Here is a 57,671-nt window from a genome sequence, read left to right as displayed (position 1 = left end):
GCCTCGAAGAACTGGAGATCGAGTACAACACCTTGTGCACGGAGCTCGCCGCCTGGGTCGATACATCGGCGGAGCCCACCCTGCAAAGGATGGTCAGAATGTATATGGCCAGATCGATCAAGCAATGCTGGCGCCGGGAGTTCTTTCAGAGCGCCCCTGATCAAGGCTACCGACTCAACTTCGTACTGTACGACGCGGGAGTCCGGCTGCCGGTGCTGTCGGCCGACTTCAGCCATGTCACCGAACTGCTTCTGAGCCTGGGTCACCCGGACACTACCCAGGGGCTGAACAGTTTCCTCGAAGGTTTCCCGCAACTGCGGCGCCTGTATATCAGCGGCGGGGCCCTGAGCGAGATTCCGCCGGCGGTGAGCTCGATGTCCGAACTGGCCTACCTCAACCTCAACGGCAACCATATCGTCCTCAACGAGCAAACCGCCACCCTGCTCTCCGGGCTGACCCACCTGCGGGAACTGGACCTGGGCAACAATATGACCCTGGGTCGTACGCCGGATTTCAGCGCAATGCTCGAGCTGACCCGTATCGTCCTGCGCAACACCGGGCTCACTCAATGGCCGACCGGCTACCAGCAGTTGCCGGCATTGACCCACCTGGACCTGAGCTTCAACCAGTTGACCACGATCCCGGAATCAGTCCTGGATACCAGTGAGGAAGGGCAACGCATGGCCAGGGCTATCAATCTCCATGACAACCCCATCGGCACCGACTATTTCGATGACGCCGTGGAATACCACGCGGAAACCGGACTCGACCTGGGGCTGGATATCCCGAACGACTCGGATTCGGATGCCAGCGTGAGCGGTGATGAACCGCCGGCACATAGTCCGCAGGGCTCGCGGGAACTCGTCTCACGGGATGAAAGTGCCTGGATGGAAGGGCTCGACAACAAGGAACAGGAGGCCTTCCGTGACGCCTGGATGCGCCTGGCCGGCGAAGAACCGGTCGAGCAGTCCGAGGCGTTTTTCCGGGTGATCGGCGACCTCAGGGAGTCGGCCGACTTTGGCGATGAGGCCACGCGCGCCACGCTCAAGGACAAGGTCCGGCGCATGGTCAAGGCCGCGGTCGAGGACACCGCACTGCGCGAGAAACTCTTTGCCAAGGCCAACGCACCGCAAGGGGACGCCTGTGCCGACGGCATCACCGTGGCGTTCAGCGACATGGGCCTCGATGTGCTGCTGCACGAAGCCTATGCCGAACCGGACGCCAGCAGCACCGAGTTGAAACTGTTGCAACTGGCCAAGGGCAAATCGCGCCTGGATCGTGTCAATGCCCAGGCCCGGGCGGTGATCAACAAACGCCGGGGCGAGGGTCGGAGTCCCGATGAAGCGGAGGTCTACCTGGCCTTTCGCATCGGTCTGGGGGAGCGCCTGGAACTGCCCTGGCAGGCCTCGAAGATGTATTACAGCCAGATTGCCGGGGTCACCCCGACCCAGGTGGAGACGGCCTACCAGACCATCCTCGAGCAGGAGCGGCAGCCGCTGGATAACGTCAACCAGATCGTCAAGCAGGAGTTCTGGAAGGAATACCTGGAAATCCAGTACCTGCAAGAGCTCAGCGAGAAGGAGGCGCTGCGCGACGCCAAGAGCGACGCCCTGCTGGACCTGCAATCGGCCCAGGAGCGCTGGTTCAACACTGAAAACCTGCCGGAGGAGGAAAAGACCCGCTTGCAGGCCGTCATGAAAACCACGGCCGCGACACTGGGCAAGTCCGAGCAGGAGGTGTTCGAGCGGGCCATGACCGACGCCGAATACCAGAGCCTCTACGAAGCCATCGGCCGTGAACACAACAACGAAATGGAACGCCTGACGCTGCAGGCGTTGCAGGAACACGGCCTGGCGAGCTGATCTGCGTCAAGCTCGAACACAGCCACTGCAGGAGCCGGCTTGCCGGCGATGAGGCCCTTGAGACCGCTAAAAGCTTCGCGGGCAAGCCCGGCTCCTACACAAGCCAGCACCTACAAGTTTTTTTGATCGTTCCCACGCTCTGCGTGGGAATGCAGCCGTGACGCTCCGCGTCACAAAACCGGAGTGGAGCGGACGCGGGGCGTCCAGTGAGGCATTCCCACGCCGGAGCGTGGGAACGATCGAACGCCTGCGGGAACGATCGACTGCTCTTTCCCCTCAAAAATCCGTGGTGCCCGATACCACCAGGCGATCCAACGCCTCCTGGGTCAAGCGCCGCAGCATTGCGCCCTGCCCTTCGGCAATGGCCTCCAGCACCTCGCGATAGAGTCGCTCGCTCATCGGCTGCCCGCTGAACAACTGATCCGGCGCAATATCCAGATCCGCCGCCAGTTGCGTGATCGCTTCGCGCAACCCTGCTCGCTCGGCTTCAGTGCCGCGTCCGGGTTCGATCCACTCATCCAGCTTGTCCTTCAATGCTTCGAGGGCCTCCAGCCTGGCGTAGTAGAACTCGCTGTTGAGCTTGAGTTCGGCGGCATGTTGCTGCTCCAGGAACTCCCGCCAGAACGGCGGCTCCAGTGCCAGGAGCGCGCGGGCCAGGCCACCGTCCGCTTCCGCCGCCAGCACCACGCGCCCGGCGTCTTCGATCTGCTGCGGTGTCACGTTGGACATGGCCCGAAAGATCATCGCCTCGGGCTGGGCCAGCAACTCCAGTTTCTGTGTCAGGCCAATCCGGTAGGCCAGATGGATTTCCACTTCATCCGGGGGTTGTTCAAGGGCCAATTGTCGGCGGTACTCCCCATCCGCCACGCGCCCCAGGGCCTGCAGACGGGCCTTGCTTTTCGCCAGTTTCAACAGCTCGACACCGCGCGCGACAGGGTCGGCCAGGGCCTGCGCCTGCTCCAGCAGCACCTCGAAATCCAGGTTGCTGAAGATATCCGCCATACCGTCTGCACAGGTGTCGGTTTCCGCCGACAAGCGCAAAACCCTGCCGCGCAGTTCACTGTTACCGGCAATGGCGTCCATCATCCTCCAGACCCGCGACATCAGCGCCGGACGAGAGGCGGCCGCGGTGAAGTCCGCCGATATCGTCAGGCTCTGGATAACCTTGAAAAAATCACCGCTGCCGGGCTCTTCGTTCAACGCCTGCCAAAGAGCATTCCTGGAGGCCTGCTGCTCGACAGCAATCCCCTCCAACCAGAGGCTCGCGTCGGTAGCGTCAGGCAGCGGTACCGACTCCACCACGCCACTGAGCCCCAGTTGCAAGCCGGTGACCCGGGCCGCGCCAGTCAGCGGGTTGCCCAGCAGGTTGGTGGCCCAGCGCTGTGCGGGGCGCAAGGCACGCAACAGTGTCTCGACCGACGCCGGTATATGACTGATCGCGTTGTGACTCAGGTCCAGGGACTGCAGATCCGGACAATGTTCGAAACCCGTCGGCCACTGGCTGATCCCCGTACGCCTGAGGTGCAGGCTTTGCAGACGCGTCAGGCTCGAAACATCCGGTGCGATCCCCAGCGTATTGTCACTCAAGTCCAGTATTTCCAGGCTCGCCAGGCGTTCAAGCCCGACCGGCAAGGCCGTCAGTCCGGTCCTCTGCAAGCCCAAGCCACGCAGTCCGGTCAGCGCCGACAGGTCGAGCGGGTGACCGAGCGGATTGCCCTCCAGGGTCAGCAGTTGCAGGTGGGTCAGGCGCGCCAGTTGCCCGGCGGTTTGCGCCGTCAGGACAATGCCGTTGTCGGGCAGGATCAACTTGGTCAGCCCGCCCATGGCGGCGATGGCCGGTGGCAGCGCGCCAAGCTCGTTGGCGCTCATGGTCAGCCAGCGCACGCCACTGAACCGACGCAGGAAGCCATCGATATCGCCAGACACACCGACGCTGTTCAGGCTCAACTCGCTGACATGACTGAAGTCGGCGGTCAACGCGGGCAAGGTCCCGACCCGGTGGTTATCCAGCCTCAGCCGACTGCCCGGAAGCGCCCCCTGGGTGCCGCGGGCCGCGGGTGTCTCGCGACGCCAGCAGCGTTTGATTTCTTCGGCGACCAGGCGTCGCGTGGTGTCCGAGACCGCCATGAAGTGTCGACCCTGCCGGTAGTAGCTCGGGGTCCAGATCCAGCTGTCCAGGTGCTGGCTGAGATGCTGGTATTCGATCCACAGCTCCCCCAGGCGCCCGGAAAAAACCAGGTCGTCGGCCTGTTCCTGACCGAGAAAGCGCTCCACCGCCTCCCACGAATGGGCCGGGTAGACTTCGCGGGCCAGCTTGATCAGTTCCGGGTTGCGCCTTGGCGCGGCGACAGCGCCGGTGTTCTCCATGCCGAGCAAGCGCCCCATGGTTCGCCATTCGCGACTGGGGTAAACCGCACGGGCCAGCTGGATCACTTCGCGGTCGGGTCCTGCTGACACGCTGGCCATTCCCTCCTCGTCAGGCACATAACCGCTACGTCCGGCGGCCAGGCGCATCGGCGGGTTGCCGGACGCCACGGGCGGGACCACCAGTTGCTCGCGCGGCAATGTCGGCAACGCCCGCAGCGCCTGCTTCAGTTGCCCGCCCTGGCCGACATGGGGGAAACCCAGGGCAATGCGCTCGGCATCCGGCAAGGCATGCAGGATCGCGGCATACAGATCGTCCGAACCGTGCAGATCACGAGCAACCTCGTCACAAGCCTCATACAGGCCTTGGTCCCTGATCAACACACGGTTGATCGACGCACTCCGCGGGCCGACACTGGCCAGCAAGGCCCCATCAAATGCACCGTCGCGGATTTCGATGCGGACATCTTCCGACCAGCCCGGCAACTGCTCCAGCATCGGCAGGACCACCCGATAGGCCTCGTCCTGGTTCACCGAGTCGAGGTACAGGCTTTCATACAGGCGGACCTGGTGCACGGTGCGCAGGTAGTGGCGCGCCTCCTCGGCGAGCCGCAGGGGCACGCGCCCGGCGTCGAATTGCTGCAATTCACGACTGTCGGCCTGCCTGGCCAGCTCCTGCGCCACCCGCACCGGCAGGCGCGGGAATTCCCTGTGCAGCACGGCAACACCCGGCTCATCACGCACTGGCGCCGTGCGATGGTAATAGTGCGAATCGAACAGGTCCGCCCGACGCCTGACGGCCTCCCCGGCCAGGCGCTGGCGCAGGGTCGCGACCCGCGCCGACAGGCTGACCGTGCCCAAGCCGAACTCCTCCCGCAGCAGCGTACGGATCTGCGCCTCGTCGAGCTGGCGCAGCACTTGTTCGAGCAAGCCGTCCGCATCCAGCCCCGGCCAGCGCACTTCGATACGCGGGATCCCGGCGTCGATATTTTCCGGGTACTCCTGGAGCAGGCGCCCCGAGCCGTTGAGCAGCCTGAGCACCTTCGAACGGGGCCAGACGCGATCGCTGGTGAGCAGTTGCATCTCCATATGCAATTCATCGAGGGATCCGCTCGATGCGCCGCCCGCCTGCAAGCGCTGCACCAGTCTCCCGAGTTCGCGGTCGAGGACAAAACGCGTCACGGTGTCACCCAACAAGGCCGGCGGCAGTCGGACATTCTGCTGCACCTCGCGCAGCACATCGGCGTCGATGCCACAGAGGTCCATGATGCGCCTGGCGCTCAGGCCGTCGAGGCTGGCAGCCTCGGGCCCGAGGCGGGCAAACAGGCGCTCGTCGTCCCAGCTCAGCGGCGCGTCGAGTTCATGCCGCCAGCCGCCCGCGCCGTTGGAACGAAACACCGGGGCATAGGGATTGACCAGCTCGTCCGCGCGGGCATGGCGGGCGCGATAACCTCCCGGCCAGTGCTCGTCGGCCTGTAGTCGGTAGTAGCGGCCCTCCAGCGGCAGGTAGTAGTCATCCAGGTAATCATGCGCGCCCAGCTTGTCCGGCAAGGCGCCGCTGGGCAGCAACGGCTGGTGTTCGTAGGGGCGCAGATCAGGCTTCCACAGGCGCATGACGCCCTCGCGCAGGCTGACCGGCACCAGGCTGTCGACAAACGCCGAGGTGTCGACATGCGGCAGCACGGCGCCGACGCCGCCGATAAACACCACGTTCATCGCCACCCCGAGCAGGTGCGCCCAGGCTTCGCGGGTTTCTCCCGCCTCCCAGGCCTCGACCCCGGAATAGACCTCGTGGAGCATCCGGGTCGCCATGGCGAGCAGCATGACCTGGCCGAGACCGGGCACGAACACCAGCAGGTTCAGCACATCCATGCCGGCGTCGAACATCGCCATGAACCGGGCGATCCGCGCTTCGCGGTCCTCGTCATTGGTGGGCACGGCCAGGGAGCGGGCATCACCGAGCATGCGGCCGATCTTCAGCTCGCAGGCATCCGCCAGCACCCTCTCCAGCGCGGCGCGGCTGTCCACGCGCAAGGGCCGCTCGACCAGTTCCAGGCCCACGCGCAGACCCGGATCGAGCCGGTAGTCGTCCCACATATCGTGCCGGTCGGCGGGGTCCAGGCGCTTTTTCAGCGCCGAGAAAAAGGCCGCCTGCTCGCGTATCGGGATAAAGCGGCTGAAGAATCGCCGGTAGCCGGCGCCATGCAGGCGCGTACGCAGCTCGATCATGAACGCCGTGGTCGAGGCGTAGTGCCGGATCGGCTGCCGGTCATCGCCGGGCACATAGGCCACGCAACGTTGCAACGTGCCGCCATGGCCGGCGCCGAACAGCAGGATGTCACTCAAATCGACTCCAAGCATGCGCAGGCGCAAAGGCCGCACGCCGTGACCGTCCAGGCGCATATCGCCCAGGTCCGCCAACCACTGCAACAGCATCCGGTAGGCGTCCTGGGGAATGTCGTCTTTCATCCGCGCCAGATGCACGGCCTCGCGCAACTCGTTGCGCAGGTGCAGGACCCAGGTCTGGCGCAGACGTTGCTTTTGCCCGACGTCGACCGGATTGAGCACCGCGTTGAGATGCGCCTGGTATCGGCCTCCCAGATCCAGCATGCGGCACAGCGCGGCAAAGCGCTCGGGACGCAAGGGCAGCTCATGCTCCCTGATATAGGTCATCCGCACCCCGCCGCTGTTGTGATCATGGGTGATGAACTCACTCCCCTCGGCGGGGGCCTTGGCGGCTTCGGCGGCGACAAAGTTATGCAGCGCCGCCTCTAGCAGGGTGATGTCCCAATACCAGTGCCTGACCTGCGGATCGCCCGCCGAAAAATCAAGGAGGCCGCCCAGGCTGGACGCACGCCGGCGCTGCATCCGCCGCACGAAATAGGTCTGCCTGACGTCCAGTTCCAGGCCGAACGTCTTGTGTATCGCCTCTTTCAACAAGGGCTCGGCAAAGCGCTCCAGCGGCAGGATGCGCGCCAGGATCGCCTCGAGTTCGTGCTGGCTCACGCAACGATCGTGCTGGCTTTTCTCGAAATCGGTGCGCAGGGCAACGGCGGCCTGTGCATACCAGGGCGGCAGGCTCGGTTCCAGCCTGGCCAGTGCCTTGAGGCAGGCAGAGCCGGGGTGTTTCAGCGGTGCCGGAATCCGGCTGGCGATAAAGGCCTGGTGACGGTTCAGCGGCACAATCGACTGGGCCGCGCGTCTGCCCGGACGGATCGGGTGATCATCCATGGATCGGTGTACTCCTGGTTAAAAACCCGAGCGTACGGATACCTCTCGCAGGAACAAGCGCAAATAGTGGGACGTATCGGCCCCGGCAAGAGACATAAATCAACTGCGTGTCATCACTATGTAGCCCCCGCCCCGCCACTGCGGGACAGGTCCATGGAAAATGCCCGATTGACAGTCGGCCCCATCATCTTTACGTTAACGTAAAGGTAAATAACCATTCCCACTCGCCTTGCTTATTCCATAACAAAAGGTGCCCCATGAGCTATCCGACCCTGAACTTCGACCTCGGCGAAACCCTCGACATGCTCCGCGACCAGGTGCAGGGCTTCGTTGCCCGGGAGCTGGCGCCACGGGCGGCACAGATCGATGTGGACAACCTGTTTCCCGTCGACATGTGGTGCAAGTTCGGCGATATGGGTCTGCTGGGCATCACCGTGCCGGAAGAATACGGCGGTGCCGGCCTCGGCTATCTGGCCCATGTGCTGGCGATGGAAGAAATCAGTCGTGGCTCGGCCTCGGTCGCCCTCTCCTACGGCGCGCATTCCAACCTCTGCGTGAACCAGATCAACCGCAATGGCACTCATGCGCAGAAAACCCGCTACCTGCCCAAGCTGATCAGCGGCGAACATATCGGCGCCCTGGCCATGAGCGAACCCAACGCCGGCTCCGACGTGGTCTCGATGAAACTGCGCGCCGACCAGCGCGGCGACCACTACGTGCTCAACGGCAGCAAGACCTGGATCACCAACGGCCCCGACGCCAACACCTACGTGATCTACGCCAAGACCGACCTGGAGAAGGGCGCCCACGGCATCACCGCGTTTATCGTCGAGCGTGACTGGAAGGGCTTCAGTCGCGGCAACAAGTTCGACAAGCTCGGCATGCGCGGCTCCAACACCTGTGAGCTGTTCTTCGATGACGTCGAAGTACCGGAGGAAAACATCCTCGGTAGTCTCAACGGCGGCGTGAAGGTGCTGATGAGCGGCCTCGACTACGAGCGCGTGGTGCTCTCCGGCGGCCCGACCGGGATCATGCAGGCCTGCCTGGACCTGGTGGTGCCCTATATCCACGACCGCAAGCAGTTCGGCCAGAGCATCGGCGAGTTCCAGTTGATCCAGGGCAAGATCGCCGACATGTACACCCAACTCAACGCCAGCCGCGCCTACCTGTACGCCGTGGCCCGCGCCTGCGAGCGCGGCGAGACCACGCGCAAGGACGCCGCCGGCGTGATCCTGTACAGCGCCGAACGCGCGACCCAGATGGCCCTGGAGGCGATCCAGATCCTCGGTGGCAACGGCTATATCAACGAATTCCCCGCCGGACGCCTGCTGCGCGACGCCAAGCTGTATGAGATCGGCGCCGGCACCAGCGAGATCCGTCGCATGCTGATCGGCCGCGAACTGTTCAACGAAACCCGCTGAGGGGCGCGCATATGGCAATCCTGCACACGCAACTCAACCCGCGCTCGGCCGAGTTCGCCGACAACCGCGCGACGATGCTCGAACAGGTCGTGGCCCTGCGCTCGCTGCTGGTCCAGGTCCAACAGGGCGGCGGGCCGAAGGCCCAGGAACGGCACACCTCGCGGGGCAAGCTGTTGCCACGGGAGCGGATCAACCGCCTGCTCGACCCCGGCTCACCGTTCCTGGAGATCAGTCAGCTGGCGGCGTATGACGTCTATGGCGAAGACGTGCCGGCCGCCGGAGTGATTGCCGGCATCGGTCGCGTCGAAGGGGTCGAATGCATGATCGTCGCCAACGATGCGACGGTCAAAGGCGGTTCCTACTACCCGCTGACCGTGAAAAAACATCTGCGCGCGCAGACCATCGCCCAGCAGAACCGCCTGCCCTGCATCTACCTGGTGGACTCCGGCGGCGCCAACCTGCCGCGCCAGGACGAAGTGTTCCCGGACCGCGAGCACTTCGGGCGGATCTTCTTCAACCAGGCCAACATGAGCGCCATGGGCATCCCGCAGATCGCCGTGGTCATGGGTTCCTGCACCGCCGGCGGCGCCTATGTGCCGGCGATGGCCGACGAAGCGATCATGGTCCGCCAGCAGGCGACCATCTTCCTTGCCGGGCCGCCGCTGGTAAAAGCCGCCACCGGTGAAGTGGTGAGCGCCGAGGACCTCGGCGGCGCCGATGTGCACTGCCGGATTTCCGGGGTCGCCGACCATTACGCCGACAGCGATGAACATGCCCTGGCCCTGGCCCGGCGCAGTATCGCCAACCTCAACTGGCGCAAGCTCGGCGAGTTGCAGCAGCGCACGCCGATCGCCCCGCTGTACGCTGCCGAGGAGCTGTACGGGGTGATTCCGGCCGATGCCAAGCAGCCCTCCGACGTTCGCGAAGTGATCGCCCGACTGGTGGACGGCTCGGTGTTCGATGAGTTCAAGGCGCTGTTCGGCACCACCCTGGTCTGCGGCTTTGCCCATCTGCACGGTTATCCCGTGGCAATCCTGGCGAACAACGGCATCCTCTTCGCCGAAGCCGCGCAGAAAGGCGCGCACTTTATCGAACTGGCCTGCCAGCGCGGCATTCCGCTGCTGTTCCTGCAAAACATCACTGGCTTCATGGTCGGCCAGAAGTACGAGGCCGGCGGCATCGCCAAGCACGGCGCCAAGCTGGTGACCGCCGTGGCCTGTGCCAGGGTGCCGAAATTCACCGTGATCATCGGTGGCAGCTTCGGTGCCGGCAACTACGGCATGTGCGGCCGTGCCTACGATCCGCGCTTCCTGTGGATGTGGCCCAACGCACGGATCGGCGTGATGGGCGCCGAGCAGGCGGCGGGCGTGCTGGTGCAGGTCAAACGCGAACAGAGCGAGCGTACCGGCCAGGTGTTTTCTGCCGAGCAGGAGGCCGAGATCAAGCAACCGATCCTCGACCAGTACGAGCACCAGGGCCATCCGTACTACTCCAGTGCACGGCTGTGGGACGACGGCGTGATCGATCCGGCGCAGACCCGCGAGATCCTCGGCCTGGCGCTCTCGGCCTCACTCAACGCGCCGATCGAACAGAGCCGCTTCGGCGTGTTCCGGATGTGATCACAAGCTGCACAGGACTCGACACCATGACCGATTTCAACACCCTGGAACTGCACAACGACCCGCGCGGCTTCGCCACCCTCTGGCTCAGCCGCGAAGACAAGAACAACGCCTTCAACGCCGAGATGATCCGCGAACTGATCCTCGCGCTGGACAAGGTCCAGGCCAACCCGGCCCTGCGCTTCCTGGTGCTGCGTGCCCGTGGCCGGCACTTCAGCGCCGGCGCCGACCTGGCCTGGATGCAGCAGTCGGCCGAACTGGACTACCACACCAATCTCGACGACGCCCGCGAACTGGCCGAACTGATGTACAACCTGGCCCGCCTGAAAGTCCCGACCCTGGCCGTGGTCCAGGGCGCGGCCTATGGCGGTGCCCTCGGCCTGATCGGCTGCTGCGACATGGCCATCGGTGCCGACGATGCGCAGTTCTGCCTATCGGAAGTGCGCATCGGCCTGGCCCCGGCGGTGATCAGCCCGTTTGTGGTCCAGGCCATCGGTGAACGCGCCGCGCGTCGCTATGCACTGACCGCCGAACGTTTCAGCGGCCTGCGCGCCCGTGAGCTGGGACTGTTGGCCGAAAGCTACCCGGCGGCCGAACTGGACCACCAGGTCGAGGCCTGGATCGACAACCTGCTGCTCAACAGTCCCCAGGCGATGCGTGTTAGCAAGGAGCTGCTGCGTGAAGTCGGCAGCGGTGTCCTCACGCCGTCCCTGCGCCGTTACTGCGAAAACGCCATTGCCCGTATCCGGGTCAGCCCCGAAGGCCAGGAGGGCCTGCGCGCCTTCCTGCAAAAACGCCCGCCGGGCTGGCAAGCCGAACCGACCGCCAAGGAGCCGCGTTGATGAGCGCCCCTGTGATCACCTCTATCCTGGTTGCCAACCGCGGCGAAATCGCCTGCCGGGTGATGCGTACCGCCAAGGCCATGGGCCTGACCACCGTCGCCGTGCACAGTGCCGTCGACCGTGATGCCCGTCATTGCCGCGAAGCCGATATCCGCGTCGACCTGGGCGGCAGCAAGGCCGCCGACAGTTACCTGCAGATCGACAAATTGATCGCCGCCGCCCGGGCCAGCGGTGCCCAGGCGATTCACCCCGGCTACGGTTTCCTTTCGGAAAATGCCGCGTTCGCCAGGGCTATCGAAGCCGCCGGGCTGATCTTCCTCGGCCCGCCCGCCGTCGCCATCGACGCCATGGGCAGCAAGTCCGCGGCCAAGGCGCTGATGGCCACCGCCGGCGTGCCGCTGGTGCCCGGTTATCACGGCGAGGACCAGGACCTCGACACTTTCCGCAGCGCCGCCGAACTGATCGGTTATCCGGTGCTGCTCAAGGCCACTGCCGGCGGTGGCGGCAAGGGCATGAAGGTGGTCGAGGAGGTCAGCCAACTGGCTGAAGCCCTGGCCTCGGCGCAGCGCGAGGCGCAGTCGTCGTTCGGCGATTCGCGGATGCTGGTGGAAAAATACCTGCTCAAGCCGCGCCATGTGGAAATCCAGGTGTTTGCCGACCAGCACGGCAACTGCCTGTACCTCAACGAACGCGACTGCTCGATCCAGCGCCGCCACCAGAAAGTCGTCGAGGAAGCACCGGCGCCGGGCCTGAGCCCGGAACTGCGCCAGGCCATGGGTGAGGCGGCGGTACGCGCGGCCCAGGCCATCGGTTATGTCGGTGCCGGTACCGTGGAGTTCCTGCTGGATTCGCGCGGCGATTTCTTCTTCATGGAGATGAACACCCGCCTGCAGGTCGAACACCCGGTCACCGAAGCCATCACCGGCCTCGACCTGGTGGCCTGGCAGATCCGTGTCGCCAGCGGTGAAGCCCTGCCGATCGGACAGCAGCAGGTGCCGCTGCGAGGTCATGCCATCGAGGTACGGCTGTATGCCGAAGATCCGGGCAACGATTTCCTCCCCGCCACCGGGCGCCTCGAGGTCTACCGCGAGTCGGCCGCCGGGCCGGGACGCCGGGTCGACAGCGGCGTGGCTGAAGGTGACAGTGTGTCGCCCTTCTACGACCCGATGCTCGGCAAGCTGATCGCCTGGGGCGAAACCCGTGAACAGGCGCGCCTGCGCCTGCTGGCGATGCTCGACGAATTCGCCGTCGGCGGGCTGAAGACCAACCTCGGTTTCCTGCGGCGGATCATCGGCCATCCGGCTTTCGCCGCGGCGGAGCTGGATACTGGCTTTATCCCCCGCTATCAGGAGCAACTGCTGCCGCCGGCTGGCGAGCTGTCCGATGAATTCTGGCAGGTGGCGGCCCAGGCCTGGTCGCGCAGTATGACCGTGATGCCACGCGCGGATGACCCGAACTCGCCCTGGGCCAGCAGCAATGGCTTGCGTAGCGGTCTACCGGCCGAAACCACCCTGCACCTGAGCTGCAAGGGTGAAGATCGGGCCCTGACTCTGGATCCGGTCCAAAGTGCAGGGATCGAGTTGCACGGTGAATCATTGTCCATCGAACAACAGGGTATGCGCCGCCGCCACCGGGTCATCCGCCAGGGCGACAGCCTCTACCTGCAATGGCAAGGCGAACTGCTGGCGATCAGCAGTCATGACCCGATTGCCGCCGTCGAGGCCAGCCACGGTCATCAGGGCGGCCTGACGGCCCCCATGAACGGCAGTATCGTCCGGGTGCTGGTAGAGGCCGGCCAGAGCGTCGAGGCCGGGACTCAACTGGTGGTGCTCGAAGCCATGAAGATGGAACACAGCATCCGTGCGCCCCAGGCGGGTGTGGTCAAGGCGCTGTATTGCCAGGAAGGCGAGATGGTCAGCGAGGGCAGTGCGTTGGTGGAGCTGGAATAGCCATCGCCGGCAAGCCGGCTCCCACAAGGTCGCGGTCCAGCTCAAATCCGGGCTCGGCGCTGGCCCCGCAGGAGCCGGGCTTGCCGGCGATGGGGCCAGCGAGATCTGTAGGAGCCGGGCTTGCCCGCGAAGCTTCTGGCGTCCTGAAGGGCCCCTTCGCGGGCAAGCCCGGCTCCTACAGGGATCGACAGCCTTAGAACTTGGTGGTGGCCTGTACGACCACACCGATAATGCTGTAGTCCTCGGTAAACAGAATCTTCGGATAGGTCGGGTTCAGCGGCTTCAGGTAGCGCTGGCCCCCCTCCTCCACCCACTGCCGGAAAAACGCCTCCTCACTGTCCCGCAGGCGGGCAATCACCAGCTTGCCGGGCTCGGCATCGAGATCGGGGTCGACCAGGATCAGCATGCCCTCGGGAACGCTGGTGCCCACTGGCGCGGTCATCGCATCCCCCGCCACCTTCAGCCAGAACGCCGCGCCCGAGGCGTAATGATCGGTCACCTCATAGTGCGTCTTGCGGTAATACCCCACATCCGTCTCCCGCGCCGGCACCACTGAATGCCAGTCGCTGACCGGGTAGCGGAACGCCGAGGTGATGTCATAGGCCTGCCCGTCCCGCTCCGACGGGTCCTGCGCCGCCACCGAACGGTCGCGGATCACCAGCACGACCTCCAGATGCCCGAGTCCCAGGGCCTGGAGCACCTTGTTCATGCTTTCGAGATCCGGCTGGCGCCGTTTGTTCAGCCAATGACCGACACCGCCCTGGGATACCCCAACGCGTTCTCCGAGTTTCTCTTGCGTGAGGTCTAGCTCGCGCAGCTTGGCTCTCACCAAGGCAATCCATTTATCCATGGGCGGAACAATACGGGCTGTATTCCGCCGTTCAATACACAAACTGTATTATATATGACAAACATAAAAATACAGTTGGTACTAGTCTTGTAGCGCTGATGTGACTTCTTCCTCAAAGGCAGGTTTTCCATGACTTCCACACCCAAACACATGACCGATATCCACACCATGTCCCCCTGTAATTCGCTCAAGGGGAGGCACGCGGCCCAACGCGCGCTCGACTATTATTTGAAACCAGCCGTTTCAGGCGCCCTCTCCGACGAGGGTGCCTGTCGACCGGACCAGGACAAGCTGTTCGCCGTGCGCGAGAACCTCAGTGTCGAGGAAGCGATGGTCCATGCCTCGGACCTGCTGCGCTGCGCCGCCGCCACCGCCTACGAAGCGGCCGACGCCCTGCAGGGCTCATCCCGTGACCTGGCGTTTTCCGTGGTGTACATGGTCGACATGGCCAAGGCCATGGTTGATCGCGCCCTGAGCGCGGAATGCCCGGGCATGTGAACCGCGCGCACGAACATACTGCTGATGCAGGGCAGCCAACGAAGAAAATCGGGGTATGGGGAGAAGATTGGAAAAATAATTTCCAAAAGGGACAGGAAAACATTTGACTTGCAAATGATAATGATTATTATTGCAAGCAGCTGATCGCGAGATCAGTCGATAACCCGGAGACCTTAGGTCGGACTCTGGATTATCTCCTCATCAGGCTAATCACGGTTTTTGACCCGGCTTTTTGCCGGGTCTTTTTTTTGCACCCGTTTTACGGGCTTTGCTTCAGGCTAATGAAGACTTTGGCGCTGCCATCTCGATGGAGCAGTCGCGATGGCGCGCATAATAGCAAAGGAGTATCGACCAGCGAAAGTCCGCCATCCCACGTAGGAGAACGGAAAAACCATGGAAGTACTTGAGAATCAATATCACAAACACTAAGCTGGCGCGGCGTCAGGGACGACGCCCCCTTCCCCGCTCAGGACCTCCTGCGTCTCGGCCAAAGACCGCCCGCCGTGTACAGTAGTAACCACAAGACATCATATTCAGGTACACAGACTATGACCGTGGTTCTGCCCTCACTCAAAATCAGCAGCGACTTCGACAGCGGCAATATCCAGGTACTGGATGCCAGCAACCCGCAGCACCTGCTGCTGGCCATCGAGCCAGACACCCGCAGCCATCATTTCCAGTGGTTCCATTTCAAGGTCGAAGGCCTGCAACCGGGACAGACCTATAACTTTGAACTGAGCAATGCCAGCCAGTCCTCGTACAACAAGGCCTGGACCGGCTACCGCGCCGCCGCGTCCCACGATCATCATGACTGGTTCCGCACCGACACCCGCTTCGACGGCGAAAGCCTGCATATCCAGTTCCAGGCCGAACAACCCCAGGCCTGGTTCGCCTACTTCGAACCCTACAGCCGCGAGCGGCATGACTGGCTGATCGAACAGGCCCTGAGCCATGCCGGTACCGAACTGCTGGCCACCGGCAAAAGCGCCGAGGGCCGGGATATCCCGCTGCTGCGCAAAGGCAACGGCGCGCCAGGCCAACGCAAGGTCTGGATCATTGCCCAGCAGCATCCGGGCGAGCATATGGCCGAGTGGTTCATGGAGGGTGTGATCGAGCGCCTGCAGCAGCAGGACGACCCGCAGTTGCAGGCCCTGCTGGCCGTCGCCGACCTGTACCTGGTACCCAACATGAACCCCGACGGGGCGTTCCATGGCCACCTGCGCACCAACGCCATGGGCCAGGACCTGAACCGTGCCTGGCAGAGCGCCAGCCAGGAGATCAGTCCGGAAGTGTTCTTTGTCCAGCAGCAGATGGCCCAGTATGGTGTCGACCTGTTCCTCGATATCCATGGCGATGAAGAAATCCCCTATGTGTTCACCGCCGGCGGCGAAGGCAACCCGGGCTACACCCCGCGTATCGCCGACCTGGAACACCATTTCCGCAGTCACCTCAGCGCCCTGACCCGAGACTTCCAGACCACCCACGGCTACACCCGCGACCTGCCCGGCGAAGCCAATATGACCCTGGCCTGCAACAGCGTCGGCCAGCAGTACGACTGCCTGTCGCTGACCCTGGAAATGCCCTTCAAAGACAACGATGACGCACCGGATGCGTGCACCGGCTGGTCCGGCAAGCGTTCCGCGCAACTGGGCAAGGACGTGCTGAGCAGCATCGCCGATATCGTCTCCCGCCTGCGCTGAAAGCGTTTACCGGACCGTGCAGCTGGGCGGCGTATCGACTTGCGCCACCAGCCGTGCAATCAACCAGGACGCCGCCGGCCCCGGTGGCGTGTCGGTGCGGTAGATCGCATCGAGACCATAGGGCCCGCCGCGCATATCCGGCAGGTCCAGGCGGACCAGGCGCCCGCTGGCCAGGTCCTCGGCGACCATCGGCGCGGGCATGTTGCCCCAACCCACGCCTTCGCGCAGCAGCATCAGTTTCGAGCCCAGGTCCGCCAGGCGCCAGGTGCGGGTGCCGAGCACGCCGAACTCCTGGTTGCGGGTCAGGGTCGAGCGGTCCGACAGTACCAGTTGCACATGCTCGCGCCCAGCGCCGGGCAGGTTCAGGCCCCGGGCCAGCGGGTGATCGGGCGAAGCCACGGAAACCAGCGGGACGCTGCCCACCCCGACCCGCTCCAGCCCGGCCATGCCGCGACTGAAGAAACCACTGACACCGACACTCGCCCGTCCTTCCAGCACCAGTTGCGCCACCGCCCCCAGGGCCTCCACATGCAAATGCAGGAGCACCGTGGGAAACTCCGCGCGAAAGCCCTTGAGCACATCCACCAGGCGTGCCGCCGGCAGCATCACATCGACCACCAGGTGGATTTCACCCTCCAACCCCTGCAACAGACCCTTGACCTTGGCCCGCAGGCCATCGATGCCGTTGTAGATGGTCCGCGCCTCGGCCAGCACCGTACGCCCGGCATCGGTCAATTGCGGCTTGCGGGTGGTGGTGCGATCGAACAGTTGCACCCCCAGTTGCAGCTCCAGGTTGGCGATGGTGTAGCTGATCACCGAAGTGGCGCGACTGAGCTTGCGTGCGGCGCCGGCGAAACTGCCGGTTTCGACAACAGTCAGCAGTACCCGCAATTGATCGAGAGTGGGGGTTCCGGGGTTGAGGCTCATGGCAAGGTCTCGGTGGACGGAGGGGCTGGCGTAACGTTCGATAAAATCGAACTTGATACTCGAAATTATTCGACTATTGCGTACGTTACGCCAATGGCAGACTGCTCACCAGTCCGACGCGCCATAGGGGTTGCGCCGCTTTTTCCGAAGGTACTTTCCATGTCTCAAGGCACCACAGCCCATTCCGCCCTCAGCTCGCTGTCCGACAATACCTCGGCGTCCGCTGGTGTTGCCCTGGCCGGGCGGATCCTGCTCAGCGTGATCTTCCTGCTCTCCGGTTTTTCGAAAATCGCCGATCCCGGCGCCATGCTCGGCTACATCGGTTCGGCCGGCCTGCCGTTCCCGCAACTGGCGCTGATCGTGGCGATCGCCGTCGAAATCGGCGGCAGCCTGCTGCTGATCCTCGGCTACCGGACCCGCCTGGTCGCCCTGGTCATGGCCGTGTTCACCGTCGCCACTGCCCTGGCCTTCCACAACCACCTGGCTGACAAGGGCCAGTTCATCAACTTCTTCAAGAATATCGCGATGACCGGTGGCCTGTTGCAAGTGGTGGCCTTCGGCGCCGGCCGTTTCAGCCTGGACGCCCGCCGTCGTGGCTGAGGCCCGGTCCTCCCTGAAACAACACCTGTAGGAGCCGGCTTGCCGATGCGGAACTTGTGGGAGGGGGCTTGCCCCCGAAGCTTTTAAAGTCTGAAGGGCCCCCTCGCCGGCAAGCCGGCTCCTACAGGACTTCGATTGCGTCAGAGGCAACCTTGGCCTCGCCGAGCAAGACATGATGTGCAAGGATGGTGCGCTGCACAGCGTTGTCTGCCGGATTGCCAAGGATGCTTCATGACTGCCCTCACCTCCCCCACCCCGACCAAACACGCCCCGACCAAACCAGGCCGCCTGGAACAGATGTCGACCCGTATCGCCTTCTTTATCGCCGGTTTCGGTGTCGCCGCCTGGGCGCCGCTGGTGCCCTATGCCAAGGCTCGCGCCGGACTCGATGAAGGCACCCTCGGCCTGCTGCTGTTGTGCCTGGGTGTCGGTTCGATCATCGCCATGCCCGTGGCCGGGGCCCTGGCCTCGCGTTTCGGCTGCCGGCGGGTGCTGACCGTCGGCACCTTGCTGATCTGCCTCGCCTTGCCACTGCTGGCCACTGTCAGTTCCTTGCCCCTGCTGGTGGCCGCGCTGTTTCTGTTCGGCGCCGGACTCGGCTCGGTGGACTCCACCGTCAACCTGCAGGCGGTGATCGTCGAACGGGCCAGCGGCAAGACCATGATGTCGGGCTTCCACGGTTTGTTCAGCCTTGGCGGGATTGCCGGCGCGGCCGGGGTCAGCGCCCTGCTCGGCCTCGGCCTGTCGCCGCTGGCGGCGATCGGCGTGGTGATCGTGTTCCTGATCCTGGCCCTGCTCAAGGCCGCGCCGCACCTGTTGCCCTATGGCAGCGCAAGCGCCGGCCCGGCCTTTGCCGTGCCCCACGGCGTGGTGCTGTTTATCGGCCTGCTGTGTTTTGTGGTGTTTCTCGCCGAAGGCGCGATGCTCGACTGGAGCGCGGTGTTCCTCAGCGCCGAACGCCAGGTGCCGGATGCCTATGCGGGCCTCGGCTACGCCGCCTTTGCCCTGACCATGACCCTCGGTCGCCTGACCGGCGACGCCATTGTCCGGCGCCTGGGGGCGAAACCGGTGATCGTGATCGGCGGTATCACCGCCGCGGTCGGCCTGGCGCTGTCCACCCTGGCACCGGCCTGGGAAGCGGCATTGCTCGGCTACGCCCTGGTGGGCGCGGGCTGTTCGAATATCGTGCCGGTGCTGTACACCGCCGTGGGGAAACAGAAAGTCATGCCGGAAAGCATCGCCATACCGGCGATTACCACCCTGGGTTATGCGGGGATTCTCGCGGGACCGGCGGCGATCGGTTTTATCGCCCATGCCAGTAGCTTGAGCCTGGCGTTTTTGCTGATCGCGCTGATGCTGGTAGGCGTGGCGATCGGTGGGAAAATCCTGCGGGTCTGACTCAACGCAATGTTCTATAGGTACCGGCTTGTGCAGGAGCGGTGCTTGCCCGCGAAGAGGCCCGTAAGGCCACCAAAAGCTTCGGGGGCGAGCCCCCTCCCACAAGGCCCGCATCGGCAAGCCGGCGCCTACAGAGGTCAGGGAGGGTTCTATCAGAACCCTACACTGGCCTGCACGAAGAAAGTCCGTGGTTCACCCACGTAGATCCCCGAGTTGTTATCGCTCGACCGGGTGAAGTAGCGCTGGTCGAACATGTTGCGCACCCCGGCCCCCAGCTTCAGGTTCGACAACTGCGCGCCGAAGTCATAGGCACCGCGCGCATCCCAGGTCATGTAGCCGGGAATGTTGCCGTACTGGCCGTCGGCGGTCGGTTCGGTGATGTAGTTGCCGTTGAAACTGCCGTCGGCGTTGGTCCCGGTACCCGGCGCACGCTGGGCGGACTGGGCGAAACCGTCGAGGTTGTAGGTCCAGCGGTTGACTGCATAACGCAGGCCGACATTCAGCACCTGGCGGGAATACAGCGGCAGGTCACGGTTCTTGAAGCCAGGGATATCGCCCTGGGAAGTGGCCTTGGTGTAGGTGTAGCCGGCGCTCGCGCTCAGGCCGTCGAGCACCGGGTTCAGTGCCGACAGGTCGTAGTGCACGGACGTCTCGATACCCTGGTGCTTGGTCGCGCCGAGGTTGGTCCAGCCCACATCGTTGCTGACGTACTGCAGCTCGTCGGCGAAGTCGATGTAGAACAGGGTCATCTCGCCGCCCCAGGTGCCGTTGTCATACCGCGTGCCCAGCTCGTAGGTCTTGGCCTTCTCCGGTTGCAGGCCGTTGGCGGTGCTGTTGCCGTTGCCGCCTTGTGCCACCTGGAAGTACTGCAGGCTGCCGAAGGAAGTCTCGTAGTTGGCGAACAGTTTCCAGGCATCGGAGATGTGGTACATGACGCTCAGGGCCGGCAGCGGCTCGTTGCTGTTGACGCTGCGATTCTTCTCCTGGACCGGCACGCCATTGGTGCCCAGCACCGGACGCTCATGCCAGTCGGTGTTGATGCGCTCGAAGCGGATGCCCGGGGTAATGGTCCACTTGCCCACATCGATCTTGTCGTCGATGTAGAAGGAATTGGCCTCGGTGCCACCGGTACGGTCCTGGAAGATATGGCCGTCGGACGTCGGGGTAATGGTCGGAATGTTATTGACCAGCGCCACTCGGCTGGACGACTCGTGCATCGCTTCACGCAGGTAGCGATAACCGACGCTGACTTCCTGGCTGGTGTCGCCCAGTTCGAACACCCGCGATGCACGCGGCTCGACACCCAGCGTGTAGTAGCTGCGCGGGAAGGAACTGAGGGTCTTCTGGTCGCGGGCGGCAATGTTGCTGCCACGGAAGCTGTCGGTGTAGTAGGTCAGCACTTCGACCTGGGTCTGGTCATCCACCTGCCGCTTGTACTTGAAGGAAATGTCCTTGCGGCGGCCAGTGAAGTTGTCGTAGTCACGGACCGACTGATACGGGTTGTCCTTGTACTGCTGCTGGGTCAGGCCGCCCGGCATGTCCGCATTGGCATCGTAGTAATGCAGGTTGAGGGAGAAGTCGTCGACATCGGTCGGAGCCCAATGGGTCTTGAGCAGGACATCATTGATGTCGTTGCCGTTGTTGCTTTCGCGGTAGCCCTCGCCCTTGACCCCGGAGTACAGCAGCGCCGCGCCGAAACCGTTGTCGGCGGTGCCGCCGAGGAACGCCGTATCGAGGTGCTTCACGCCACCATAACGCGAGGTTTCCACGGTGCTGCCGATTTCACCGGAGAACTTCTGCGGAATGGCCCGGGTCACGAAGTTGATCACGCCGCCGACGTTCTGCGGTCCATAACGCACGGAGCCGGCACCGCGTACCACGTCGATGCTGTCCAGGTTACCCACCGATACCGGGGCCATCGACAATTGCGGCTGACCGTAAGGGGCGAAAGCCGCCGGCACGCCATCGATCAGCACGGTGGAACGTGGCGACAGGCGGGACGTCAGGCCGCGCACACCGACGTTGAGGGAAATATCGCTGCCGCCGGTGCCGTTGTTTTCCTGCACCTGCACGCCGGGAACGGTACGCAGCGCGTCCCTGACGTTCATCGCGCCCTGCTCGACCATCGCTTCACGACGCACCACGGTCCGCGCGCCCGGGTGGTTCTGCACGATCGCCTGGTCAGCGTCGCCAAGCCAGTCACCGACCACCTTGACGTCCAGCGGGGCCAGCTCCAGCGAGCCGGCAGCCGCCGGAGCGGCCGGACGCAGGGTCACCGAACCGTCCTGGAGGTCATAGTCCAGGCCGCTGCCGCGCAGCAGCACGTTCAGCGCTTCTTCCGGAGACAGGTTGCCGTCCACCGCCGGGGCCTGCTTGCCGGCCACCAGTTGCGGGCTGAAGAAGACTTGCAGGGAGGTCTGCTGACCCAACTGGCTCAAGGCCGACGCCAGGGGCTGGGCCTGAATATGAATGGCCGTATCGGCCTGGGCCGCCTGGCTCAGGGGGACAACGGCACTGACCGCCAGCGCCAGGGCAAAGGCCTGGGAGCTGGGCAGTGCGTTGCGGATCGCCTGGTAAAGCGCGTTGGGCTTGTTGTTCACGTCTGACCTAGTCCTGTTGTTCGCAAATGAATGCGGCTGTTAATGCAAACCAGTTGCAGTTGGACAAGAAGACGAAGAACTCGAAAAAAACCTGAATCTATTTTGCAATTATTTCCTGGATACCGTCGGCACGGCTCCTGACCGCCACCGGCAGGATGCTCGGCAGGGCCTTGAGCAGGGCGTCGGTATCGTTGACCTTGAACACGCTGGTCAGGCGCAGATTGCCGACGGCCGGGGTGGCAACGCTCAACGGTTTGTCCCGGTAACGCGAGACCTCGGCCACCACATCGGCCAGGCTGGCGTTGTTGAAAATCAGCTTGCCGCTGCGCCAGGCCGTCAGTTCCTCGGGATTGACCGCCTGCGCCGCCGCGACCCGGCCCTGGGCATCGACCCGCGTACCGAGGCCGGCCGTCAGGGCGACAAATTCATCGTCGCGGGCATCGCGGCCCTGGACCTTGACCGTCCCCGCCTCCACCACCACGCGGGTCTGCGTCGGATCGCGGCGCACGTCGAAACGCGTCCCGGTGACCGTCACCTTGCCGACTCCGGCCTGCACCACGAACGGCCGGCTGGTGTCATGCTCGACGCTGAACATCGCCTCACCCTCCTCCAGTTCGACATTGCGCCGATCGGGTTCATAACTCACGCGCACCCGGCTGCGACTGTTGAGGTCGATGATCGAGCCATCGGGCAAGGCGACATGCCGGCGCTCGCCGAGCACCGTGGCGAAGGTCGCGCTGTAGGGCGCGGGATGATTCAGGCCGCTGAACAGGCCCAGCCCCAGGGCGACCGCCATCACCCCGGCGGCGACCGCATAGCGCAGCAGCGTCCGGCGCCCGGCCCGCGTCGGCGATACGTCACAGAGCGCCTGCAGGCGCGCCTGGGGCACCAGGTCGGTGGCGCTCCAGAGACCCTGGAGCACGTCGAACTCGTCCTGATGCAGCGGATGCTCCTTGCGCCAGGCGTCGAACTCGGCCTGTTGCGCGGCGCTCAACGGCGCCTCCTGCACCCGTACGAACCAGGTGGCGGCCTCATCGCGAACCGTGGCTGGATTGCGCGTGCAATCACGGATATCCATCATGGAAAGTCCTGTCCGGGTGGAGTTTGCATCGCCTTGTCCTTCATTGATCCGGTCCATCCAGGCGATCGCGCAGATGCCGCAGGGTGCGGATCATATACTTCTCCACCATATTCTTGGACAGTCCGAGGCGTTCGGCGATCTCCGCCTGGGTCAAACCCTCGATCTTCTGCCAGACAAACGCCTTGCGACAGTTGACGGGCAGCTCGCCCAGGGCCCGCTCGATGGAGTCGGCAAGCTGGATGGCGTGCATGAAATGCTCCGGGTCGCCGGTGGGCGGCGCGCTGTGATGAATCGCTTCCAGTTCCAGGGCACCGCGCCGGTCTTCGCGGCGATAGGCGTCCACCGCGATATTGCGCGCGGTCTGGTGCAGATAGGCCCGCGGCTGTTCGACGGCACTGGCACTGCTTTCCAGCACCCGTACAAAGGTATCGTGGGCCAGGTCCTCGGCTTGCTGACGGTTTCTCAGCCGGCGGGTCCAGGTACCGATCAACTCTTCGTAATGCTCGAAAAAACCGGGTCTGCGGGGTGGCTGGAGATTCATGGCGATGGGCTATGAAGGCGGGGCGTGAATAGTAATGCTTCCTATTAATAGCCGCAATTCATTCCGCGAAACCACGATGACGGGTCGCCGCCCGACCATCGGCACGCTCATGAGAGCGCTTGATGACAACGGCTTCAACCGGATGGGCCCGTACCATGATGAAGGACATCCATAGCTACTCCATGATCAGGCACACGCCTCGCACACGGCCTCGGTAAACGCGGCGCCGATCAGGCTTTGCAACGGCTGGCCAATCAGCGTCTGCGGCGCACGAGCGAGCAGGGTTTCAACGTTGGCGCTGATCTGCACGATTTCCAGCGCCGGCTCGCTCAGGGTCAACAATAGGCCGTGGGGCTGGATGGCGCCGGGAAAACGGATCGGTTCGTCGGCACAGTTGGCCAGCAACTCTTCAAACGCTTCCTTGTCCTGAGGGGTCATGCCAGTACCTCCCGGCTTTGAATAAGATCAACCTATCACGATGAATATCGATACTGACTTGATGGTTAGTTTTCCCTTTCGGCGAAATGTTCCAACCTCATGCGATGAGTGACGCTCGCAGGCAAGAAAACCTGAACTGACATGTCAGGCAAAAGCGAGATTTTTGAACTCCTTTACCTACGTACAGCTCCATCGCTAAGAGACGCCGTCAGCGAACAGGAGTGACCATGACGACCCAGGCCCTGCAACATGCCGCCGACGCCCTAGCGGACGAACGCTGCTACAGCACGGACATTCCCGCTCGCCTCGACCGCCTGCCGTGGACCCGTTTTCACACCCTGCTGGTGCTGGCGCTGGGCATCACCTGGTTGCTCGACGGCCTCGAAGTGACACTCGCAGGCGCCGTATCCGGAGCGCTCAAGGACAGCCCGGTCCTGGCCATGAGCAACACCGAGATCGGGCTGGCCGGCGCCACCTATATCGCCGGCGCGGTGCTGGGCGCGTTGTTCTTCGGCTGGCTGACCGATCGCCTGGGCCGGCGCAAGCTGTTTTTCATCACCCTGTTCCTGTACATCGGCGCCACGGCGGCCACGGCCTTTTCCTGGAGCCTGTGGAGCTTCCTGTTGTTCCGCTTCCTCACTGGCGCGGGTATCGGCGGCGAATACACAGCCATCAACTCCACCATCCAGGAGTTCACCCCGGCCCGCTATCGCGGTTGGGTCGACCTGACCATCAACGGTACCTTCTGGATCGGCGCCGCCCTGGGCGCGGTGGGCTCGGTGATCCTGCTCGACCCGGACGTGGCCGGCGGCGAACTGGGCTGGCGGCTGTGCTTCGGCATTGGCGCGGTGCTCGGGCTGATCATCATGCTGCTGCGCCTGTGGGTCCCGGAGAGCCCGCGCTGGCTGATGATCCACAACCACCCGGAAGAAGCGGAACGCATCGTCGCCGAGATCGAACGCCATTACCACGAACGCGGCATCGAGATACCCGCGATGCAGGAGCCGCCCCTACGTTTGCGGGCCCGCGACCATACGCCACTGCGGGAGGTGTTCCACAGCCTGTTCGTCGATCACCGCCGTAGGGCGATGGTCGGGCTGACCCTGCTCACCGCCCAGGCATTTTTCTACAACGCCATCTTCTTCACCTATGCGCTGGTGCTGACTAATTTCTATGACGTGCCTTCCGCGCATATCGGCTGGTACCTGCTGCCCTTCGCCCTCGGCAACTTCTGCGGGCCGCTGCTGCTGGGCCGCCTGTTCGACGTGATTGGCCGGCGCATCATGATCAGCAGCACCTACCTGATTTCCGGCGTGCTGCTCTGTTTCAGCGGCTATCTGTTCCAGCAGCAGATGATCGACGCCACCCAGCAAACCATCGCCTGGGTGGTGATTTTCTTCTTCGCCTCCGCGGCGGCCAGCTCGGCCTACCTCACCGTGGCCGAAACCTTCCCGCTGGAGATCCGCGCCCTGGCCATCGCCGTGTTCTACGCCTTCGGCACCGGCCTGGGCGGCCTGATCGGCCCGACCCTGTTCGGCGCCCTGATCGAAACCGGCGAGCGTACCAATGTGCTCTACGGCTACCTGATCGGCGCAGCACTGATGATTGCCGCGGCGGTGATCCAGGCGATCTGGGGCGTGGCGGCGGAACGGCGCTCGCTGGAGCATGTGGCCAGGCCGTTGTCGCAGGTGAGTGATTGAGCTGACGGGGTATTACCGCAGAAGCGGCAATACCCCGTCTTGAGACATTGCTGGCGGTTTCTATCTGCGCAGGTAGCGGTAGGTCAGCAGTGCAAACAGCACGGTTGCCCCCGCCACCATGCCACTGGAAATAGCAACGCTCTCTCGAAATGCCGCATTGACAGCCTCCAACAACCCCACGGTCGCAGCGTCGGACCGGGTTTGGCTGATGGCATGCGCGCCGCCCAGCGTTTGCGCTGCTTTCACAACCTCTTCGGACACCCCCTCCGGCAAGGCCAGCGACAAACGATAGAGGGCCGCCACTGCCCCTCCGATCAAGGTGGTCCCCAGCACCACGCCAACCTCATAGGCCGTTTCGCTGACTGACGAAGCGCTGCCCGCGCTCTCGGCGGGCACCGAGCACAGCACCAGATCGTTGGATACGCTGGTGATGGCTGCCACGCTGACATTCAACAATATGAACGCTACGCACACCGTCAGCATCGTCGCCGGGAACAGAGCCATCACCGTAAAGGCCGCTGCCGCAACCAGCAGGCAGCCGCTGATGACCCGGTTCGGCGCGACCCGTTGCGCAACCGGCACAATGGCCATGCCGGCGACAATTGCCAACGCCTGGCCGGGTACGAGAATCAGGCTGGCCATCAGCGGCGACATCCCGAACACCAGTTGCAGCAACTGGGTGGCGAAGAAAATGAAACCGATCAGCATTCCCAGGCTCACCAGGTTGACCGTGATCGATACGCTGAATACTGGCCAGGCGAACAGCCTGAGGTCCAGAAGGGGCTGCTCCAGCAGCAACTGGCGGCGCACGAAGAGCACCCCCATCAGCACACCGGCCAACGCCCAGAGCAGCGCCTGGGTATCGGCACCGACCGTCGCCAGATGCTTGAGGGCCAGCATGGTACCGGTCATGGCCCCCAGGCTCAGCAGAATGCTCGGGTAATCGGTCGGCGCCCCTTGCTGCCTTGACGATTCGGTGATCGACGAAGCCAGCAACAGCACCGGCAACAGGAAAGGCAAAGCCACCAGAAATACCGCTTGCCAGTCGAAATACTGCAACAACAAGCCTCCCAGCAGCGGCCCCAATGCCGAACCGATGGTCAGGCAGGTTGCCCAGACCGCCACCGCCAGGCGACGCTCTTCGCGGTCCTCGAAAGCCGTGCGAATCAGGGCCAGGGTTGCCGGCAGGATCATGGCCCCAAAGCAGCCCAGCAACACCCGGCCGGCAATCAAGTGCCAGGCTTGCTGGGAAAAGACCACCAGCACCGAAATGACGGCGAAGCCGCTGCAGCCCAGGCACAGCATCCGGCGATGCCCGACACGATCGCCGGTACTGCCCATGGTGACCAGCAAGCCGGCCAGCACCAGGGAATAAGCGTCGATCATCCACAACTGTTCGGCGGCCGAGGGCGCCAACGCCGTCACGATACGTGGCAGGGCGAAGCTGAGAATGGTGTTATCGATGGTCACCAGCAGCACCGGTAGCATGATGACGAGTAACGCCGCGCCCTTTGAGCGATCCTTGAGGATTGAAACCAGTGGACTTGCTGCTCCCTGCATCAGTCATTTCTCCCCGAAGGACTTAGAACATTGAATAGTGTTTCACAGGTTTTTCCGTATTCATCAACGTAGCCGCCCAGTTGCCGGCGCACCGCGACAATTTCCTCGGCGAAGCGCTCCGGAGTATCGAGCCCGCACAGCTGGTCCAGCATAGCCAGGCTGTCCGACAGTCGATCACGCTGCAACTGACCTGCACTGTTATATTTCTGGATATCCTAGTAAGTGACAGGCGCATTGAGCAGGATCCGCGCCGACAGGCTCAGCAGAGTCCTCATTGGCGGCGGTGCCAGCGCCTGTATCGTTTCCAGGTCGCACTGGCTCCTCGACAATGCAAAAGTAAACGCAAGGATGGCGGCATGGGGCAATGCCTGGCATACAGCCATCGCCTGGTCATGCTCATCCGGCGACAGGCGCCTCACCTGCATGTCCTGTTCGTGCAACAGTGTCTCGAACCAGTCTCCCGCCTTGCTGGCCGTACGCTCACACTGAGTCCGCGACTTGCGAGTTCGAATGCAATGGAGCCACCAATAGCACCGCTACCGACCACAACAACATCGTAGATCATCTTTATCTCCGCAGAAAAACACTTCAAACTTAAACCGAAAGCCGAACTTCAGGCCTGAAAAAACCAGAGCGCAATAATCGACTTGTTATCGATATGCTCTTGCAATGTTTCATCCAGGTTCACCCTGTGAATGAAGTTCAAGAACTGATGAGTGGGAAAACACAATGCAACCAGCTTGTCCTTGCCCCTGCTCAAGGATCCACCCAATCTGCGTAGTTCTACACCATGACGCAGAAAGTAACGCTCCAGCGATTGCGTGGTCACAGCCACCACGTCGCCTCACGGAACAGTTCAGAGCCCAGCAATTCGCTATGCTCTTCCCAGATCACAAGCCCCTGACTACGCGCCTTGATCACCGAGAGGTCAATGGCCCCGTAGCCCTTATCGTTGTAGCGCTCGAGCCATTCCCCGGGATAGGTGCCCACGATATGCGTTTCGGCCTGGTTGAAGGGCACCGGGCGACGATAACCATAGGCAAAACAATCAAAACCCATGAGATGAACTTCATGTTCAATCTGGCGAAACAACTCCTCCGGCCGACTACAATTGGCGAAGCGCGAATTGACGTCGAACCACCACGTCATGAAATCAGCATTTTGCCTCATTGGCATCACCATACTATTCCTTTAGAAATTCAATCTACTCCAGAGTTAAATCTTGAAACAACAACTCGCCCCGGAATAAGTGTTGCAATATTTGAAAACAACCACCTGCTACCGGGAAGCCCAGTTATCCACGTAGTGTTCCGGTCGTACATCAGGGACAAGAGAAAGAATAAACCCACTGGAGGGACTCACCCTGGCCGGCGAGCCCCGTGGACGCGGATCGACCCGACACCACCCCACTCGAGAAGAAGTCACGGTCGCCCGCTAGATTCGCCAGGGACTCGACGCGGAAATGATTCAGTACGGTGTGAGGGTCTGGTTTCTGACCACTACACCCCTCACGAAAACAACCCCAAACTATCATCCGTCGCAATCACCGCCCCCGTCACCGCCGCAGCCGTCACTCCCACCGCCACAGCGGCGGGCACCAACGAATCCGCCGCCGAAGACGACTGCGACGAGCCTGCAGCCCCTGATTCCGTTGGCGCTCTCGATTCGTTCGGCTCGCTACTGAACTCCCGCCGCACCTCATCAACCTCCCGCCTTGCCTCTTCGACCGTATCGATCACCAGCGTGCGCAAGCTCGTGGACATATCCGTTGCCCAGTAGATCAGCAGGTCCAGCGGATTATCGCGCTGCTCCGGCCCCCGCTCGTCCACCGTCGTACGACTCGGGTCGTTGGCGTGGCGGGAGCTGTAATCACGATAATCCCGATCCATGAAATCCGTCCGGTCATCGTTCCTGCGCGCCGCCCGGGCCAGGGTCGCCAGGTGCCGGACCTGTTCCTGCACCTGCGGCGGCAACGGCGTGCCCTGCTGTCGCGCCTGTTGCAGCAATGCCAGCAGCTCGCCGGTCGCCTGGCGCTGGGACTGCAGCCCTTCGCGCTGCGCCGACACCCGGGCGATCTCGTCATTACGCTCGCGCAGGCCGGCATGCTGGAGTTGATCGAGATGGCTGGCCAACCGGGTCTGCAATAACGCCAGGGTATGGGCGTAGTCCTTGCTGGCAAACAGGCCGAGAAATTTGCGCTGGGTGTCGAAGCTTTCCTGCACCTGTAGCGTGACGAAGCCCGGCACCTGCTCGCGCAGCCTGGCCAGGACCACCGAAGACAGCTTGGGCAGCAGGTCGTAGGTCACCTGGCTCAGGTAGGCCTTGCGCTGGCGCGCCAGTTTGCCGAGGGCGCGTTCACTGGCCTCGGCGCGCTGTTCGAGGGTTTCGAGCACATTGCCCAGCTCGGCAATGGCGTCATCCAGGTCCGGGTCGCGCAAATCGTTCATGCAGGATTCTCCTCGATCGCCTGGAGGCCGTCTTCGTGGCGGCTGGCAAAGTAATTGACGAAGTACTGGCGCAGTCCCGGCTTATCCATCCCTGCGGCCCACTCCAGCGGCGCGCCGGGGACGATCTGCAGGTCGGTCCAGGGGTCGAAGCCAAGGTCGGTGATGTCGTGCATGCGCAGGAAGTAGCGGCGGTTCACGGCGTCGCCATGCCACAGGTGGCGAATGCGTCCCGGCACTACGCCGAGGCGACCCTGCACCCGTTGGTGGAAGCGCCGACCCCAGGCCTTGAGGTGGTCGATCTGCCGGGGGTCGTGCTTGAGGGCATTGCGGATGCAGAAGTTGTAGTCGCCGAAGATCGCATGGGCCATGAAGTGGTCGGCGCTGCCGGAGACGGCGCACTCGTAGAGCCCCACTTCATCGAAGATCTCGCGGCGCATCGCCCAGCCGTAGCCGGTGTGGCCATGCAGGTCGTAGCGGCCGGCATCGAGGCTGTCGGGCTGGCGCCGCATCACCGCGGCAAAGGAATGCGCGACGTCGGCCACGGCGCCCTCGACGTTGCCGTGTTCCAGGCGCAGGCAGCTTTCGAAGACCTGCGCCACCGGGTACTCACGCAGCACACGGACCAGGTCGCCGACCCAGGAACGGTTGTCGAAGAGGATGTCGCAGTCGAGCCAGGCGACGTAACGACAATTTCCCGGCAGCCAGGAGGCGGCCAGGTTGAGCAGGCGCTCCTTCTGCCAGAGCAGCGTGCGCGCGCGGACCTGGATCACGTCCAGGCTCGCGGGCAACTCGAAGGGTTCCTCGCCGAACGCGCATTCGACGGTGATGCAGGTCACCCCGGCCCGGCGCATGCCGGCGATAAACAGGTCGTAGTTGTGCCGGCGGCTGCTATAGCCGCAGGGGTTGAAATAGGTGGTGATGACAACGAGTCCGTTCATCTCGACGATTATCTACCAACTCCGAGCGCCTGCAATCGCCGATACAAGGTCCGTTCGCTCATGCCCAGTTCCTTCGCCAGTTCGCTGCGCGAGCCCTCGAACATCTCCAGGGCATGGGCCAGCTGTTCCAGTTCGTTGCGCCCGCGCTGGCGCACCGGCGCCACTCGGGGAATATCGCCGCGCAATTCCGCCGGCAGGTCCTGCACGCGAATCACCCCATCGTCGGTAAACAGCCGCGCCCGCTCCAGCACATTGCGCAGCTCACGGATATTGCCCGGCCAGGCGTACAACGTCAGCGCCCGCAGCGCCTGCGAATCAACGCGTGGCACGGCGCCCGGTGCCAGGCGCTGCAACAGGCTGTCGATCAGCAGCGGCAGGTCGTCGCCACGCTCGCGTAATGCCGGCAGGCGGATCGGGAAGGCGCTGATGCGGTAGAACAGGTCCTGGCGGAAACTGCCCGCCGCGACCATGTCCTTGAGCGGCTTGTGGGTCGCGCAGACCAGGCGGAAGTCCGAATGCACGGTGCGCAGGCTGCCCACCGGACGGAAGCTGCCGGACTCGATCAGGCGCAGCAGCTTGACCTGCATCGCCAGCGGCACTTCGCCGATCTCGTCGAGGAACAGCGTGCCGCCATGGGCCGCCTCGGCAAGGCCGATCTTGCGCTGCAAGGCACCGGTAAAGGCGCCCTTCTCGTAGCCGAACAGTTCGCTCTCCAACAGCGTCTCGGTCAGCCCGGTGCAGTCGACCACCACCAATGGCCCGCCGGCCCGCGGGCTGCCTTCATGCAGGGCCCTGGCGAAAAGCTCCTTGCCGGTGCCCGATTCGCCCTGGAGCAATACCGGGATCGGCGACGGCGCGGCCCGCTGCAGTGCGGTCAAGGCTTCCTTGAACGCCACCGAACGCCCCACCAGCCCCTGGTGCTGGGGCTGCGCCGAGGCCACCGCGACACTGTTCAGGCGCTCGACATAACCGACCACCTCGCCCTGGCGGTCCAGCAGCGGGCGCAACTCCACATCGACATGCTCCGGCCCGCGTGGCGTGTGATGGATATGCAGCACCCGTTCCGGCAGGCGCGTATCAAAGGCCTTACGCATCGGGCAGTGTTCGCCGGCCTGGTCACAGGGCACCGCGAACTGATGGGACACCCGATAACACTTGGCGCCGACATGAGGCCGCCCCTGCACGCCGAACTGGCGCTGGTAGGCGGTGTTGGCCGCGACAATGTTGTACTCGGTGTCGAGGACGATGGTCGGCTGCACATCGTGTTCGAGGTAGGACACCAGTGCCTGCATGTCCGGGTGGGAAAGATTGGTGGCAAGGATGTTCATGGCGACTCCCGGGCGAAGGCCGGAGCTTAATACAGGCCGGGGGCTTCTGCCATCCCCTGCCATTGACTGCCACAATGACTGCCAAATCCTGCCAGCTATTTACCATCAAGCAGAGAACTTCGGCAATTACGCTGATAAAAATCAATGAACAGGTAGAAAAATAAAAACCAGTGCCTGGCATGCTTATTGAACTCTCTGACAGACAAGGGAAGGACCCCGGCTGGACAGGTCGTCCCCTCCCCCTTTGCCTGGAGCACGCAATGATCATCGGCGACAAGCTGACCGTAGAAGCCTTTTTCGACCCCAATACCTGGACCATCAGCTACCTGGTGATGGACCGCGACACCCGCCACTGCGCGCTGATCGACAGCGTGCTCGACTACGACCCCAAGTCCGGGCGCACCCGCACCGAGTCGGCGGACCGGATGATCGCGCGGATTCGCGAACTGGATGCCCGGGTCGAATGGATCCTGGAAACCCATGTGCATGCCGATCACTTGTCGGCCGCCGCCTACCTCAAGGAACAGCTGGGCGCCAAAGTGGCGATCGGCAGCCGCATCACCCTGGTCCAGCAGGTATTCGGCGAACTGTTCAATGAAGGCAGCGAGTTCAAGCGCGACGGCAGCCAGTTCGACGTGCTGCTGGCCGACAGTGGTGAATTCAGCATCGGCCACCTCAAGGCCGTCGCCCTGCACACCCCGGGACACACTCCGGCGTGCATGAGCTACCTGATCCGAGACAACGACGAAACCGTGGCCTTTGTCGGCGACACCCTGTTCATGCCCGACTACGGCACCGCCCGCTGCGACTTCCCTGGCGCCGATGCCCGCACCCTGTACCGCTCGATCCGCAGCCTGCTGGCGCTGCCGCCGCAGACCCGGCTGTTCATGTGCCACGACTACCTGCCGGGCGGTCGCGAGTTGCAGTACATGACCACCGTCGCCGAACAGCGCGCGCGCAATATCCATGTGCACGAAGGCATCGACGAAGACACCTTCGTCAGCATGCGCGAAGCCCGCGACGCCACCCTAGAGATGCCGGTGCTGATGCTGCCCTCGGTGCAGGTCAACATGCGCAGCGGCCACCTGCCCGAGCCGGAAGACAACGGCATGCGCTACCTGAAGATCCCGCTCAATGCCCTCTGAACCAGGACCCGCCCCCATGAATTCGACACCTGAAAAAGCCCCGATCCAGCACCAGATCGTGATCGTCGGCGCCGGCGCCGCCGGCATCGCCGCCGCATCCAGCCTGCTGGCCCGCGCGCCCGGCCTGGATATCGCGATCATCGATCCGGCCGACAACCATTACTACCAGCCGGGCTGGACCCTGGTCGGTGCCGGTGTGTTCAGCCCGGAATCCACCGCCCGGCCGCTGGCCTCACTGATGCCCAAGGGCGTGCAGTGGATCAAGGCCGCGGTCAGCGCCTTCGAACCGCAGTCCGACACCCTGGTATTGGCCGACCGGCGCCGCATCGGCTATCAGCAGTTGATTGTCTGCCCCGGCCTGAAACTTGACTGGGCCGCCATCGACGGCCTGGAAGCGACCCTCGGCCGCAACGGCGTGACCTCCAACTACCGCTACGACCTGGCGCCCTACACCTGGAAACTGGTGCAGGAGCTGCAACAGGGCCAGGCACTGTTCAGCCAGCCACCGATGCCGATCAAGTGCGCCGGCGCTCCGCAAAAAGCCCTGTACCTGTCCTGCGACCACTGGCTGCGCAACGGCCGCCTGGGACAGATCCAGGCCCGTTTCTTCAATGCCGGCGCGGTGCTGTTCGGCGTCGCCGACTATATCCCGGCGCTGATGGAGTACATCAACAAGTACGCGGTGGACCTGCAGTTCGGCCACAGCCTGGTGGCGGTCGACGGCCCGGCGAAACAGGCGACCTTCGCCCGCACCCTGGTCGACGGCAGCCGGGAAACCCTGGTCCGGCCTTTCGATATGCTGCATGTGGTGCCGCCACAGATCGCCCCGGACTTCATTCGCGCCAGCCCCCTGGCCGATGCCGCCGGCTGGGTCGATGTCGATCCCGCGACCTTGCAGCATCGCCAGTTCGCCAATATCCACGGCCTCGGCGACGTGACCAACACCAGCAACGCCAAGACCGCCGCCGCCGCGCGCAAGCAGGCGCCGGTGGTGGCCAACAATGTGCTGGTGGCCCTCGGACGCCTGCCGCGCCAGGCGGTCTACGACGGCTATGGTTCCTGCCCGTTGACGGTGGAGCGCGGGAAAATCGTCCTGGCCGAATTCACCTACGGCGGCAAGCTGGCACCGACCTTTGCCCCATGGCTGCTCGACGGGCGCAAACCGACCCGCCTGGCCTGGTGGCTGAAGGAGCGCCTGCTGCCGCCGCTGTACTGGCGCGGTATGCTCAAGGGCCACGAATGGCTGGCCCGACCGACGCTGAAAGCGGACAAGCAGCCGGTATGAATGAACATATGCTGCTGGGCGCCGGACTCGGCACGCTGATCGGCGCGATCCTCGCCCTGACCGGAGCCGGTGGCGGCATCCTGGCGGTGCCGCTGCTGGTGTTCGGTCTCGGCCTGTCGATGGTCCAGGCGGCACCGATCGGCCTGCTGGCGGTGGGCCTGGCGGCCGCGGTCGGCGCCCTGCTCGGCCTGCGCCAGGGCATCGTCCGCTACCGGGCCGCCGGTTTTATCGCCGGGATCGGCATCCTGCTCACGCCGCTGGGTTTGTGGCTGGCCCACCGGCTGCCCAACGAACCGCTGGCACTGGGCTTTGCCGTGGTGATGGTCTATGCCTGCGCACGGATCTTCAACAAGGCCCGCCACGAGTTGCTGCATGGCCAGCCGGCGCCACGGGCCGATTTCCTGCCCTGTGTGCTCAACCCGTTGCAGGGTCGGCTGCGCTGGACCCTGCCCTGTGCCCGGGCGCTGACCGTGACCGGCATGCTGTCGGGGTTGTTGTCGGGACTGCTCGGGGTCGGCGGCGGCTTCGTGATCATCCCCGCCCTGACCCGCTATACCAACCTGGACAGCAAAAGCATCGTCGCCACGTCCCTGGCGGTGATTGCCCTGGTGTCCGTCGGCAGCGTGGTCACGGCGACGCTGTCCGGAGTGATGCACTGGTCGATCGGTGCGCCGTTCGCCGCCGGTGCGGTACTGGGGCTGGTGCTCGGTCGCCAGGTCGCCGGACGACTCGCCGGCCCGAGACTGCAGCAGCTGTTTGCGCTGGTCGGGGTACTCGCGGCCCTGATGCTCGCCGCCGGTGCCATTGGGCTGTCATAAGCCCGGAGCAGCGGCTCGATAGGGCTCCAGATAGTCGCAGCCGAGCAGTTCATGCAGCCGCCGGCCGTCGCTGAGCCGGCGGAAAAAACCCGGCGACTGCCAGGGTGCCCGGCCATCGACATTCGGCGCACCGCGACCGGCGAGGACATCGTCGATCCACAGCGTGCGGGTTTCGAAGGAGATCCGCGTCAACCCCGTGTGGTTGGGCACTCCGGCATGGGCGTGAGCCCCGGAGAATGCCAGCAGCGTGCCGGGGTCGATCACCACCGGTATGGCACTTTCGCCTTCGATGGACTCCAGCAGGTGCGCGATGGCCTGGTCGGCATCCACCGTATTGCGCCCGTCACGGTGTGAGCGCTGGACAATCTGCTGCAGATCGAAGTCGGCGCTGCTGTTGGCCAGCGTCCGCTGCCAGAGCTGCGGATAGATCGCGAAGGTACGTCCGGCGCTGATGGGGTAGATCGGGGCCCACCAGTTGGTCTGGGCGTAGAGGTTCGAGCCCCAGGTATCGCGGTGAAAGGCAATGGTCGCCGTCGCGCGGTCCCGGGGGGCCGTTCGACCGGGCTCGGACGGTGGCTGGAAGCGCAGGTGCAGGCGGTCACAGGCAATCCCGGAAGCCGCCAGCCCGAGACTGTCGAGCACCTGCCGCCAGCAGCGCCGTACGCCATCATGCTGATGGAACTGAGCCTGCAGGCGAGTAATACATTCCGCCTGCCGTGCATGGTCCAGATGCCGGTGAACAAGCGTCGGGTCATGGGGATACAGGGTTTCTTCCAGCAACCCGCGGGCCACGTCGACCAGTTCCTGCATGGCCGGCAACGCCAGGGCAAAGATCTCCCCGGCGTAGATCCGCGTGTGAAAGGCTTCCGGCAACGCCGGTGGCTGCAACAGGCTGTACATCCGCTCTCGCTCCCCAGGGTGCTGGCTCACAGTTCCACACTGTAAAAGCCCGCGTCCGCCGGGAACAGCCTCAGTGGCGCGGAAAAACAGGCGCTCAGTCAGACGTGACCGCGATCACTCCACCGGCATCTTGCGGAAACCGATGGCCAGGCGATTCCAGCTGTTGATGGTGTTGATGGCCAGGGTCAGGTCGACCATTTCCGTCGGGCTGAACTCGGCACTGAGCAGCGCATAGTCTTCGTCCGAAGCGTGAGTCTCGGAGATCCGGGTCAGGGCTTCGGTCCAGGCCATCGCCGCACGTTCGCGAGCGCTGAAGAACGGCGTTTCGCGCCAGGCCGAGAGCGTGTACAGGCGCCGTTCGGTTTCCCCGGCCTTGCGGGCGTCGGCGCTGTGCATGTCGAGGCAGAAGGCGCAGCCGTTGATCTGCGAGGTGCGCATCTTCACCAGTTCCAGCAGGGACTTTTCCAGCGGCAGCTTGTTGACCGCGTTTTCCAGGGCCAGCATGGCTTTCATGGCATCCGGGGAAGCGGTGTAGAAATCGATACGAGGTTGCATGGTGTCGCTCCTGATAACGTTGGGGATGACGCTACGTTAAGCCCACCGGACGCCAGGCCAAATAGCCAATTCCGGCAAAGATCGGGAAGCCAATCGTCCGGGCCCGGACAGCGGATGCCAGCCCGGCCACGGCAGGCTAAACTGCGCCCCACCGCGCACGGCTTTTCTCCTCTCAACGAGCCTTCCCATGGAATTGCATATCAACCTCGAGGGTCGTCGCGACCTGGCCAGGCAGATCACCGAACAACTGCGCACGGCCATCACCCAGGGCCAGTTGGTCGCCGGCACGCAGTTGCCACCCACCCGCCTGCTCGCCGAACAACTGGGGGTTTCGCGCAAGACCGTGGCCGATGCCTATGCCCAGTTGACCTATGACAACCTGCTGGTCGGCCGGGTCGGTGCCGGGACATTCGTCAACTCGCATATCCCCCAGGCCCGTGCCAAGGCCCAGGGCGAGGAACTGGCCGGCGCGGCGGTGATCCAGCAATGGCGCGAGGCGTCGATGCCGATGCATCACCCCATCGGTACCCTGCGCTACGACTACCTCGGCGGGGCCACCAGCAAGAACCAGTTTCCCCATGACGAATGGCGCCGCAGCGTGCTGTTCGCCCTGCGCCAGACCGCCCAGGTGCGCGGCCTGTACAGCCAGCCGGAAGGCATCCCGATGCTGCGCGAGGCGATTGCCCGGCATATCGGGTTTTCCCGTGGTGTGCGCTGCAACAACGATGACCTGCTGGTGACCAACGGCGCCCAGCAGGCCCTCGACCTGATAGCCCGGGTGCTGGTCGAGCCCGGCTGCACCGTCGCCGTCGAGGACCCCGGCTACCCGCCGGCGCGGCTGCTGTTCGCCGCCCAGGGCGCCAGGGTGGTCGGCATCCCGGTGGATGACCAGGGCATCCGGGTCGAGCTGATTCCCGAGGGCACGCGGCTGATCTACGTGACCCCGGCGCACCAGTTTCCCCTCGGCATGCCCATGAGCCTGGAACGCCGCCTGGCCTTGCTGGAGCGCGCACGGGAGCTGGGAGCGATCATCATCGAGGACGACTACGACTGCGAATTCCGCTACGAAGGACGGCCCACCGACTGCCTGCAGAGCCTCGACCAGCATGGCCTGGTGGCCTATGTCGGGACCTTCTCCAAGACCCTGCTGCCGGAGCTGCGCCTGGGCTACCTGGTGGCCCCGCCCGGCCTGCTCAAGGCGCTGATCTCGGCCAAGCAGTTGACCGACTGGCACACCGCGACCCTGACCCAGTGGGCCCTGGCCAAGTTCATGGTCGACGGCTACCTGCTCAAGCATATCCGCCGCTGCCACCAGGCCTACGCCAGCCGCCGCGAACACCTCATCGAACGGTTGGACGGCGACCTGTCGCCCTGGTTCCAGCGCATCCATTCCACCGCCGGCTTCCACCTGGCGATCCTCGACAAGGGCGAATTGAATATCCCGCTGCTGATCGACCTGGCGAAAAAGGTCGAGGTCGGCCTGTACCCGCTGGCGCCCTTCTACCACACCGCCACCCCACGCACGGGCCTGCTGATGGGCTACGGCTCCATCGAAACCCTGGATATCCAGCCGTCGCTGGACCGGGTGCGCGAGGTGCTCAGGCAGATCGCCTGATCCGACCGGCGGCATAACCACCGATTCACTCGCCCACACGGGACAATTGCCAGCTCGCGATGCGCACCGCTAGAATGCGATCAATTCTTAATTACATTCAGGCAGGATGCCGCGTAGCGAGCAGTCGGTCCCATGTCGTCAGCCCATCACCCCTATATTCATACGCTCTACAGCGAGCATCATGGCTGGTTGCAGGGCTGGCTCAACCGCAAGCTGGGCAACTCCTTCGATGCCGCGGACCTGGCCCACGATACCTTCCTGCGTCTGTTGACCCGCCCCGCCGCGCGTTCCCTGGGCAGCGAGCCACGGGCGCTGCTGACGCATATCGCCAAGGGCCTGCTGATCGACCGCTGGCGCCGCCAGGACGTCGAGCGGGCCTATCTGGACACCATCGCCCATCTGCCGCCGCAGGAAGTACCGTCGCCGGAAACCCGCCTGCTGATCCTTGAAACCCTGTGGCGCATCGAGGCACTGCTGCGAGAGATGCCGCGCAAGACCCGCGAGGCGTTCCTGCTGTCGCAGATCGAGGGACTGACCTATGCCCAGATCGCCGAGCGCCTCGGGGTCTCGCTGGTCAGCGTCAAGCGCTACATGCGCGAGGCGTTTATCGCCTGCCTGAGCGTCGCCTGATGTCCACACCGGCCATCAACCCGCATATCCTCGGCGAAGCCGCCGACTGGCTGGTGCAATTGCATTCCGGCACCGCCACCGCGGCGGATCGCCAGGCCATCGAGCAGTGGCGCCAGCGCAGCGCCGAACACGCCCAGGCCTGGCAACGGGCGCAGGCGATCCTCGGCGACTTCCGCAGCGTACCGGCGGGGATCGCCCTGCAGACCCTCAAGCAGGCCGAGCGCCAGCACGGCCTGGGCCGGCGCCAGGCACTCACCCGTCTTGGCCTGTTGCTCCTGGCCGGGCCGATCGGCGTGGCCTGGCAGCATGCCTCGTGGGAACAATGGAGTGCCGACCAGCGCACCGCCGTCGGCGAGCAGAAAACCCTGACGCTGACAGACGGCACCCAGGTCGTGCTCAACACCGACAGTTCGCTGGATATCGCCTTCAGCGGCCATGAGCGCCGGCTGATCCTGCTGACCGGCGAGATCCTGATCAGTACCGCCAGGGACCCCGCCCCGGCTTACCGGCCATTTATCGTCGAGACGCCGCAAGGCACCGCGCGGGCTTTGGGGACTCGCTTCAATGTGCGGATCGATGGCCATCGCAGCGAAGTCGCGGTGCTCGAAGGCGCCGTGGAACTCAAGGCCCAGGCCGGCGGACCGGGTTCGACACTGCAGGTCGGGCAACGCGCGGGCATGCGCCATAGTCGGGTCGAGCCGCCGGAGAGCTTCGATACGACGAGCCTGACCTGGGATCGCGGCATGTTGCTGGCGCGCAACATGCGCCTGGCGCAGGTGCTGGATGAACTGGGGCGTTATCGCCCGGGGGTTTTGCGTTATCAGGCGGATGTCGCCGAGATGCGGGTGTCGGGGGCGTTCTCCCTGAAGGACACCGACTCGAGCCTGCAACTGTTGCAGAACACCTTGCCGCTGAAGATCAGCCGGTTGACCCGGTACTGGGTGTCGGTCGAGAGCCGGGTGTGAGCTTCAGGAGTTCTTTGCGGCCCCCGCTGATTTGAAGATGTCTTTTTCAAAACCTGCCCCCTGGGCAAAGACAATGCACAGTCAGCTTTTCCAGATAGAGCCTATTAAAAACCCAAGAAAAATCACACAAACAAAAAGAAATGTAATTCAACAACAAAAGAAAACTCTTACATTAATCTTTATAAAACAAAAACATTAAGATCAAGCCCTAGCCAAACAACGCACCCCACCTTATAAAAAACAAATCATAAACTCCAAAAAAATCAGCCACATCCAAGCACCCCTACAAAAACAGAAAAACAAACTTACAAACTACAGTTTGTTTTATACACAAAGCACACCTAATTTTCACTAACCCTAAGTAGATTAGGGCCACAACCCAACGCAAAACAACAAAGAGAGAAAACTCATGAAATCTGCAATCAAACTTTTCAAAACCGACATCACTGACGTAACCACCAAGGGCGTCTGCATGTGGTAATACGTAGAGGAAGGGGCAGTCTCTGACTGCCCCTTTGACTATTTATTCTTCTCTCAGACGGGAGGAAATTAACTATGGAAGATCGTGGCTATCATACCATCTGGGACATAACCGGCGCCAGCGCCCAGCTGCTACGCAACGATAACGCACTACACCGGTTCTTTCTGTCCACCCTGCAAGACTCGGGCTTTACCGTAATCAGTGACATGCTCCATAAGTTCGCTGCTGGCGGAGAGGGTGTTACTGGTTTATTCCTGCTGTCTGAGTCACACCTTTCCTATCACACTTATCCGGAAAGCGGCTATATCAGCATTGATGTTTACACCTGCGGTAAGAAAAATCACTCGATCAACGAAGGCATTGCCAGTTTTTTTGGCAACAAAGTGCAGATGAACCGACGAACACTGTTACGGGGTAGCGCTTTGAGTAACCCGCAGGGGGTGGCGTATGCAGCTTATCAATAATGGATTTATAAAATTCGATTACCAGTTCCCAATCTATAATTTTTTCTTTCCTTCACAGTCTTTCAAGGTATATCAACCATCAGCAAAAAAACTATCGAAAATATTGAATACTGCCAATCTCCAAGCCCGTTCTCGCGCCTTGTATTTCCATATTCCTTTCTGCGAGGCAATCTGCTCGTTCTGCCCATTTACCCGTGGCCTATACAAGAATAGCCAGGATATCGACAGGTACACCAGAGCGCTGATCAGTGAAATCGAGTACAAGGCGAATCTTATTGACCTGAAAGCAGTTCCTATAAGAGCCATATTTTTCGGGGGAGGCACACCGTCACTGCTATCACCTCGCAATATCCATGATATCGGCGAGGCACTACATCGCCATTTCGACATGTGCACGGTGGAAGAATTTTCCTTTGAGTTCAATGTATCCAGTGTGACGCCTGAAAAAGTGAGTGCCCTGGCCGAGATAGGTGTATCACATGCGCGCTTTGAGCTGCAGACCATCGACCCCGAATGGCGTCGCCTGTTCAATCTCGATCCCGATATCGGTCAGATTGAGCTGGCCGCCAAGTTACTTCTGTCGAAGTTTGACAACGTTCTATGCGATATCATGTATGGCATGAACGGTAGTAGCGAGCTGCAGACACTAACCGATATCGACAAGGCTGTTGAACTTGGACTGAGCAATATCGATATTTACCCGATCAACAACGCTGCAACCTCAGTAAAGCTGCACAGGCAGATCAAAGCACGGTTCACTGAAACCATGTCGGCTATGCGCAAGCTGAATATGAAATTCATGATTGACGCGCACCTGCGGCAGAAGGGTTACGTGCCCTATAACGGTCACGGTTACGTATACATGCCGGGTGTTACAGAGCCCTTGATCACCGATGGCTACTCATTCATCTATCACGAGCATGTCTACGGCTACACCGATCATGATCTCCTCGGTTTCGGCGTTGGAGCGATCTCCTCGGTGGCAGGTAACGTCATCACCAATACCTCACTACGCGAAAAATACACCCAGCGGATGGCAGAGGGAGAATGTCTCTGCCAGGTCAGTCAGCACGAGCCTCTACTTGATGCCGTAAAGCCTCTGGTATTGCGCCTGCCCTACCACGGTAAGGTTGAAAAAGGTCTGATGGCGGTTGAACGGATGCCGAAGGGCCTGATGGAACGGCTCAACTCACTGATCGAGGCCGATCTGGTTGTGGAAAGCGAGAATGACTATCGCCTAACACGGCTCGGCTGGATCTGGTACAGCAACATAATGTTCTACCTGATTCCGGAGAGCGAACAGAACATTCTCAGACAATTGGTTTATGAGCGCCTGGATACGCCGGGACGTGACATTACCGAGGATGAGTTGATCTATGCAGCGAGCTAAGAAAGAGCAATCGACATGCGAGCGTTGAGTCTGAATCGAGGTACGCGCACTCTTTCAGTCGGCTATTTTTTCTCAAAATGCGGTGAGTTCGCATTCGAGACGACCTTCGCTGTTGCCGTCGTCTCGATGGCCGAGGCGGATCTGTTGTTTATCGGTGTGGTTTATTTCTTCCGCTATTTACCGAGCGTAGTATGCTCCCCCATCGGAGGCTGGCTGGCGGATAACTGCGAGAAAAAGCACACTCTGGTGAGAGTGGAGTTGGCGAAAAGTCTTCTGGCGCTGGCCTTCTTTGCCTTGTTTACCCTGTCCACCCCGACACTAGGTGCAGTCATCGGATTGGCGATGCTGATGACCGCGCTAGATTGCTTGTATGTGCCGACGTTCCGTGCCTACTTTCCTGATATCGTCGAGAAGGATCAGCTGTCCTCGGTCAACAGCGGCGTGCAAGTAATCGAGGACATTTCCTCAATTCTCGGCCCTCTGGTTTTTTCGATACTGGCCCTGCTGCTGTCCAGTAATGCGACATTTCTATTCTTCGGTTTCAGTCTGCTGTTGTCCGCCGTCAGCATCACCCTGTTGGAACCCGGAAAGAGAAGCCCAAAAGTCGCTTTTGATGGCCTGATCCTGATACGTGATGCGGCCCGATGCGTGGGCAAACTCAGGATCGATAACGCGCCACTGTTCGCAGTGATTTGCTGTACAACACTTTGTGCCTTATTCGCGACTTCGGTGATCCGCTTCATTCTTCCAGCCTCGGTACTTGAACACTTCGCTTCCGAAGCAGCGGTTGGCTATGTGTTCTCCCTGTTGGCCGCGGGCACGGTGCTGGGCGGAGTGCTCTACACCTGGTTCAACAAACACACCACCGCACGCCTGGTGCTGCGCTACTGGGTCGTGTATGGCGCACTCTTCGCCACGGCCGCCGTGGCGCTCGAATTCAATAGCTGGTTATTCCTGCTGATTCTGTTCTTTGTCGGGTTCGTTGGCGCCTTTGTCGATATTGCCATCGTCACCAATATCCAGTGTCTGTCAAAAGATCATGAAGTCGGCAAGAACTTCTCGCTGTACTACTTTACAGCCGTTATCGGTGATGCTGCTTCGGGGCTGGTCGCCAGTCTGGTCTACATGCTGGCGGGGCCGGCTACTTTCATCTGGATGACGCTCATGCTGTTTGCCGCACCGTTACGCTGGAATATGAAAGGAAGCCTTGATGATAAGAATCGTGCATAGCGTCTCAATCACCTTGGGTGACTGGCCCAATGTGCAGGCCCGTTCGTTGATCGTCGGTGAAAATCTCGCCCGCAGTTCGGCACTGTTGCTGACATCAGATGACGCACTGGATGACCACGTGACGCAGATAGTAAAGCGATGGAAGCTGCCTCTATTCATCGTTGGCGATCCTGGAGATCCTCCCATCGAGAGCCCTCTGGCAACCCACCTGCAAGCGCCACTGTCCGACGAGGACATGGTCAGGATAATCGCTGCGGCGCAAATCTACGAGCAACAAGCATTGCCTCCGTTCAGTCGTACCGTAGCAGCCTTTGTCGCCAGACAGAAGCCAACCTATGCCTGTCCAGGTCATCAAGGGGGCGGTGGCCTGGACCAACATCCGGCCGGTGCTCGGTTCAAGCAATTGGTGGGGTCTGGAGTTTTCCAGATTGATGTCCCCCACGCAGCACCGGAATTGGGTGACGTCCTCAGCCACGAAGGTCCTGTACGTGAGGCGGAACAACTGGCGGCCAAGGTTTTCGGGGCTGACGAGACGTGGTTTGTGCTCAATGGCACGTCCACTGCGAATAAGGTGGTCACCAGTGCTCTGCTGGCAGCAGGTGATTTGGTGCTCATGGATCGCAACAATCACAAGTCTGTGTTCATCGGGGCATTGGTGCAATGCGGTGCATTGCCGGTCTATCTGGAAAACGTCCGGAATGGGTTGGGCATTCTTGGCGGCTACCGCCCTGGGGCTCTGGACGAAGACCGACTAAGGCAAAAAGCCGCGGTGCTTTGCGAACGCCGTGCCCGACAGCCCCGACCGTTTCGCTTGGCGGTAATCCAGCACGCCACGTGTGATGGGATCATTGTCGATGCCGCTGCCCTGCTGGAACGAATAGGGCATTTATGTGACTACGTCCTGTTCGATGCCGCATGGGCGGGCTATGAACCTTTTATTCAGTCCCTTGCCGAGCTTTCGCCGATGGCAGCGCCCTTGACCAGGGCATCGCCGGGCATTCTGGTTACTCAGTCCGTGCACAAGCAGATGTACGGACTTTCACAGACCTCGCAGATTCACAAGAAGGACCGGCACATCCGACGACAAGCAAGGTACTGCACACGACAGGTATTCAACAGTGCATTCATGCAGCACGCCTCCACCAGTCCATCCTATCCCTTGTTCATGTCCTTGGAGGTCAACGCGGCCATGCTCGCCGAGGGTGAAGGTGAACGTCAGTGGGAACGCGCTGCACTTACCGCCGACGCATTGCGCAACGAGGTCACTCAACAATGTCAGCTTATCAAGCCACTGATTTCGACATCAGGTCCAAACGACTCGATTGCGTACCCTATAGACAGTCAGGGAGGTGCATCGGGTATTGAACCAGGATTGCATTACAGAGATCCGTGCAAGGCGATTTTTCTAACCCGTGGCAATGGTCCTACATCACTCGAAGTGCCAGCATGTGTCGTAGCAATGTACTTACACGACAATGACTTCACGCCTGAAAAAACAGATTTCTATAACTTTACCCTGCTGATAACACCATCCAGTGACGTTACTGGTTTAGCGCGACTAGTCACTTGCCTGAAAGTATTCGAAGCCCACTTACGGGGAAAAAAACCGGTGCTTGAAGTACTGCCCTCACTACGGCATACAGCGACGCGCTATCACGGGTGGTCCCTATATGAACTCTGTCAGCGGATCAGTAAGCTTTATGTCACCCACCAAGTCGAAAAACTACAAAGTGAGATCTTCAGTTCGATCGATTTGGCTGTCTACGACCGATCACCTTACGTTGCCAATCAACAGTTTGTGCAAGGCAAAGCCAGATTGAGAAAATTGGGAGATGCTCTCGGAATGGTGGCTGCAGAAGGAGTCATCCCCTACCCTCCAGGGGTCATGTGTATAGCCCCTGGCGAGCGTTGGACAGCTGCGTTGGTGGCTTATCTGCAGGCCATTGAAGTAATAGCCATGCAGCACGCTCAATTTGCACCACATGTTCAGGGCCTGCATGAAATCCATAACGAAGACGGAACAGTCTCACTCGGAGTCTTAGTACTTGACTGAAAGATTCGGTGCATCGATATGCTTGCAAACCGGAAAAGCTCCAGCTCAGGAAAAAAGTACATCCATGTCGACATGGATTCTTTCTTCGTATCTGTCGAACTCCCTGAGGCGCCCTGGCTGCGTTCACGACCAGTAGCTGTCGGGGGCCAGGCAGCCGAACGTGGAGTTATCAGTACAGCCAACTACATCGCAAGGCGATTCGGAGTGAAAAGCGGGATGGCGACCGCGACAGCACAACGTCTGTGCCCCGAACTGATATTGCTGCCCGTGCGCTTCAATCTTTACGAGGCCATGACTCGCAAGCTCGATGGCATTTTTCGGCGTTATACATCAAGGGTCGAGTTTCTTTCCCTCGATGAAGCCACGCTGGATGTATCCGGGCAACCCCACTGCAACGGTTCGGCCACCTACATGGCAACTCAGATTCGTGCAACGATCGAGCAGGAACTGAAACTGACCGCATCAGCGGGTGTCGCTCCTTTGAAGTATCTGGCCAAGATCGCATCGGAGGTGAACAAACCGAACGGACAATTCGTCATTGCTCCCGGGGAAATAGATGCCTTTCTCTCGACCCTCGACATTCGTAGAATCCCAGGAGTTGGCCCCAAAACCTGGGGGGTGCTGGAAAACCTGGGCTGCTGTCGATGTGGCGACGTGACTGCCGATAAGATCCCCATGCTACTGCGTTATCTGGGCGCTCACGGTTTTTATGTCTGGGAACGCTGTCAGGGCAAAGAGGATCATGAGGAAAAACCCAGCGAGATCCGCTCGCTGGGAGTTGAGCACACACTGCCTTTGGATTGCCATGACTTCGCACTCTGTACAGAGAAACTGAAGACCCTGCTAGCTGTGCTCCGACCCCGCCTGAGCGAAATCGGCGAAGATGAGTACATCATCAAGAATTACGTCAAACTCAAGTTTTCTGATTTTTCCGCTTCAACTGCCGAAGCACCTGCACTGGGACTGGAGCCTGAAGTGATGCATGGCTTATGTCGAAGGCTCTGGAATACCAAGAGACAAGGACGTGCTGTACGCCTGGTAGGCATAGCGGTCAAAACACGACGCAAGATATTGAATCAGCAACAGCTGGAACTATCGTGGTAGAGGGCCTCAAAAAATAATTGCTATTAACTGATACCTTTTCCGCTCTCGTCCGGTGTGTGGATAACCCCTTGCGTTTCCACGCGTCCGACAGGATTGTTCGATGACTTCCAGGCCTTCCTCCCCCCTCACTCCCCGCCTGCCACTCAAGGCCCTGACCCTGGCCGTCGGCCTGAGCCTCGGCGTGACGCTGCCGCCTGCCAGCGCCGCCGAAGTCGCCGCCGAAAACACCCCGCACCGCTACACCATCGGTGCCGGCCCGCTGCATCAGGTGCTGGCGCAGTTCGCCGTTGCCGCCGGCGTGCCCCTGTCCTTCGACCCGGCGTTGCTCGGCAACCGCCAGAGCCCCGGCCTCGACGGCAACTACAGCGTCCAGCAAGGTTTCCAGCAACTGCTGCAGGGCAGCGGCTTCGACCTGGTCAGCAGCGGCGGCAGCGGCTACACCCTCGCCCCCCACGTCGAGGCCAACGGCGCCCTGGAGCTGGGTGCGACCAACATCAACGGTCAGTCCGCCCAGGATGCCGAGGTCTACGCCGGCGGCCAGGTGGCCCGCAGCGCCCGCCTGGGCATGCTCGGCACCCAGTCGGTCAAGGATGTGCCGTTCAGCGTCACCAGTTTTACCGCCCAAACCATCCGCGATCAGCAGGCCCAGACCGTCGGCGATGTGCTGCTCAACGACGCCTCGGTGCGCCAGTCCGCAGGGTTCGGCAACTTCTCCCAGGTGTTCATGATTCGCGGTCTGCCGCTGAACGGCGACGATATTTCCTATAACGGTTTGTATGGCGTGCTGCCGCGGCAGATCATCGCCACCGAGGCCCTGGAGCGGGTCGAGCTGTTCAAGGGCCCGAACGCCTTTGTCAACGGCGTCACCCCCAGCGGCAGTGGGATCGGCGGCGGCGTCAACCTGCAGCCCAAGCGCGCCGAGGACACTCCGACCCGCAGCGTGACCCTCGATGCCGGCGGCTCCGGCCGTACCGGTGGGCATATCGACCTGGGCCAGCGTTTCGGCGAGGACAATCGCTTCGGCGCACGGGTCAACCTGCTGCAACGCGAAGGCGATACCGGTATCGACGACGAAGACCAGCGTTCGACCCTCGCCACCCTCGGCCTGGATTATCGCGGCGAGCGCCTGCGGTTGTCGGCGGACTTCGGTTACCAGAAGCAGGTGATCAACCAGGGCCGGCCGGTGGTCTACCTCGGCGCCGGCCTGAGCAAGGTGCCCCATGCCCCCTCGGCCAGGGACAACTACGCCCAGGACTGGAGCTACTCGCAACTGGAGGACACCTTCGGCATGGCCCGCGCCGAGTATGACTTCAGCGACAACTGGACCGGCTACGTCGCCGGAGGCGCCAAGTACACCCGGGAAAACGGCGTGTACTCTTCGCTGACCCTGACCGACCTGGCCGGCAACGGTCGCGGCGGCATGCTCTATTCGCCCCACGACGAGGAAAACAAGAGCCTGATGGCCGGGCTCAACGGCCGTCTACAGACAGGACCGGTCAGCCATCAACTGAACTTCGGACTGGCCGGCATGTGGGGCGAACAGCGCTCGGCCTACGAAACCATCGCCACCAGCGCGCGCTACTTCAACAATCTCTACGATGTAGTCCCGCGCCCGCGGCCGGTCGCCACCTCGTTCGGCAGCGATATCCACGACCCGCGGATCGTCGGCAAGAACCAGATAAAAAGTACGGCGGTGGCCGATACCCTGGGCTTTCTCGACGACCGCGTGCTGCTGACCCTCGGCGTGCGGCGCCAGTCCATCGTGGTCGATGGCTGGAGTACCGTCACCGGCGCGCGCAACGCCAGTTACGAAGAGTCCGTCACCACACCGGTCTACGGGCTGGTGATCAAGCCCTGGGAGCATGTGACGTTCTACGCCAACCGCATCGAAGGCCTGGCCAAGGGCCCGACGCCGCCGACCTCGGCGGTCAACCGCGACGCCACCTTCGCCCCGGTGCGCAGCAAGCAGGTCGAGGCCGGGGTACGCCTGGACATGGACACCTACGGAGCGAGCCTGGGGGTCTACCGGATCGAGCAACCGTCGAGCTACACCGGCTCCGACAACGTGTTCCGGGTCGATGGCGAGCAGATCAACAAGGGCGTCGAACTCAACCTCTACGGCGAGCCGCTGGATGGCCTGCGCCTGCTGGGTGGGGCGACGGTGATGAAGACCGAGCTGGATGGCACCCTCAACGGCAGCAATGACGGCAACCGCGCGGTCGGGGTGCCGAGCTTCCAGCTCAACCTGGGCGCCGACTGGGATATCCCGGGGATCGAAGGAGCGGCGTTGAGCGCCCGGATGCTGCGGACCGGCGGGCAGTATGTAAACGCCGGCAACACCCTCAGTCTGCCGACCTGGAACCGCTTCGACCTGGGCTCGCGCTACCGTTTCAAGCTGGATGAAAAGGCAATCACCTTGCGCGCCAACCTGGAGAACGTCGCCAATACCGCCTACTGGGCCTCGGCCAACGGCGGCTACCTGACCCAGGGTACGCCGCGTACCCTGAAAGTCTCGGCCACCGTGGACTTCTGATAGGCCGCGTTATCGTTCTTCGCGGGCAAGCCCGGCGCCTGCGGGTTCGGCGTGGAACACTCAATGTGACACGCCAACCCGGGTCGATCACTCAGGTCAGACCCGGCTGCGCAACCACTGCATGAAGCCACTCTTCGGCACCACCTTGGGCACTTCGCGGGTCAGGTTCTGCGCCGCGTGCAGACGGTGATCGAGCAGGCTCTTCATTGCCTCGCTGATGTCGTGGCGGGCATCCAGGCAGGGCTTGAGGTATTCCTTCTCGATGCGGTACAGCATGCAATCGGTCTTGGCCGTGAAGTCCGCCGGCACGCCTTCTTCGGAGAGGATCCCGGCCTCGCCGATCACCTCCCCCGGTCCCATCCGCCCGGCTTCGATCGGCTTGTCGCCGCGCAGCAAGGTAACCGAGACCACTCCCGACTCGATGATGAACAGATGATCGCTGACCTCGCCCCGCGGCAGGATCACGCTGCCGGCGCGGAACAGTTGCGGGGTCATGTTCTGGCTGAAGGTGTCCTTTTCCTCCGAACGCAGGGTCGAGAAAATCACCGAGCTTTCCAGCAAGGCCCGCGAACGGGAAATGGTCGACGGCGACGTGCTCTCCCCCGTCGACAACAGGCTCACGCCCGAGGCTTGCAGATGCCGGAACGCCAGGTCATAAAGCTGGTTGCGCACCTCGCGCTTGAGGCCCATCGACACCACGAAACCACAGATCTCGTATTCCACCCCCGCCGCGCTGGAGCTTTTCAGGGCCACGCTCGGCGCTGGCGTCGTCAGCAGCGTCCGGCAGCCGAGCATCGCCCGCTCCAGGGCCTCGATCACCACGTGCGGCCGGGCATGGGGACTGACCTGCAGGCTGATGACCACACCATGCATGTCCCTGGGCCGGCTGAAGTTGATGATCTTGGCTTTCGCCGCCAGGGAGTTGGGCACCACCGCCAGGCTGCCCTGGGAGGTCTGCATGCGCGTGGCGCGCCAGTCGATATCGACCACCTTGCCTTCGATGCCGTCGATGGAAATCCAGTCATCCACCTGGTACGGCTTGGTGGTGTTGAGCACGATGCCGGAGAACACGTCGCTGAGGGTGCTCTGCAACGCCAGGCCGACAATGATCGCCAGGGCCCCGGAGGTCGCCAGCACGCCCTTGACCGGCAGATCGAGCACATAGGCCGCCGCCGCGACAATCGCGATCAGGAAAATGATCGCCCCCAGCACATCCTGCAACAACCGCCCGGCATGCCCGACCCGCTGCATCATCACCGTACCGAGCAACACCGTCAGGGTCCGCGCACCGAACAGCCACCAGCCGATCTGCAAGCCGGTGGCGGCCAGGTGCCGGGGCACATCCTCGGGCCAGGGTGCGATCTGCAGGGGGTTCATGCCCTCGTTGAACAGCACCAGGCTGTACAACGTAAACACCGACAGGCGCACCACCAGCTTCCAGGTGCTGCTGCGGCTGCCGAGCAGGCGCCAGAGCAACAGGTCGACCACCAGCAGCAGCAACGCACATAACAGGGGGTGTTCGGACAAGAGGGGGTGTTGAGTGAACAGGTCTGGCATCGCACGACTCCGGGAGCAACTGGACAGCTGCAAGCTTCAAGCGCCAAGAATAGCCCGCTTTCACTTGCAGCTTACAGCTCGCCGTCAGCTGTGCATCGTTCCGAAGCGCCCGCTGTGGAAGTCGGTGAACGCCTGGTGGATTTCCGCCTCGCTGTTCATCACGAACGGACCATGGCCGACGATCGGCTCGTCGATGGGCTCGCCGCTGAGCAACAGCAGTACCGCGTCATCGTTGGCCTCCAGGGACAACTGTGCGCCGTCCCGCGCGAATAGCACCAGTTGCCCCGGACGCGCCACGGCCTCGCCATTGACCAGCACCGTACCGCGCAGCAGCACCAGCGCCGTGTTGCGGCCGGCGTGCAGGTCAACGTCCAGCGTCTTGCCGGCGTTGAGGCGGATATCCCAGACATCGATGGGGGTGAAGGTCCGTGCCGGCCCCTTGTGCCCGTCGAACTCACCGGCAATCAGGCGCAGGCTGCCGGCGGCGTCCTTGAGGGCGATCCGCGGGATATCGCCGTCGAGGATGTTCTGGTAGCCGGCCGGGGCCGATTTGTCGCGTGCCGGCAGGTTGACCCAGAGCTGGACCATTTCCAGCTTGCCACCACGGCGGGCAAAGGCTTCGGAATGGAACTCCTCGTGGATGATCCCCGCCGCCGCGGTCATCCACTGCACGTCGCCCGGCCCGATCACGCCGCCGGCACCGGTGGAATCGCGATGCTCGACTTCGCCGTCATAGACGATGGTCACGGTTTCGAAACCGCGATGGGGATGCTGACCGACCCCGCGGCGCTCGTCGGTCGGGGTGAATTCGGCCGGCCCGGCGTGATCCAGCAACAGGAACGGGCTGATCTGCTGGCCCAGATTGTCGTAGGAAAACAGCGTGCGCACCGGGAAACCATCGCCGACCCAATGGCCGCGCGGACTGGTGTAGATGCCAACAATCTTTTTCATGGATGCCTCCATCAGGTTATGAGGCACAGCTTAGATTCGTTATGTTTTTGGCGGTAGTCGGCAAAAACCGATCTGATCGTTCCACCCATGGAACGACTGGCTTCCGGGTCCGATCCAGCTCATCCGCCCTGGGGCTAATGCTCACGAGGGGAGTGCGGGGGGCTGGATTAATTTATATTTCGACCATAATATAGATAAATATTATACCTGTAATTTTTTCTCTCATTGCTTTTCACCCACGGTCGAGGTGCCCCATGCAAAGCCCAACCCGCGATGCCACGCTGGCTCAATGGATAGCCCAGGAACAGGCCATGCGCAGTCGCCTGCAAGCCCCCGGCAGTCTCACCATGGCCCAGGTCAGCGAACTGACGCCGGCGCAGTTCTTCGATGGCATCGGCAACGGCGAGCTGCCCGCGCCCCCTATCGGCGATCTGCTGGACTTCGTGCCCATCGAGTGGTCCGAAGGTTTGTTCCTGTTCCAGGGCACTCCCGACAACCGCCACTACAACCCGCTGGGTATCGTCCACGGCGGGTATGCCGCGACCCTGCTGGACTCGTGCATGGGCTGCGCGGTGCATACCCGCCTGCAGAAAGGCCAGGGCTACACCACCCTGGACCTGCGCATCAGCTACGTACGGGCCCTGACCAACCGCAGCGGCCCGGTCCGCGCCGAAGGCAAGGTCGTCCACCTCGGGCGCTCCACCGCCCTGGCCGAAGGTCGCATCTACGACGTCGACGGCCGGCTTTATGCGACGGGCACGACCACCTGCATGATCCTCGAACCCCGGGGCTGAGCCTCGCCTGACTCGACACTACGCCTCCCTGTAGGAGCCGGCTTGCCGGCGATCCGGGCGACGCGGAATGACAGGACACCGCGTCGATAGGATCGCCGGCAAGCCGGCTCCTACCAGAGCAGCGTTGTTTTCAGAATCGAATACATGAGAATCAAGCCATGAAGCCCTTCAACACCCACCTGGCACGCCTGACCCCACTGGCCCTGCTGGTCCTGCTCGGCGGTTGCAACAGCCAGGCCGATACTGGCGTCGACGCCGCCCCGCCCCGTGCCGTCCTGGCGGTGCGGGTGGAACCGGCCAACCAGCAGCAGAATGCCTATACCGGGGTGGTCGCCGCCCGCACCGAAAGCGACCTGGGGTTCCGCGTCGGCGGCAAGGTGATCGAGCGCAAGGTCGATCCCGGCCAGCGCGTGCACAAGGGCGATACCCTGCTGGTGCTGGATATCCAGGACTTCGACCTGGCCCTCAAGGCCGCGAAAAACCGCGTCATCGCCGCCCAGGCGCAACTGCGCCAGCGCCGTGATGACGCCAACCGCTACCAGCGCCTGACGACCACCGGGGCCATCTCCCGGCAGATCTTCGACCAGGCCGCGACCAACCTGCGGGTCGCCGAAGCGGAAATGGCCTCGGCCGACTCCGACGCCCGGCAGATCGAAAACCGCCGCACCTACTCGGTGCTCAAGGCCGATGGTGACGGGGTGATCACCGAAGTCCGGGTCGATCGCGGCCAGGTCGTCGCCGAAGGCCAGGTGGTCGCCCGCCTGGCCCAGGACGGTGCCCGCGAAGCGGTGATCAACCTGCCGGAGAACCAGCGCCCACTGGCCGGCAATCCGGCCCAGGCCTTCCCCTTCGGCGCTCCGGACCAGGCCGTCGGTGCGCGTCTGCGCGAGTTGTCCGCGGCGGCCGATCCGAGTACCCGGACCTTCCGGGCCCGCTATGTACTCGACGGCCAGGCCGAGCGCTTCGCCATCGGCTCGACCATCACCGTGCGCCTGTCAGCCGCCGGTCAGGAACAGACCCGCGTGCCCATCGGCGCCCTGCATGATCCCGGCACCGGCACCGGCGTGTGGCTGATCGGCAGCGACAACCGGGTCAGCTTCGCCCCGGTCAAGGTCGCCAGTCTCGGCCAGGAATACGCGGTGCTCGACAGTGGTGTCAGCACCGGTCAGCTGATCGTCGCCCTCGGCGCACACCTGTTGCATCCCGGCGATCCGGTGCGGGTCCCGGTCGCCCAGGCCCTGGCCTTGAACCGAACGCTTTCCCCTGTCCAGGATCGTTGATATGCGCGGCCTCAATCTTTCCCAACTGGCGGTCAAGCACCGCGCGGTCACGCTGTTCCTGATCCTCGCCATCCTCGCCTCGGGGATCTTCGCCTTCGGCAAGCTGGGGCGTTCGGAAGACCCGCTGTTCACCGTCAAGATCATGACCGTGACCGCCGCCTGGCCGGGCGCCACGGCCCAGGAAATGCAGGAACAGGTGGCCGACCGCCTGGAAAAACGCCTGCAGGAGCTGGACTCCTACGACCGGGTCGAGACCATTGCCCAGCCCGGTTTTGTCTCGATGAAGGTCAGCTTCCTCGACTCCACGCGGCCCGATGAAATCCAGGACCTGTTCTACCAGACCCGCAAGAAACTCGGCGACGAAGCCTCGAAACTGCCCAAGGGCGTGATCGGACCGTTCTTCAACGATGAGTATTCGGATGTCTATTTCGCCCTCTATGCCCTCGAAGCCCAGGACCTGCCCCATCGCCAGCAGGTGCAGATGGCCGAGAACCTGCGCCAGGGCCTGCTCAACCTCCCCGGGGTGAAGAAGGTCAATATCCTCGGCGAACAGGCCCAGCGGATCTTCGTCGAGTTCTCCTATGAGCGCCTGGCGACCCTGGGCATCAAGCCGGAGCAAATCTTCGCCGCCCTCGCCGCGCAGAACAGCGTGACCCCCTCGGGTTTTGTCGAGACCGCCGGGGCCCGGGCCTATATCCGCGTCGACGGCGCCTTCGACAGCCTCGCGCTGATCGAAAACGTGCCGCTGGTGGCCAATGGCAGGGTGCTGCGGATCGCCGATGTGGCGACGGTGACCCGTGGCTATGAAGACCCGCCCGGCTATCGCATCCGCCATCAGGGCGACCCCGCGCTGATGCTCGGCGTGATCATGGAAAAACACTGGAACGGTCTGGAACTGGACAAGGCCCTGCAGGCCGAGGAAACGCGCATCCACGCGGACCTGCCGCTGGGCATGCGTTTCGACAAGGTCGCGGACCAGGCGAAGAACATCCGCCTGGCAGTCAACGAGTTCATGCTGAAGTTCTTTGTCGCCCTCGCCGTGGTGATGGTGATCAGCCTGCTGGCCCTGGGTTTCCGGGTCGGCCTGGTGGTGGCCGCCGCCGTGCCGCTGACCCTGTCCATCGTCTTCGTGATCATGCTGATGACCGGGCGCGAGTTCGACCGCATCACCCTCGGCGCGCTGATCATTTCCCTCGGCCTACTGGTGGACGATGCGATCATTGCCATTGAAATGATGGTGGTGAAACTCGAGGAAGGCTTCGACCGCATCCATGCCGCGACCTTTGCCTGGAGCTCCACCGCGGCGCCCATGCTGACCGGCACCCTGGTGACCATCATCGGTTTCCTGCCGGTGGGTTTCGCCCGCTCCAGTGCCGGGGAATACGCCGGGAACATCTTCTGGATCGTCGGCTTCGCGTTGATCGCCTCCTGGCTGGTGGCGGTGGTCTTCACCCCGTACCTGGGGGTCAAGCTGCTGCCAGACATCAAACCGGTCCCGGGTGGCCACGAGGCGATCTATGACGGTCGCTGGTATCGGCGTTTCCGTGCCCTGGTGGAACGCTGCATCGCCCACCGCTGGCTGGTCACCGGGCTGGTGGTGGCGGCCTTTGTCCTCTGCGGCCTGGGCATGGGCGTGGTGAAGAAGCAGTTCTTCCCCAACTCCGACCGTTCGGAACTGATCCTCGAGGTCTATATGCCGCCGGGCAGCGCCTTCAAGAGCACCGAGGCGGTAACCGCCCAGGTGGAGAAGGCCTTGCTGGAGGAACCGCAGACCCTGCTGGTGGACAGCTATGTCGGTGGCGGTGCGCCACGCTTCTTCCTGTCGCTGAACCCGGAACTGCCGGACCCGGCCTTCGCCAAGCTGATCGTGCAGACAGCCGATGCCCATGCTCGCGATGCGCTGAAACTGAAGATGCGCGAACGGATCGCCGCCGGCGAATTTCCCTCGGCGCGGGTACGGGTCACGCAGTTGCTGTTCGGTCCGCCGGTGCCCTTCCCCGTGGTCTTCCGGGTGTCCGGGCCGGATGCCGACGTGCTCCGTGGACTGGCCGAGCAGGTGCGCCAGGTGGTCGCGGCCAACAAGCTGACCCGCGACGCCTTCCTCGACTGGGGCGAGCGCACCAGCGGCTATCGCCTGGCCCTGGATCAGGATCGTCTGCGTCTGCTGGGCTTCACTCCGGACCAGGTGAAATCCCAGCTCAATGCCCTGCTCAGCGGCAACCCTATCACCGAAGTACGCGAAGGCACGCGGGTGGTGTCGGTGGTGGCGCGCTCCCGCGGCGACCAGCGCGAAGACCTCGGCAACCTCGACAACATGACCCTGACCAACAACGCCGGGGAGTCGGTGCCGCTGTCCCAGGTCGGGCATTTCCAGCCGGTGATGGAGGATCCGATCCTCAAGCGCCGCGACCGCGCCACTACCTTTGAAGTGCGTGCCGACATTGTCGACGGCAGCCAGCCGCCGGATGTCGAGCTGGCGGTCTGGGCCGACCTGCAGCCGCTGCTGGCCAAGCTGCCGGGCGGCTACCGGGTGGTGATCGCCGGGCCCGTGGAAGAAAGCGTCAAGGCCAACGTCGCGCTGGCGGCGCTGTTCCCGATCATGATCCTGCTGACCCTGCTGGTGATCATGTTCCAGGTGCGTTCGTTCGGCGTGATGTTCATGGTCTTCGCCACCGCGCCCCTCGGCCTGATCGGCGCGGTGCCGACCCTGCTGTTGTTCAACCAGCCATTCGGTTTCAACGCGATTCTCGGGCTGATCGGCATCGGCGGGATCCTGATGCGCAACACGCTGATCTTCACCGACCAGATCCGCCAGAACCAGGAACACGGCATGGCGATCCGCGAGGCGATCATCGAAGCCACGGTACGCCGCGCGCGACCGGTGGTGCTGACCGCGCTGGCGGCGGCACTGGCGTTTATCCCGCTGACGCTGTCGGTGTTCTGGTCGTCGCTGGCCTATGTACTGATCGGCGGCGTCCTGGTCGGCACCTTGCTGACCCTGCTGTTCCTGCCGGCGCTGTGCAGCCTGGTACTGGGACGCGTCACCCGCAAGGCCACGCAGGAAGTCCACGCCTGACGTCCTCGCACCGATCGTTCCCACGCGCCAGCGTGGGAATGCCTATCCGGATGCTCTGCGTCCGCTTTGGATGTGTGACGCGGAGCGTCACGGGCCGCGTTACCACGCGGAGCGTGGGAACGATCGGTGGGGTGAGGCCGGTCTGTATACGGTTGTGTTGGGGTGGTTCTGCGTCGATAGCCATATCTGCTGACACTTTGCGCTGCAGCCACTCTTCGACGTCATCTAAGCTCCAATGATGATCATTCCCACGCTCTGCGTGGGAATGCCTCCACCGACGCTCCGCGTCGCCAAGCCACCGCCGATTCAAGGATGAATCCATGGGCAGAAGCCGCTACACCATCACTGAACCCGATAAACCCCACTTCCTCACCTGCACTGTGCTGGAATGGCTGCCTCTGTTCACCCGCCCCGCCCTCGTCACCTTGCTACTGGACTGCTGGCGTTATCAACAAGCCAATCAGGGACTGCGCCTATATGGCTACGTCGTACTGGAAAACCATCTGCATTTCGTCGCCCAGGCTCCCGAGTTGAACACATGCCTCAGCAGCTTCAAATCATTCACCGCGCGCCGGATCATTGATCACCTTCAAAAGAACAACGCGGAACGTGCATTACAGCGCCTGCGCTTCAGCAAACGCGCTCACAAGCAGGACCGGGTCTATCAGTTCTGGCAGGAAGGCTCACACGCCGAATTGGTGTACAGCGAACAGGTCATGCGCGAAAAGCTCGACTACATCCATCACAACCCGGTGAAGCGCGGTTACGTCGATCAAGCAGAGCACTGGCGATACTCCAGTGCTCGCAACTACGCGGGACTGGAAGGGCTGATCGAGATTCAGCGCTGGTACTAGCTTGAATTTGCCCGCAAAAAACTACCGATCATTCCCACGCTCCCGAGTGGGAATACCTCTCTGGGTGCTCCGCTTTCGCTTTGGATGTGTGACGCGG

43 protein-coding genes and 1 pseudogene (1 of these 44 cut by a window edge) are annotated in these 57,671 nt (G+C 62.7%); 26 read left to right on the top strand and 18 right to left on the bottom strand.

Features of this window, described 5'->3' with window-relative positions:
- Positions 1 to 1,862, top strand: the 3' end of a protein-coding gene (locus HX851_RS03615) for a dermonecrotic toxin domain-containing protein (protein WP_177065049.1). It extends 3,133 nt beyond the left edge of the window; only the last 1,862 of its 4,995 coding nucleotides appear in the window; the start codon falls outside the window, past its left edge; the stop codon is at positions 1,860 to 1,862.
- 276 nt (positions 1,863 to 2,138) lie between these two features.
- Here the strand turns inward: HX851_RS03615 and HX851_RS03610 are convergent, their stop codons facing one another.
- A complete protein-coding gene (locus HX851_RS03610) occupies positions 2,139 to 7,457 on the bottom strand; it encodes a dermonecrotic toxin domain-containing protein (protein ID WP_177065048.1) in 5,319 nt (1,772 codons plus the stop codon).
- Positions 7,458 to 7,714: 257 nt separating this feature from the next.
- Between HX851_RS03610 and HX851_RS03605 the strand changes: the two genes are divergently transcribed.
- The 4 genes from HX851_RS03605 to HX851_RS03590 are packed head-to-tail and all read left to right on the top strand — an operon-like array spanning position 7,715 to position 13,288.
- Positions 7,715 to 8,878 carry an isovaleryl-CoA dehydrogenase gene (locus HX851_RS03605; protein ID WP_177065046.1) on the top strand — a complete coding sequence of 388 codons (1,164 nt, stop codon included), beginning with the start codon at positions 7,715 to 7,717 and terminating at the stop codon, positions 8,876 to 8,878.
- 11 nt (positions 8,879 to 8,889) lie between these two features.
- The gene (locus HX851_RS03600) at positions 8,890 to 10,497 is read left to right on the top strand and encodes a carboxyl transferase domain-containing protein (RefSeq protein WP_177065044.1); all 1,608 of its coding nucleotides are present in this window, start codon (positions 8,890 to 8,892) and stop codon (positions 10,495 to 10,497) included.
- Positions 10,498 to 10,523: 26 nt separating this feature from the next.
- Positions 10,524 to 11,339 (top strand): gamma-carboxygeranoyl-CoA hydratase, encoded by an 816-nt coding sequence (locus tag HX851_RS03595; RefSeq protein ID WP_177065043.1) that lies wholly within the window; start codon positions 10,524 to 10,526, stop codon positions 11,337 to 11,339.
- Positions 11,339 to 13,288 (top strand): acetyl/propionyl/methylcrotonyl-CoA carboxylase subunit alpha, encoded by a 1,950-nt coding sequence (locus HX851_RS03590; RefSeq protein WP_177061147.1) that lies wholly within the window; start codon positions 11,339 to 11,341, stop codon positions 13,286 to 13,288. Before HX851_RS03595 ends, HX851_RS03590 begins: the two co-directional genes overlap by 1 nt.
- 193 nt (positions 13,289 to 13,481) lie before the next feature.
- On the opposite strand, the gene HX851_RS03585 is transcribed toward HX851_RS03590, so the two are convergent.
- Complete coding sequence (locus HX851_RS03585; RefSeq protein WP_177061145.1) at positions 13,482 to 14,138, bottom strand: LexA family protein; 657 nt, start codon at positions 14,136 to 14,138, stop codon at positions 13,482 to 13,484.
- 129 nt (positions 14,139 to 14,267) lie between these two features.
- Here HX851_RS03585 and HX851_RS03580 point away from each other — a divergent pair, with 129 nt between their 5' ends.
- Together HX851_RS03580 and HX851_RS03575 are read left to right on the top strand one after the other, a co-directional pair.
- Complete coding sequence (locus HX851_RS03580) at positions 14,268 to 14,636, top strand: DUF6124 family protein (protein WP_177061143.1); 369 nt, start codon at positions 14,268 to 14,270, stop codon at positions 14,634 to 14,636.
- 548 nt (positions 14,637 to 15,184) lie between these two features.
- Positions 15,185 to 16,336, top strand: coding sequence for a M14 family metallopeptidase (locus HX851_RS03575; RefSeq protein ID WP_177061141.1), 1,152 nt, complete (start codon positions 15,185 to 15,187; stop codon positions 16,334 to 16,336).
- A gap of 6 nt (positions 16,337 to 16,342) precedes the next feature.
- On the opposite strand, the gene HX851_RS03570 is transcribed toward HX851_RS03575, so the two are convergent.
- Positions 16,343 to 17,263, bottom strand: a complete 921-nt coding sequence (locus HX851_RS03570) for a LysR family transcriptional regulator (RefSeq protein ID WP_177061139.1) — start codon at positions 17,261 to 17,263, stop codon at positions 16,343 to 16,345.
- Positions 17,264 to 17,422: 159 nt separating this feature from the next.
- Between HX851_RS03570 and HX851_RS03565 the strand changes: the two genes are divergently transcribed.
- Together HX851_RS03565 and HX851_RS03560 are read left to right on the top strand one after the other, a co-directional pair.
- The gene (locus HX851_RS03565; protein WP_177061137.1) at positions 17,423 to 17,863 is read left to right on the top strand and encodes a DoxX family protein; all 441 of its coding nucleotides are present in this window, start codon (positions 17,423 to 17,425) and stop codon (positions 17,861 to 17,863) included.
- Between the two features lie 231 nt (positions 17,864 to 18,094).
- Positions 18,095 to 19,261, top strand: coding sequence for an MFS transporter (locus HX851_RS03560; RefSeq protein ID WP_177061135.1), 1,167 nt, complete (start codon positions 18,095 to 18,097; stop codon positions 19,259 to 19,261).
- A gap of 152 nt (positions 19,262 to 19,413) precedes the next feature.
- Here the strand turns inward: HX851_RS03560 and HX851_RS03555 are convergent, their stop codons facing one another.
- The 4 genes and pseudogenes from HX851_RS03555 to HX851_RS03540 all read right to left on the bottom strand — a co-directional run.
- The gene (locus HX851_RS03555; protein ID WP_177061251.1) at positions 19,414 to 21,828 is read right to left on the bottom strand and encodes a TonB-dependent siderophore receptor; all 2,415 of its coding nucleotides are present in this window, start codon (positions 21,826 to 21,828) and stop codon (positions 19,414 to 19,416) included.
- A 130-nt stretch (positions 21,829 to 21,958) separates the two neighbouring features.
- Positions 21,959 to 22,942, bottom strand: a complete 984-nt coding sequence (locus HX851_RS03550; protein ID WP_177065042.1) for a FecR family protein — start codon at positions 22,940 to 22,942, stop codon at positions 21,959 to 21,961.
- A gap of 40 nt (positions 22,943 to 22,982) precedes the next feature.
- Positions 22,983 to 23,483 carry a sigma-70 family RNA polymerase sigma factor gene (locus tag HX851_RS03545; protein ID WP_177065041.1) on the bottom strand — a complete coding sequence of 167 codons (501 nt, stop codon included), beginning with the start codon at positions 23,481 to 23,483 and terminating at the stop codon, positions 22,983 to 22,985.
- Positions 23,484 to 23,678: 195 nt separating this feature from the next.
- Positions 23,679 to 23,921, bottom strand: a pseudogene (locus tag HX851_RS03540) (ATP-binding protein); the annotation flags it as partial.
- A 227-nt stretch (positions 23,922 to 24,148) separates the two neighbouring features.
- Between HX851_RS03540 and HX851_RS03535 the strand changes: the two are divergent.
- Positions 24,149 to 25,621 carry an MFS transporter gene (locus HX851_RS03535; protein ID WP_177065040.1) on the top strand — a complete coding sequence of 491 codons (1,473 nt, stop codon included), beginning with the start codon at positions 24,149 to 24,151 and terminating at the stop codon, positions 25,619 to 25,621.
- A 60-nt stretch (positions 25,622 to 25,681) separates the two neighbouring features.
- Here HX851_RS03535 and HX851_RS03530 read toward each other — a convergent pair whose 3' ends face one another.
- The 7 genes from HX851_RS03530 to HX851_RS03500 form a co-directional block, all read right to left on the bottom strand.
- A complete protein-coding gene (locus tag HX851_RS03530) occupies positions 25,682 to 27,181 on the bottom strand; it encodes an MFS transporter (RefSeq protein ID WP_177065039.1) in 1,500 nt (499 codons plus the stop codon).
- On the bottom strand, positions 27,181 to 27,333 hold the full coding sequence (locus tag HX851_RS03525) for a hypothetical protein (protein ID WP_177065038.1): 153 nt from the start codon (positions 27,331 to 27,333) through the stop codon (positions 27,181 to 27,183). Before HX851_RS03525 ends, HX851_RS03530 begins: the two co-directional genes overlap by 1 nt.
- Before the next feature lie 63 nt (positions 27,334 to 27,396).
- The gene (locus HX851_RS45330; RefSeq protein ID WP_369680916.1) at positions 27,397 to 27,606 is read right to left on the bottom strand and encodes a prephenate dehydrogenase dimerization domain-containing protein; all 210 of its coding nucleotides are present in this window, start codon (positions 27,604 to 27,606) and stop codon (positions 27,397 to 27,399) included.
- A 400-nt stretch (positions 27,607 to 28,006) separates the two neighbouring features.
- Positions 28,007 to 28,363, bottom strand: a complete 357-nt coding sequence (locus HX851_RS03515) for an autoinducer binding domain-containing protein (RefSeq protein WP_177065037.1) — start codon at positions 28,361 to 28,363, stop codon at positions 28,007 to 28,009.
- Positions 28,364 to 28,689: 326 nt separating this feature from the next.
- On the bottom strand, positions 28,690 to 29,628 hold the full coding sequence (locus HX851_RS03510; protein ID WP_177065036.1) for a hypothetical protein: 939 nt from the start codon (positions 29,626 to 29,628) through the stop codon (positions 28,690 to 28,692).
- On the bottom strand, positions 29,625 to 30,566 hold the full coding sequence (locus tag HX851_RS03505) for a glycosyltransferase family protein (protein ID WP_177065035.1): 942 nt from the start codon (positions 30,564 to 30,566) through the stop codon (positions 29,625 to 29,627). The genes HX851_RS03510 and HX851_RS03505 overlap by 4 nt, the downstream gene beginning before the upstream one ends.
- Positions 30,567 to 30,574: 8 nt before the next feature.
- Positions 30,575 to 31,894: a sigma-54 interaction domain-containing protein gene (locus HX851_RS03500; protein WP_177065034.1), complete on the bottom strand. Its 1,320-nt coding sequence runs from the start codon at positions 31,892 to 31,894 to the stop codon at positions 30,575 to 30,577.
- Between the two features lie 260 nt (positions 31,895 to 32,154).
- Here HX851_RS03500 and HX851_RS03495 point away from each other — a divergent pair, with 260 nt between their 5' ends.
- Genes HX851_RS03495 through HX851_RS03485 form a run of 3 tightly spaced genes read left to right on the top strand, consistent with a single transcriptional unit; the run spans position 32,155 to position 35,142 of the window.
- A complete protein-coding gene (locus HX851_RS03495) occupies positions 32,155 to 33,039 on the top strand; it encodes an MBL fold metallo-hydrolase (RefSeq protein ID WP_177065033.1) in 885 nt (294 codons plus the stop codon).
- Between the two features lie 16 nt (positions 33,040 to 33,055).
- The gene (locus tag HX851_RS03490; protein WP_177065032.1) at positions 33,056 to 34,324 is read left to right on the top strand and encodes an NAD(P)/FAD-dependent oxidoreductase; all 1,269 of its coding nucleotides are present in this window, start codon (positions 33,056 to 33,058) and stop codon (positions 34,322 to 34,324) included.
- The gene (locus HX851_RS03485; RefSeq protein ID WP_017125776.1) at positions 34,321 to 35,142 is read left to right on the top strand and encodes a sulfite exporter TauE/SafE family protein; all 822 of its coding nucleotides are present in this window, start codon (positions 34,321 to 34,323) and stop codon (positions 35,140 to 35,142) included. Before HX851_RS03490 ends, HX851_RS03485 begins: the two co-directional genes overlap by 4 nt.
- On the opposite strand, the gene HX851_RS03480 is transcribed toward HX851_RS03485, so the two are convergent.
- Together HX851_RS03480 and HX851_RS03475 are read right to left on the bottom strand one after the other, a co-directional pair.
- Positions 35,137 to 36,042 carry a hypothetical protein gene (locus HX851_RS03480; protein ID WP_177065031.1) on the bottom strand — a complete coding sequence of 302 codons (906 nt, stop codon included), beginning with the start codon at positions 36,040 to 36,042 and terminating at the stop codon, positions 35,137 to 35,139. The genes HX851_RS03485 and HX851_RS03480 overlap by 6 nt on opposite strands.
- A gap of 114 nt (positions 36,043 to 36,156) precedes the next feature.
- A complete protein-coding gene (locus HX851_RS03475) occupies positions 36,157 to 36,597 on the bottom strand; it encodes a carboxymuconolactone decarboxylase family protein (protein WP_017125774.1) in 441 nt (146 codons plus the stop codon).
- A 187-nt stretch (positions 36,598 to 36,784) separates the two neighbouring features.
- Here HX851_RS03475 and pdxR point away from each other — a divergent pair, with 187 nt between their 5' ends.
- The 9 genes from pdxR (at position 36,785) to HX851_RS03430 (ending at position 49,062) form a co-directional block, all read left to right on the top strand.
- A complete protein-coding gene (gene pdxR / locus HX851_RS03470) occupies positions 36,785 to 38,212 on the top strand; it encodes a MocR-like pyridoxine biosynthesis transcription factor PdxR (RefSeq protein WP_177065030.1) in 1,428 nt (475 codons plus the stop codon).
- 132 nt (positions 38,213 to 38,344) lie between these two features.
- A complete protein-coding gene (locus HX851_RS03465; protein WP_017125772.1) occupies positions 38,345 to 38,842 on the top strand; it encodes a sigma-70 family RNA polymerase sigma factor in 498 nt (165 codons plus the stop codon).
- Positions 38,842 to 39,807: a FecR domain-containing protein gene (locus HX851_RS03460; protein ID WP_177065029.1), complete on the top strand. Its 966-nt coding sequence runs from the start codon at positions 38,842 to 38,844 to the stop codon at positions 39,805 to 39,807. Before HX851_RS03465 ends, HX851_RS03460 begins: the two co-directional genes overlap by 1 nt.
- Before the next feature lie 555 nt (positions 39,808 to 40,362).
- Positions 40,363 to 40,752: an adenosylmethionine decarboxylase gene (speD, locus tag HX851_RS03455; protein WP_177065027.1), complete on the top strand. Its 390-nt coding sequence runs from the start codon at positions 40,363 to 40,365 to the stop codon at positions 40,750 to 40,752.
- Positions 40,736 to 42,142 carry a coproporphyrinogen-III oxidase family protein gene (locus HX851_RS03450; RefSeq protein ID WP_177065026.1) on the top strand — a complete coding sequence of 469 codons (1,407 nt, stop codon included), beginning with the start codon at positions 40,736 to 40,738 and terminating at the stop codon, positions 42,140 to 42,142. Before speD ends, HX851_RS03450 begins: the two co-directional genes overlap by 17 nt.
- Positions 42,143 to 42,157: 15 nt before the next feature.
- Positions 42,158 to 43,372 (top strand): MFS transporter, encoded by a 1,215-nt coding sequence (locus HX851_RS03445; RefSeq protein WP_177065025.1) that lies wholly within the window; start codon positions 42,158 to 42,160, stop codon positions 43,370 to 43,372.
- Positions 43,353 to 45,425 carry an Orn/Lys/Arg family decarboxylase gene (locus tag HX851_RS03440; protein WP_177065024.1) on the top strand — a complete coding sequence of 691 codons (2,073 nt, stop codon included), beginning with the start codon at positions 43,353 to 43,355 and terminating at the stop codon, positions 45,423 to 45,425. The genes HX851_RS03445 and HX851_RS03440 overlap by 20 nt, the downstream gene beginning before the upstream one ends.
- 18 nt (positions 45,426 to 45,443) lie before the next feature.
- Positions 45,444 to 46,529 (top strand): DNA polymerase IV, encoded by a 1,086-nt coding sequence (gene dinB, locus HX851_RS03435; protein WP_177065023.1) that lies wholly within the window; start codon positions 45,444 to 45,446, stop codon positions 46,527 to 46,529.
- A 100-nt stretch (positions 46,530 to 46,629) separates the two neighbouring features.
- Complete coding sequence (locus tag HX851_RS03430; protein ID WP_177065022.1) at positions 46,630 to 49,062, top strand: TonB-dependent receptor; 2,433 nt, start codon at positions 46,630 to 46,632, stop codon at positions 49,060 to 49,062.
- A gap of 96 nt (positions 49,063 to 49,158) precedes the next feature.
- Here HX851_RS03430 and HX851_RS03425 read toward each other — a convergent pair whose 3' ends face one another.
- Positions 49,159 to 50,619, bottom strand: coding sequence for a mechanosensitive ion channel domain-containing protein (locus HX851_RS03425; protein WP_177065021.1), 1,461 nt, complete (start codon positions 50,617 to 50,619; stop codon positions 49,159 to 49,161).
- Between the two features lie 84 nt (positions 50,620 to 50,703).
- Positions 50,704 to 51,570 carry a pirin family protein gene (locus HX851_RS03420; RefSeq protein ID WP_177061083.1) on the bottom strand — a complete coding sequence of 289 codons (867 nt, stop codon included), beginning with the start codon at positions 51,568 to 51,570 and terminating at the stop codon, positions 50,704 to 50,706.
- A gap of 254 nt (positions 51,571 to 51,824) precedes the next feature.
- Here HX851_RS03420 and HX851_RS03415 point away from each other — a divergent pair, with 254 nt between their 5' ends.
- From HX851_RS03415 to HX851_RS03400, 4 genes are all read left to right on the top strand, one after another.
- Positions 51,825 to 52,364 (top strand): PaaI family thioesterase, encoded by a 540-nt coding sequence (locus tag HX851_RS03415; RefSeq protein ID WP_177065020.1) that lies wholly within the window; start codon positions 51,825 to 51,827, stop codon positions 52,362 to 52,364.
- Positions 52,365 to 52,522: 158 nt separating this feature from the next.
- Positions 52,523 to 53,644 (top strand): efflux RND transporter periplasmic adaptor subunit, encoded by a 1,122-nt coding sequence (locus HX851_RS03410; protein WP_177065019.1) that lies wholly within the window; start codon positions 52,523 to 52,525, stop codon positions 53,642 to 53,644.
- A gap of 1 nt (position 53,645) precedes the next feature.
- Entirely contained in the window at positions 53,646 to 56,720 is a 3,075-nt protein-coding gene (locus HX851_RS03405; RefSeq protein WP_177065018.1) for an efflux RND transporter permease subunit, read from the top strand.
- Between the two features lie 320 nt (positions 56,721 to 57,040).
- Positions 57,041 to 57,574 carry an REP-associated tyrosine transposase gene (locus HX851_RS03400; protein ID WP_177065017.1) on the top strand — a complete coding sequence of 178 codons (534 nt, stop codon included), beginning with the start codon at positions 57,041 to 57,043 and terminating at the stop codon, positions 57,572 to 57,574.
- The last annotated feature ends 97 nt before the right edge of the window (positions 57,575 to 57,671 follow it).

The sequence above is a fragment of the Pseudomonas gingeri genome, assembly GCF_013385635.1.
Classification (GTDB): Bacteria; Pseudomonadota; Gammaproteobacteria; order Pseudomonadales; family Pseudomonadaceae; genus Aquipseudomonas; species Aquipseudomonas gingeri_A.
Note: the sequence above shows the minus strand (reverse complement) of the source record. Positions and strands in the feature narration are given on the sequence as shown.

Bases quoted from the DNA above. Each gene is read 5' to 3' on its own strand.
- HX851_RS03570 (WP_177061139.1), bottom strand. From the start codon at position 17,263: ATGAGCCTCAACCCCGGAACCCCCACTCTCGATCAATTGCGGGTACTG.
- HX851_RS03425 (WP_177065021.1), bottom strand. From the start codon at position 50,619: ATGCCAGACCTGTTCACTCAACACCCCCTCTTGTCCGAACACCCCCTG.
- HX851_RS03525 (WP_177065038.1), bottom strand. From the start codon at position 27,333: ATGCTGGACCAGCTGTGCGGGCTCGATACTCCGGAGCGCTTCGCCGAG.
- HX851_RS03410 (WP_177065019.1), top strand. From the start codon at position 52,523: ATGAAGCCCTTCAACACCCACCTGGCACGCCTGACCCCACTGGCCCTG.
- HX851_RS03480 (WP_177065031.1), bottom strand. From the start codon at position 36,042: ATGTACAGCCTGTTGCAGCCACCGGCGTTGCCGGAAGCCTTTCACACG.
- pdxR (WP_177065030.1), top strand. From the start codon at position 36,785: ATGGAATTGCATATCAACCTCGAGGGTCGTCGCGACCTGGCCAGGCAG.
- HX851_RS03595 (WP_177065043.1), top strand. From the start codon at position 10,524: ATGACCGATTTCAACACCCTGGAACTGCACAACGACCCGCGCGGCTTC.
- HX851_RS03575 (WP_177061141.1), top strand. From the start codon at position 15,185: ATGACCGTGGTTCTGCCCTCACTCAAAATCAGCAGCGACTTCGACAGC.
- HX851_RS03505 (WP_177065035.1), bottom strand. From the start codon at position 30,566: ATGAACGGACTCGTTGTCATCACCACCTATTTCAACCCCTGCGGCTAT.
- HX851_RS03580 (WP_177061143.1), top strand. From the start codon at position 14,268: ATGACTTCCACACCCAAACACATGACCGATATCCACACCATGTCCCCC.
- HX851_RS03405 (WP_177065018.1), top strand. From the start codon at position 53,646: ATGCGCGGCCTCAATCTTTCCCAACTGGCGGTCAAGCACCGCGCGGTC.
- HX851_RS03495 (WP_177065033.1), top strand. From the start codon at position 32,155: ATGATCATCGGCGACAAGCTGACCGTAGAAGCCTTTTTCGACCCCAAT.
- HX851_RS03590 (WP_177061147.1), top strand. From the start codon at position 11,339: ATGAGCGCCCCTGTGATCACCTCTATCCTGGTTGCCAACCGCGGCGAA.
- HX851_RS03600 (WP_177065044.1), top strand. From the start codon at position 8,890: ATGGCAATCCTGCACACGCAACTCAACCCGCGCTCGGCCGAGTTCGCC.
- HX851_RS03560 (WP_177061135.1), top strand. From the start codon at position 18,095: ATGACTGCCCTCACCTCCCCCACCCCGACCAAACACGCCCCGACCAAA.
- HX851_RS03585 (WP_177061145.1), bottom strand. From the start codon at position 14,138: ATGGATAAATGGATTGCCTTGGTGAGAGCCAAGCTGCGCGAGCTAGAC.
- HX851_RS03545 (WP_177065041.1), bottom strand. From the start codon at position 23,483: ATGAATCTCCAGCCACCCCGCAGACCCGGTTTTTTCGAGCATTACGAA.
- HX851_RS03605 (WP_177065046.1), top strand. From the start codon at position 7,715: ATGAGCTATCCGACCCTGAACTTCGACCTCGGCGAAACCCTCGACATG.
- HX851_RS03465 (WP_017125772.1), top strand. From the start codon at position 38,345: ATGTCGTCAGCCCATCACCCCTATATTCATACGCTCTACAGCGAGCAT.
- HX851_RS03515 (WP_177065037.1), bottom strand. From the start codon at position 28,363: ATGGTGATGCCAATGAGGCAAAATGCTGATTTCATGACGTGGTGGTTC.
- dinB (WP_177065023.1), top strand. From the start codon at position 45,444: ATGCTTGCAAACCGGAAAAGCTCCAGCTCAGGAAAAAAGTACATCCAT.
- HX851_RS03445 (WP_177065025.1), top strand. From the start codon at position 42,158: ATGCGAGCGTTGAGTCTGAATCGAGGTACGCGCACTCTTTCAGTCGGC.
- HX851_RS03450 (WP_177065026.1), top strand. From the start codon at position 40,736: ATGCAGCTTATCAATAATGGATTTATAAAATTCGATTACCAGTTCCCA.
- HX851_RS45330 (WP_369680916.1), bottom strand. From the start codon at position 27,606: ATGCAGGTGAGGCGCCTGTCGCCGGATGAGCATGACCAGGCGATGGCT.
- HX851_RS03510 (WP_177065036.1), bottom strand. From the start codon at position 29,628: ATGAACGATTTGCGCGACCCGGACCTGGATGACGCCATTGCCGAGCTG.
- HX851_RS03535 (WP_177065040.1), top strand. From the start codon at position 24,149: ATGACGACCCAGGCCCTGCAACATGCCGCCGACGCCCTAGCGGACGAA.
- HX851_RS03565 (WP_177061137.1), top strand. From the start codon at position 17,423: ATGTCTCAAGGCACCACAGCCCATTCCGCCCTCAGCTCGCTGTCCGAC.
- HX851_RS03460 (WP_177065029.1), top strand. From the start codon at position 38,842: ATGTCCACACCGGCCATCAACCCGCATATCCTCGGCGAAGCCGCCGAC.
- speD (WP_177065027.1), top strand. From the start codon at position 40,363: ATGGAAGATCGTGGCTATCATACCATCTGGGACATAACCGGCGCCAGC.
- HX851_RS03420 (WP_177061083.1), bottom strand. From the start codon at position 51,570: ATGAAAAAGATTGTTGGCATCTACACCAGTCCGCGCGGCCATTGGGTC.
- HX851_RS03550 (WP_177065042.1), bottom strand. From the start codon at position 22,942: ATGATGGATATCCGTGATTGCACGCGCAATCCAGCCACGGTTCGCGAT.
- HX851_RS03610 (WP_177065048.1), bottom strand. From the start codon at position 7,457: ATGGATGATCACCCGATCCGTCCGGGCAGACGCGCGGCCCAGTCGATT.
- HX851_RS03430 (WP_177065022.1), top strand. From the start codon at position 46,630: ATGACTTCCAGGCCTTCCTCCCCCCTCACTCCCCGCCTGCCACTCAAG.
- HX851_RS03490 (WP_177065032.1), top strand. From the start codon at position 33,056: ATGAATTCGACACCTGAAAAAGCCCCGATCCAGCACCAGATCGTGATC.
- HX851_RS03530 (WP_177065039.1), bottom strand. From the start codon at position 27,181: ATGCAGGGAGCAGCAAGTCCACTGGTTTCAATCCTCAAGGATCGCTCA.
- HX851_RS03475 (WP_017125774.1), bottom strand. From the start codon at position 36,597: ATGCAACCTCGTATCGATTTCTACACCGCTTCCCCGGATGCCATGAAA.
- HX851_RS03400 (WP_177065017.1), top strand. From the start codon at position 57,041: ATGGGCAGAAGCCGCTACACCATCACTGAACCCGATAAACCCCACTTC.
- HX851_RS03485 (WP_017125776.1), top strand. From the start codon at position 34,321: ATGAATGAACATATGCTGCTGGGCGCCGGACTCGGCACGCTGATCGGC.
- HX851_RS03415 (WP_177065020.1), top strand. From the start codon at position 51,825: ATGCAAAGCCCAACCCGCGATGCCACGCTGGCTCAATGGATAGCCCAG.
- HX851_RS03440 (WP_177065024.1), top strand. From the start codon at position 43,353: ATGATAAGAATCGTGCATAGCGTCTCAATCACCTTGGGTGACTGGCCC.
- HX851_RS03500 (WP_177065034.1), bottom strand. From the start codon at position 31,894: ATGAACATCCTTGCCACCAATCTTTCCCACCCGGACATGCAGGCACTG.